This window comes from Yersinia alsatica (genome assembly GCF_902170305.1).
Lineage (GTDB): Bacteria > Pseudomonadota > Gammaproteobacteria > Enterobacterales > Enterobacteriaceae > Yersinia > Yersinia alsatica.
In genome coordinates this window covers 173,014-230,684 of sequence record NZ_CABHWW010000023.1, presented here as the reverse complement: position 1 = coordinate 230,684, position 57,671 = coordinate 173,014, and the positions used below count along the sequence as shown (strand labels likewise).

Genomic DNA, 57,671 nt, shown 5'->3' with positions numbered 1-57,671 from the left:
ATTTTTTTGGCGCAACAAATAACTCTAGGTCCAGTACACGGGCAAGTGCAATCAAACTGGATATTCTTAAATCAACACTGCCAGACTCGATTTTCGAAATATGGCTTTGAGGCACACCCGAACGAGCACTTAACTCTCTCTGGCTAAACCCCTTTCGTACCCGAGCTTCTCGAAGACTTTCTAGTATCTGCTCTGTTACATAGCTCATTTCGATACGCCTTAATGCATCACTTAAGAATAATTATATACAAAAACATATCACAGCAACTCAAATAACACAAATTTGATTAGCCATTACATATCAAAAGCCATGACCTGATACATAATTACATATAAGTAGAAGGAGATTTTTGTCATCGACAAAAGAGCGATACTCTCCCTGATAATCGCGAACTGACGCATCAAACTCCCTAAGTACTTTTGTCGCTCAGCCCTTATACAGCAAGGGCTACAGAAGAACTCGCGTCAAATCGCCAGAAGATAAGTGCAACAAAGAGGAAGTTTGTACACAGTTACAGGAAATTTTGTACACACAAGTCGAAAAACAAGTGCAAAATGATGGTGTAAACAGCAACTAAATTTGAAGGTAAGTCTGATATCTCAATTAGAAATAACCGTATTGGTTCGCTTCAAGCATCTTCAAAAACAAACACTAAAGCAAAAATTACACCAACAATAAACTCCCTCATTAAATTTTGTAATTTGGTACAGAAGAAAACATTTACCAAAAAAGAGACTCTTTTTAACGGTAGTACTTTTTACGTCAAACCCAGTAACCACAAGGCCTACAGACAGGTTTGTGTCATGGAATTTTCGCCAAAGGCCTCTAAAACGGAATTTGTACTCAAGTTTGTACACACTTTCTGAGGTTACGCTTGAACATCATTGAAAAGCAAATAAACGAGAAAAAGACAAAAAGCCTTTAAATTCAGTACGTAGAGATGTGATTGTGGTGTGCAATGAAAGGTGATTTTAAGCGTTGAAAGGCTGGGCGGCATCAGGGTGAGAAATGATCGCGAAAGTACGTCTTTTCGCGACTTCCTGTGCATATTCACTTGGAGACATAGTTTGAATTTTCTACTTTTAGGCCGCCCTGCTCTGGCATTACATCGGGTGTAATGCGTGATTCAGGAAAGCGGGAATCGGTGTTATAGCGCGGTATTTTCCCTGATTTAACCGGGATAGACAATTTATTATCCGTAAAACGGCGCTACCCCATAGGTAACGCCATCATAATGGCATCTTCGCGCCCATTGACACTGGGATAATAGTTGCGGCGCACGGAAACCTCGTTAAACCCGAGGCTTTCATACAAGGCTATCGCGCCTGCATTTGAGGCCCGAACTTCAAGCCAAAGTGTGAAGGTATTACGTGTTTCCAACTGCGCAATCACATGTTCAAGCAGCAAACGACCATAACCCTGGCGCTGATGCTGTGGGTCAATGGCAATATTAAACAGCGTGGCTTCATCCAATACCATTTGGGTAATAGCGAAGCCGACCATGTGCTGATCAACAGTCAACTTGAAATTGAGATAGCGCTCACCTTGATTACTGGCTAAGGTTTTTTCCGTCCACGGAAAAGCGTGGCTGGCTTGCTCAATTTGATACGCTGTGGCCAGATCGGCTGGCGTCAGGATAGAAATCTGCTTCATGATGACAAATCTGCTGCCAAAGTGCGCGCTTAGCGCTCGCGTCTTGATAAAGTCCGGCCAGTGCCGGGCTGTGTAATTGTGCACCCGCAACGGTAAGTGGTTCACTGATGCCCAATCGCCAACTATTGCACTGTGTTTTTTCGGGTAACATCGCCACCTGGTCCGGTGTCAGCACATAAGCCTGACCTGGAGTAAGCCCCAAGCTGCGCAACACATCGCACAACAGCGGGTCATCGCGTTCAGGAAGCGGGTCTGCCACAATTAACAGGCGGGTATCTTCGGGTAAGTGTATCGCAATTTCACCCTGCAAGACGGCTGGGCGGCGCAATGTCCACTGCGTGATGCCAAGCTGTTGTAACAGTAAGTCTCGTCTTGATGCCATGCCCTTTCCTGTCAAAGCAACCCCTATTTCGACGCTATGCTAGCAAACCCATCGAACATGCGCCAACAAACCTCTATTTAAGGGATATCAGCAGGTCATATTTAGCTAATCAGTTTCAGATCTGTTTTACGTAAGCGCTTTTGTTCCTGATAAAAATTCTCATGGGAACTGAGACTTAAAAGATACAATTCAATTTTCTGTTCAACCCAACTGTAGCCCAACAGCGTCAACTGATGATTGAGTTGAAACTTATGCACGCGAAGGTAGCTCAGGTCGCCTTTCTTTAGCTCCCCCATTTCCGGGTTAGCAATAATTTGCTCGATTTGATCTTCAACAACAGTCAGTTGCTGTTCAGACAGCCGACTCAACGCTTTAGCGAAACGGCCACTTTCATAAACATCAATCGTCTGCCCGCTTGGTTCTTCTGACATAACGTGACACCTTCTTATTTTCGATTTCGCTTTTTGCCAGTAAGGTCTCCAGAATAAAGCTGTAAGGCAAATCAGGATTATCCTCAGCGATACGACCAATCTTTGCCCAGTGCTCGATCTGCTTTGGCACGCTGCGGCTCGATGCTTCTGCGTGAATTTTAACGTCAGCGACAAAATTCTCATCAAGACGAATACTGATGGCCATTGCTTTACTCCTCTTTGCGCAATTTTTAACGTGCGTAGCTGCACTTTTCGTGGTGTAAAACGCCCTGCTTAGCGAACAGATTACACACCACCAGATAATGCGACAACAGTCCACAAAATGCAACAAATTGTCGCAAGCAAGCTATCAGTTATGAGTCTAAAAAATACAAAAATAGAGGTTGGGCCAACAAACCTCTATAATCCCCGATTATATTATTGAGGAGCCAAAGACTGATGTCAGCATTAACCCCAGCCAGTGAAGTGATACTGCGCCATAGTGATGAATTTATAGCCCGCCACGTGTTGTTTGCCGGTGATTTACAGGATGCGCTGCCAGCGCAATTTGATGCCGCCGGGGTACGGGTTCACACCAATCAATATCACCACTGGCAATTACTGAGCAATACGCTGGAAGAGAATGTTCAATTCGGTCTTTTGGCGACAGCTGAAACCGTCGCCACCTGCGACACGCTGGTTTATTACTGGCCAAAAAGCAAACAAGAAGCCCAGTTCCAACTGGCTAACCTGCTCTCTTTATTGCCAGTCGGCAGTGATATTTTTGTGGTGGGTGAGAACCGCAGTGGCGTGCGCAGCGCAGAAGAAATGCTGTCCGATTTCGCACAACTGACCAAGATTGACAGTGCTCGGCGTTGTGGTCTTTATCATGGCCGCCTGGATAAACAGCCAGAATTTGATGCCGATGCCTGGTGGGAGAGTTATCAGGTCGGTGATGTGACAGTGAAAACATTGCCCGGGGTATTCAGCCGCGATTCACTGGATTCGGGTAGTCACCTGCTGCTGTCAACATTCAGCGAGCCGTTTAAAGGCAGCGTGTTGGATGTCGGGTGTGGTGCCGGGGTATTAGCATCGGTTCTGGCGCAGCAATCACCCAAAATCAAATGGACACTAAGTGATGTGAGCGCAGCAGCCATTGAATCCAGCCGAGCTACATTGGCGGCGAATAATATTGAAGCGCAAGTGATTGCCAGCAATGTCTACTCTGACATTAAAGGCCGTTTCGAGATGATTATTTCAAATCCGCCGTTCCATGATGGGATTCAAACCAGCCTGACTGCGGCTGAAATGCTGATCCGCGGGGCGACCGCACACCTGCATGTGGGCGGTAAATTACGTATCGTGGCGAACTCCTTCTTGCCTTATCCTGCGCTGCTGGATGCCGCATTTGGCAGCCACGAAGTATTGGCACAGAATGGCCGGTTTAAGGTGTATCAGGCAACTGTCGGGCGCCCGCCACGTGACCCTAAGAAAAAACGTTAATAATTAGGCATTAAGATAGACCATCCCTTCTGCGCCGTAGCGCTCACCCGCTGCGGCATGGAAGGGGAATACTGCATCAAGCGCCGCCAACTCTTGCGGGCTGAGCACCACATCAACTGCAGCTAAATTCTCTTCCAAATAAGTTCGGCGTTTGGTTCCAGGAATTGGCACAATGAAACTTCTCTGCGCCAGCACCCAAGCCAATGCCAATTGCGACGGTTTAATACCTTTCTCTTGCGCCATTTTCGTCACTGTATCGGCCAACGTCAGATTCAGGGCAAAGTTGTCTCCCTGAAAACGTGGATTATTACGGCGAAAATCATCAGCAGCCAAATCATCCGGGCTACGAATCGCTCCAGTGAGGAAACCCCGCCCCAATGGACTATAAGCCACAAACCCGACACCTAAACGTTCACAGGTTGCCAAGACCGATGTTTCGACATCGCGCGTCCATAGTGAGTATTCACTCTGTACTGCGGTAATCGGGTGTATCTGATGGGCTTTTTCTAATGTTGCCGCTGAGACTTCACTCAGGCCGATATAGCGAATTTTTCCGGCAGTGACCAAATCAGCCAACGTACCAATAACCTCTTCCACTGGCACACTTGGGTCACCACGATGCTGGTAATAAAGGTCAATAACATCGACCCCCAGTCGCTTCAGGCTGCCATCAATAGATTTACGGATATAATCGGGATGACTGCTCACTCCCCGAACGGCCGGATTTGCCGGGTCACGTACAATACCAAACTTAGTAGCTAAGAAGACTTGATCACGTTTTCCCTTAATTGCCCGTCCCACCAACTCTTCATTGGTAAATGGACCATACATATCAGCAGTATCCAGCAGAGTGACGCCCAGTTCCAGCGCACGATGCAAGGTGGCGATGGATTCATTGGCGTCTTGATTGGTGGAGTAAAAATCACTCATTCCCATGCAACCAAGACCGAGAGCAGAAACCAGCGGACCATTTGAGCCTAATTGACGTTGTTGCATTGTGATATTCCCCATTAGTGATGTCGGAATAAAGTGTGGTTGTTTCGCTGAGAAAGATAAATAATGCAGATAGCTCACCACTGTTCAAAAAACGCCAACAATGGGCAGGTATAGTTAATAAGCAGGTATAGTTATGGACCAGATACAAGCCATGCGGATTTTTGTCCGCATTGTTGAGTTGGGCAGTTTCAGTCGTGCCTCAGAAAAACTGCAATTGCCTCGCGCCACCGTCAGCCATACGCTAAAGCGGCTTGAACACCGGTTGGGCGTCCGCCTGCTGATTCGCACCACCCGTCAGGTGAATATTACCGCCGAAGGCACCCTCTATTACCAGCGCTGCCTGCAATTACTGTCAGCCTTTGAAGAGGCCGACTCGCTATTTAGCCATCAGCGGCTGCAACCGGAAGGAAAAGTGCGTATTGATATGCCACATTCGTTAGCGCGCAATGTGGTTATCCCGGCACTGAGTGATTTTTATCGGCGCTATCCGCATATCACACTGATTCTCGGAGCAAATGACAGCACCATTGATTTGCTGCGTGAAGGCGTGGATTGTGTGTTGCGGGCTTGGCTGCCCCATGATGAACAACTCGCGGCGCGTAATATTGGCCAACAGCCACAAATAACCTGTGCCTCTCCAGCTTATCTCGCCAAATATGGCGTCCCGACTTCACTCGACGATTTGACGGGCCATCAGGCTGTGGGCTATTTCTCACAGTTAAATAGCCGCGATTACCCGTTGGAATTTGTTTATCAGGGGAAAATTGAAAGCCGCGTATTGCCCAGTATTTTGAGTGTCAGTGGCGCAGATGCCTATATCGCGGCCGGTGTGGCGGGCTTAGGGCTGATTCAAGCACCCACACCTGGAATTCACCACCAATTAGCACAAGGTGAGCTGATTGAGGTATTACCCGCTATGCCGCCACCGGCAATGCCACTGTTTATTATGTTCCCGCCAGGGCGTTTTTTGGCCCCCAGAGTCAGAGTCCTAATTGATTGGCTAATCGAGTTATTTGCCCATTATCCACTTGAAACCCCCGAGACAGAGAACAGAGCTTAAAATTTCAAATACTTGAGTAATCAAAGCAATTGCTCAACATATGATGCTTTTTACAGCAAACGTCCCGCTTAGGGGAAATAAGTATTGACCTGAACGTGAAAATCTCTAGAATTCGCCCCCGTGGTTGCATCAAAAAAGTCATGTTTCCGGTACGCGATGGTGGCGGAATTGGTAGACGCGCTAGCTTCAGGTGTTAGTGTTCTTACGGACGTGAGGGTTCAAGTCCCTCCCTTCGCACCAAACATTTCTTTCTCAATGAGCAACTTCAGCAGTAAAGATTTATATTGCACAGCACATGCGATGGTGGCGGAATTGGTAGACGCGCTAGCTTCAGGTGTTAGTGTTCTTACGGACGTGAGGGTTCAAGTCCCTCCCTTCGCACCAAACATTTCTTTCTCAATGAGCAACTTCAGCAGTAAAGATTTATATTGCACAGCACATGCGATGGTGGCGGAATTGGTAGACGCGCTAGCTTCAGGTGTTAGTGTTCTTACGGACGTGAGGGTTCAAGTCCCTCCCTTCGCACCACGATGATTTCAGTTATTGTTGCCGCTATAGTTATTGCCACCATAAATTATTATTCACTGTAATAATCAAATTCCACCGCCCTTTCAGGCAAAAAAATCCTATCTATCAATGTATTCCGTTATGCATCAGTATTGCAGCCATGCCGCCTAATAGTGCCAGACAAGATGGTAATAACAGGAAATGCCGCAATCGAGCATGATATAGCATGCTGACGGTTGCCAGCATCGCAACGATGATCAGCACTCGTAACTCACCCACCGTGATATCAGCCCAGCCCAACACCGGTAGCAAAGCAAAAGGCAGTAAAATTCCCCACCCGCTGGACATCGTCCGACTCAATAAGCCACTTATCCCCCATGAACGGTAAGCTGCTAGTCTGGCTGTAATCATAATGATGGCCACCTAAGTGATAATGATAACCACTATCATATAACACTACAGAAAAATCTGCACTAGGAAGTTGTTGGTAGAAAACGACTGATTTGCCAGGAATAGCTCGGTTGATGCAGCCTAAAGATAAGATTTAGAGGAGTAAATTGATTAGTTGATCGACATCATGATGACAGGTCGAAACAAAAATGGTAATTTTGATTAAGAAAATTCCTAAAACAATATAAAAAGCTTCAAACAAAAATAATCACTTAGAAGAACCATTTATCGTGATGCCTGAATAAAATGGCCTCATGAGGATATTGTTTATTTGTCTACTGACAGCGCGCCATTATGCAGAGTGAATTGAATATGAATAGCCATTCCTACGATCAGCTACTGAAAAGTAAGCATCGGCTCTCTTTACTGCTTTTTCTATTTCTTAATGCAGCGTCAGCTATTTTCAGTATGATATTACCATCACCTGAAACGCCAGCGGTGACATTGCCGATTGTTATGATCACGGTTATAAGTCTCAGTGCGGCCGCTTATTTGATTTTTATTTCGAAGAATTATGTCGATAAATTGAATTTATTTTCAATTATGATGGGGCTGCTCTGGGCCTGGCAAATCATTCTTAAATACGAATATCTGGGTACTAATGAAAATAATTACTTATTACTCAGTTTGTTTACCATTTTCTTCATCAGCACTATTGCGCTGTCTGATAACTTTCTCGCCTTTTGTTTGCATACCGCCCCCTCTGCATTCACCGTTATTTGGCTGGATGATTTCCAGAATATTTTCCGCATTATATTCACATTAATGCTGCCTCTGATTGGTTTTTCTTTACATCATTTGCTGATGCGGCGCAGTGATGAATTCACCCGAAAACTTGTAGCCCATCTGTACAATGAGCGAGAAAAATTCAGTGATTTAAGTATGATAGACCCTCTAACCGGCTTATATAACCGCCGTGGATTGGAGAATAAACTCGAAACCCTCTTAGCCCAGTCCCCCGGCAATCACTATGTGCTGCTGCTCGATATCGACCATTTTAAGGCCTACAACGATAACTATGGTCATACCATGGGAGATCAAGCATTGGTGCGAGTTGCGGCTGCTATTCGTGATGCCGTACGTTCGCGGGACATCGTGGTGCGCTATGGGGGTGAAGAGTTTTTGGTGTTATTGACACATGTGAGTGAAGAGTACGCTAGTCAGTTAGCTGAGCGAGTGCGTCAACGTGTTTTAGGTCTTGATATTCCACATGTTTTTAATCATAAAGTCTCCACGACTGTTACCTTGAGTGCGGGGATTTCCCCATTACAATCCTATGATCTGGCCTCTTCTCTTAAGGCCGCAGATGAAGCACTTTATCGCGCCAAGAAAAATGGGCGTAATAACGTTGCCTTTGCCGAGGAAAAACTATCAAGTGCCGAGCCTTCGCCTTGATAAAATCACTGAACATAATGCTCAACTATTATTTGAGCGCCGAATAGTTGAGTTTAATACTATTATATTTCTCTTTCACTCCGTTATTAAACCGTGTCATCACATATAAAAAAATAAATCGCTGGTTAATCTGTTGGTAGATAGCATCTATTTAAGTTAATCATTCTACTTAAGCCAGTCATTCTACGCCCGTAGATCAGAACATTATTAGTTCTTAAATCATAATATGCTCTATTATTCCCATTTAAATTCCCACCTAGCGGCCAGATAATGCAGCGTTATGCACCAATTCATGGCGTGAATAATATTCATATTATGTAAATCAGAATAATGATTCTCATTTATATTAAAAGAGACAATTCAGACAGGAAGGGGGATACGGTGGTAGCACGAGAAAAATACATAAGCCCAGCAGATGTTTAACCCACCGGGCTTACCGTCAGCGAATCTATCAACAACCGCTGACGGCGCTACTATCAGAAAGCAACCGACCCTTGGACAAAGAAGGTTCTTGGCTCGCCAACATACTTGCCGGAGTTATTATCATTGGAGCGTGTAAAATAGCGCTGATCAAACAGGTTTTTCACCCCTGCACCCACCGTCAAATTAGACCAAGCTGGTCCGAAATTATATTCAGCACGGGTATTCCACACCATATATCCGGGAATTCGGCCAAACTGACCATCAGCACTTTCGGCCGTAATATATTGTGGGCCAGACCCAGGGGATTGCTGCTGAGATTGTGCATAGCTATCCAGATTCCAAACCCAGTTACCGGTTTCATAACGAGTGCCTAGGGTATAGACCTCGCGTGAATAGAACGGCAAATCTTTACCGGCGAAATCACCGCTTTTGGTGGTTGCTTTGGTGTAGGTGTAGCTGGAGTAAACACTAACCCCATTCAGTAGCGGATTAAATTCGCTCAAATCATAGCTAAATGCCAACTCCACGCCTTCGTGAGAAGTCGCCCCCAGATTTGTCCAGCCAATATCATTGCTGATGTATTGCAGCTGATTATCAAAATCGATGTAGAACAGAGTCAATTCGCCGGTCATGACCGTGTCATCGAAGCGGGTACCAATTTCATAACTATGGGCTTTTTCTGCCGTCAGCCCCGGAGCGGGTGCATTACCATTTCCGCCTTTACTGAGCTGGAAATACTGCATGCTGCCGAATGAAGTGTTGGCATTGGCGAACAATTTCCATTCATCAGACACATGGTACATCACGTTAAGTGATGGTAGCGGCTCGCTGTATTGCTTTTCTCGTCGGGTATTAGCAAAAGAGTCATCCACATTGGTGCGGATATTCTCATAGCGTAGACCCGGTGTGATCGTCCAGTCGGAGATATTGATAGCATCATCGATATACACCGCATGGGCTTCAGTGCCGCCCGAAGTGTGCTGATAATATTGTGGTGTGGCGGGTGTTGACGTTACGGTGGCCGGGTTATACCAAGGGGAGCGGTAGGCTTTCTCATCCATGGTTTCATTCAGGTAGCGATAACCCAGAGTCACCTCATGGGAACTGCTGCCCATTCTGAATAACTGTGAATAACTCGGTTCAATCGCATAGGTGGTGTAATTACGTGGGTAAGCCACCATCCGTTTCTGACCAAGGCTGGCCCCTGTGCCTTCAGATTCAATATTACTGCCACGGAAACTTTTGGTGAAATAGGTCAGCAATTCAAACTGTTTATCATCTTCCTGATGAGTATATTTGAATGACATATCACGGCGACGGCCATCAAACTGATCATAAGGTCGGGTAGACTGGAAAGGATTCTCGGCATATTGCGCGCTGGTCAACCCGCCCGGCATGCCAGCATGCGCTTCGTAATAGTGGAAGTTTGCCTGCAACACGTCATGTTCAGTTAACTGATAGCGCGTTTTCAGCATAAAGTCATCGATATCAGTATTGTCGTTATTATCACGATACCCCTGACCATGCAGGCCAGAATAGAGCAATGCCGCGCCAAAGCCATTATCTGCGGTACCGCCTAATGAGGCGCTGCTCAGCGTTTTTAACCCACCGTGATTGGCACCCTGCGTCTGTGCACTCACCGCACCACTGAAATCTTGCGGAATAGCTTTGGTATTAAAGTTGATGATCCCGCCCACATTTTGCGGCCCATAGCGCACTGCGCCGCCACCGCGAATCACATCAATCGACTGTAAATTACCAATCGACAATGGGGCCATAGAGAGCTGCGGCTGGCCATAAGGGGCGACCGCCAGTGGGATGCCATCCATCAAAATGGTCGAGCGAGGCGACAAACGAGAGGTCAACCCACGCACTCCAACATTGAGTGAAATGTCGCTGCCACCAGTACCATTGCTTTCGCGCACCTGTACTCCGGGAATACCACGTAATGAATCGCCAACCGTTTGAGCACCCTTTTCGTGAATGCGTTGCTGGGTAACGATAGTACGGGCTCCCGGGTGATTCAGAACAACCGTGCTGTTATCAGTATTATCCAACCAGTTACCGACCACTGATAGCTGGTCGTTTTTATCTGTTTGGGATTCAGAGGGTTGAGCAGTCACTGGTTGGGAGGACTTCTCTGCGGCAAAAACAGGTAATGCCAGCGCGACAGAGGCGGCCAGCAGGGACAGACGGGCAAACGTTAACATTTTGAGCCTATTGCGAAAGGAACTGTGTCTAATTGTTTTTTTTTGGAAACGCTAATCTTAATGATTACGCTTACCAAGTAAATCAATTTTGTCGCCGATAGGAAGATTATTTGTCGCCATCCTAAGATGACGGCCAAAAGTAATAACCATTAAAAATTAAATGGTTATAGATTGCGGGCCGTCACAGATATGAAAATGGTTAAACTTGCCCTTAAGGATGAGAGGCCACCCAAAATACACCGGAGTAATCAATCGCGGTATATTTCTGGTGAATCATTTCCAAATCCGCCTGTGGGTCCAGATCAGCGAACAGTTGTGGATGGAGGAATTTAGCGATCGCCTCCACGGCAACCACATTGAGTGGGCTGTCATAGAACTGGTGATAAACCGCCATGACTTTCTTATCCTGCACTGATTTCAATACACTGACTCCAGTGCGCCCCATCAAATGCGCCAATCTTTTCTGTGTTGTTGCGGCATCGGTGTTATAGCCCAGAGGCACAGCGACCGAACCTTTGTGACCACGGCTCCAGTCGGCCCCGGTCATCAGATAGAAATCTGGGTTGCTGGCAATCAGTTGCTCGACGTTAATCTCACCGCCCATTTCTGGGAACAACTCGCTACCGATATTATTCCCCCCCGCTTCAGCAATAAATTGGCCAAAACTGCCTTTACCGAAAGTAGAGCAACACTCTTCGCCCGTCATACCCGCATGGCGCTCAATGAAAACACTTGGCCGCTGTTCTGGCTTAAGGGTTGCGACCCGTTGGCGAATCAAATCGAGACGTTGCTGGTAGAATTGCACGAAATCCTCAGCATTCTTTTCCTCACCAAACACTTTGCCAAGCAGCTGCATACTGGGAACTGTATTGGTCAATGGCTGCTGACGAAAATCAATGAACAGCACCGGGATCGCAGATTTATCCAACTGCGCCAATACACCACTGGCTTTAAGTTTTGCCAACAGTCCGGTATCAAAAATGATGAGATCGGGTTGCAATGAGACGGCCCTTTCGACACTGAAATCAGTCACGTAAGGGTTATCAAACATAGGAATATCATTCACTTCGGGGAATTTTTTGGCATAAGCCTCGACCAAATCGGCGGCTTTCACTTTCAGTGAATTATCCCAGGCAATAATGCCTTTTAAGGGGGTTTGAGGGTGCAGAATATTCAGCGCCATCAATGCCCTGGCATCCGCCAAGATCACTCGCGAGGCGGGTTGAGCTAATGTCACCTGTCGACCTGCAACATCGGTCACCACAATGGGCGCGGCTAAAACAGAAAATGAGGCCGTTATCGTGAAAAACATAACGACTGATAGTAAAAACCGGCTGACAGTATGACCGAGCATGAAATGTCCTTTGAAAAATTAAATGCTTTACCCAATAGATTTCGAGTTGCGGGTAGATAGCAACTGAGTGAACCCATGAGTTGAGATAACTCAATAAGTTGGCTTAATGACGTCCACCAACAACCCTGCATTTTGAAATAGGGCGGGTTGAATGATAATCCATATCGTTTCAGAACTTGAATCATTGTCTGCGGTGTGGCGATAAATTCTTTTTAATAGCGTTATTGGCTGTTTTTCTCTATTGCAGATTATTTTGTTGCTTTGCTAAACCGATTCTTCTACTTTTAGCAACAAATAGGATTGAAGAAAATAGGGGTTTATCATGGAAAATACCATTTGGGTTTTAGGCGATGCAGTTATTGATCTAGTCCCTGAAAATTCAAATAGTTACCTTAAATGCCCCGGTGGGGCACCGGCCAATGTTGCAGTCGGTATCGCCAGATTGGGGAGTAAAAGTGCGTTTATTGGTCGAGTTGGGCAAGACAGTTTTGGCCGCTTTATGCAGCAGGTATTGCAGCAGGAAAATGTTGATACGCGCGCAATGAAACTGGATCCAGAGCACCACACCTCGACGGTGGTGGTAGATTTAGATGAGCATGGCGAGCGTACCTTCACTTTTATGGTGACCCCCAGCGCCGATCTGTTCCTGCAATCTGCTGACTTACCTGAATTTAAAGAAAATCAATGGCTGCATTTGTGCTCAATCGCTCTAAGTCAGGAACCCAGCCGCAGTACCGCATTTGAAGCCATGCGCCGTATTAAAACTGATGGTGGCTGGGTCAGTTTTGATCCTAATATTCGGGCCGATATCTGGCGACAGCCGCAAGAATTACTGCCCTGCTTACAACAGGCATTGCAGTTGGCTGATGTGGTGAAACTGTCATTGGAAGAGCTGCATTTTATCTACCCACAGCAAGATATCGCTACCGCCATGGAGCAGCTGATGGCTGACTACTCCTGCAAATTACTGCTAGTGACATTGGGGGCAGAGGGAGTTTGGGTGCATAACCGCCGCGGTTTGCAAAAGTATCCAAGCCGGAAAATAACGCCAATAGACACCACCGGAGCAGGAGATGCCTTTGTTTCCGGGTTACTGGCAGCACTGGCACAAAAGCCAGATTGGTACCTTGGTACAGATCTGACAGCCGCTATCGACCAAGCGCAAGCTTGTGGTGCTTTAGCCACCAGCGCCAAAGGTGCTATGACCGCCTTACCGAATGCGCAGGAACTGGCACAGTTTCTACAGCGCCATCACTAACCTTTTAAAGAGCCACCGGATGCCCGCGTAAGCATCCGGTTTTCCCCCTACGTACGATTTCTGATGCGCTCTATCCCCCTTTCATCGCCTTATTTCTCACGTCATATCCCTCGATTTGCAGCCCAGATCACAATAGCTGAATCGGGTTAGCAAAATGTTTTGCTAATCCCCAAGGATCGCCTTTATGTTAGCCATGAAAAACCGGTTTAGCTGTTTAGCATAAATACAATCAATCACATACCGAGTGATATAAAAATGATGATAAAACCAAGCTATCTTGCTGTATCAATAGGACTTATCCTTTCTTGTGCAGCGACCACCACCTCAGCAGCTTCTTCTTCGGATAGGGATATCGAAGCCCGCCTTAATGCTTTAGAACAGCGACTACAACAAGCTGAACTTCGCGCCAAAAATGCAGAGACACGTGCCGAAATAGCAGAAAAACAAGCACAAAAACTAGAAACTCGCACACTTGCAGCCGAAGAAAAAACGGTTCAGGTCGCTAAACGCACCGAGAAGTTAGAAAGCAAAACACAGAGTGACAATGGCTTTGAGTTCCACGGTTATGCTCGCTCCGGTTTGTTGATGAACAGTTCCGGCACCGGCACACAAGGTGGTCCCTATGTTTCACCTGCTGGCAGCACTGGTGGTGCCATTGGCCGCCTAGGCAATGAACCTGATACCTATGTTGAAGTTAATCTTGAGAAAAAACAGCAGCTAGATAACGGCGCGACCACTCGCTACAAAGTGATGTTGGCCGATGGTCAACGTAGCTATAACGACTGGACCGCCGACAGCAGTGACCTTAATGTCCGTCAGGCATTTGTCGAGTTGGGCACCTTACCGACCTTCAATGGCATCTTCAAAAACAGTACCTTGTGGGCCGGTAAGCGTTTTGACCGCGATAACTTTGATATTCATTGGCTTGATTCCGACGTGGTCTTCCTTGCCGGGACCGGTGGCGGTATTTATGACATCAAGTGGACCGATAATCTGAAGAGTAACTTCTCGTTATATGGCCGAAATTATGGCGAAATCGAGAATGTTAATAGTGATATTCAGAGCTACATTTTCACCACCAATAACTATATTGCCATCAATAACAGCGGCTCATTCCAATGGATGTTGAGCGGCCTGCGCGCCAAAGATAATGAAGCACGCCTCAATAGCGGCGAAACCGTCAATACGAATGCCGCGGATAAAGGCGTTCACACCATGCTGGCCTATCACGGTGACAGTTTCTATGGCTTGCGCGAGGGTACTTCGAAAACCGCATTGCTCTATGGCCATGGCTTAGGTGCCGAGGTGAAATCCATTGGCTCTGATGGCAATTTAACCAGCAGTGCCAATACTTGGCGCTTGGCGTCTTATGGCACTACGGCACTGAGCAAGACTTGGAGCCTGGCTCCGGCAATTTTGGCCCAACAAAGTCAAGATCGCTATGTCGAGGGCGATAGCTATAAATGGGTGACATTTAATGCCCGTCTGATTCAAGAAATTACTGAGAACTTTGCACTGGCTTATGAGGGCAGTTACCAGTATATGAATCTGGACCCACAAGGTTATAAGGATTACCACAAAGTCAGTGGCGGCTTCTATAAACTGACCTTCGCCCCGACCTTCAAGGCCGGTGATATCAGTAATTTCTTTAGCCGCCCAGAAATACGCGTCTTTGCCACCTATATGGATTGGAGCCAAGACCTGGATAACTACGCCAAGGATGATGCCTTCGGTAAGAATGATTTTGCTGCCGGCGGTCAATGGAACTTTGGTATCCAGATGGAAACCTGGTTCTGATAATCCCCCGCCGCGCAGGGGATTGGCTGCGGCGGCGGGAACCTATTTTATGACCATCCATGACGATACGCTGCCAGCATTGATAATGCCGCGGCACAACATTCGGAATGGATATGCGAGGGATATAATGAATATTAATGAGACCGCAAAGGCTCTGCTCCCATTGCTTGGCGGCAAAGAAAATATTGTGAGTGCGGCACATTGCGCCACCCGCCTGCGTTTGGTATTGGCTGATGACACTCTGGTACAGAAATCCGCCGTAGAAAAGCTGGAGGGGGTTAAAGGCTGTTTTAGTAATGCCGGGCAGTTACAGATTATTTTCGGCACCGGGCTGGTGAATAAAGTTTATGCCGAATTTATCAAAGTCGCGGGCGTTAACGAATCCAGTAAATCTGAAGCCGCCGATGCCGCCGCCCGCAAGTTGAATCCGTTCCAACGTATTGCTCGCCTGCTATCCAATATTTTTGTGCCCATCATTCCAGCGATTGTCGCCTCTGGCCTATTAATGGGCCTGCTCGGTATGGTGAAAACCTATGGCTGGGCTGATGCCAACAGCGCACTGTTCATCATGCTGGATATGTTCAGCTCCGCCGCCTTTATCATTCTGCCTATTTTGATTGGTTTTACTGCGGCGAAAGAGTTTGGTGGTAACCCCTATCTGGGGGCAACGTTAGGCGGTATTTTAACCCACCCGGCACTCACCAATGCTTGGGGGGTTGCGGGCGGATTCCATACCATGAATTTCTTTGGTATGGAGGTGGCGATGATTGGCTATCAGGGCACGGTATTCCCGGTGCTGCTGGCCGTGTGGTTTATGAGCATGCTGGAAAAACGCCTGCGCAAAGTGATCCCGGATGCGCTGGATTTGATCCTTACGCCATTCCTCACTGTGATTATTACCGGTTTCGTCGCCTTGCTGTTTATCGGCCCTGCCGGGCGAGTGCTGGGGGATGGGATTTCGCTGGTACTCAGCACATTAATTACGCATGCCGGTTGGTTGGCTGGCTTGCTGTTTGGCGGGCTTTATTCAGTAATCGTGATAACCGGTATCCATCATAGTTTCCATGCTATCGAAGCGGGTTTGCTGGGCAACCCGAATATTGGCGTTAACTTCCTGCTACCTATCTGGTCGATGGCGAACGTTGCTCAAGGTGGAGCTTGTCTGGCGGTCTACTTTAAAACCCGTGATGCCAAGATTAAGGCGATTGCTATTCCATCAGCATTTTCCGCCATGCTAGGGATTACCGAAGCCGCCATTTTCGGGATTAACCTGCGCTTTATTAAGCCGTTTTTAGCTGCACTGGCAGGCGGAGCATTAGGTGGCGCATGGGTGGTAGCTAATCATGTCAATATGACGGCTGTCGGCTTAACCGGTATTCCGGGCATTGCCATTGTGCAAGGTAACTCCATTGTTAACTATCTGATTGGTTTGGTGATTGCCTTTGGCGCCGCCTTCGTTATTTCTTTGCTCCTTAAATACAAAACGGACAGCGAATAATGCAAGAAGCCAGTTTACTCAAACATCTTACGCTGGCAGTGATGCGCGGTCAGATCCGCGCATCGCAAGACCCACATCGGCCGGGCTGGCATCTGGCCCCCTGTGTCGGGTTGCTGAATGATCCCAATGGATTTATTTACCATGCTGGCTATTATCATCTGTTCTATCAATGGAACCCGCTGGATTGCCGCCACGGCAGTAAATATTGGGGCCACTGGCGCAGCACTGATCTGGTTCATTGGGAACATCAGCCGGTGGCCTTAGTGCCCAGTGAGGCCTACGAAAGTCATGGCTGTTACTCTGGTTCTGCCGTCATTGCTGATGACCTTATCACCCTGATTTATACTGGCAATGTGAAATATCCTGATGGTTCGCGCACTGCTTTCCAATGTCTGGCGCAGGAGAATGACCGAGGGGAGTTCGATAAACTGGGGCCGGTACTCCCACTGCCGGCGGGCTATACCGGCCATGTACGTGACCCAAAAGTCTGGCAGCACCATGGCCAATGGTACATGGTGCTAGGGGCGCAAGACCTGCAACTACAAGGCAAAGTTCTGCTGTTACGTTCAGATGATTTGCACCAATGGCAGAATTTAGGTGAGATTGCTGGCTCGAATCTCGGCGGGCTTGGGCCTTTTGGTTATATGTGGGAGTGCCCGGACTTATTTAGGTTAGCCGAGCAGGATATTTTAATTGTCTGCCCACAGGGTATCCCTGCTGAAGCCGAACGTTATCGTAATACTTTCCAGGCTGGCTATTTGCTCGGTCAATTGGATTATACCGACGCGAGCTTCAGCCATCAGGATTTCCATGAGCTGGATGCCGGTTTTGAATTCTATGCGCCACAAACTACAGCAGCCGCTGATGGCCGTCGGCTGCTATTTGGCTGGATGGGAATTCCCGATGAAGATGAGCTGTATCAGCCAACTGTCTCCTATGGCTGGATCCACACCATGACCTGCCCGCGTGAATTGAGCTTGCAGGGAGACAGGCTGATTCAGCAACCCGCCCGCGAGTTAACCGCACTACGTCGCGAACAGCGCCAGTGGCAAGGTCGAGCTCAAGATGCGCCGCATTTTCCCATCAGCAGCGCTGAAATGATCATCGACGTCAGTGCGCCTTTTACTCTCGAATTGGGTCATAAACTGATGCTGGAATGGGATGGCGCGCGCATAACATTGAGTCGCAATAACCTGCGCACCGGGTTGCGGGAGTTCCGTTACTGGCGGGGTCAACTGCATCAATTACAGTTGCTTTGCGACCGTTGCAGTATAGAAATTTTTATTAATCAAGGGGAAGCCGTCATGACCTCGAGCTACTTCCCGGCAGAGCCAGCGCAGGCAATCTTCAATGGATGTGCCGAACTGTGCCTGCAACACTGGCTGTTGTCTTCGCCCATGTTAGAATGAGTTATCTTTCAAGGCGACAGATTCACTCAGTGAAAAACAATAACCGGTGAAAAATAACAAACGTATTACCATCAACGATATCGCCAAGATGGCGGGTGTGTCGAAGTCGACCACCAGTCTGGTGCTCAATGGACGCAGCAAGGAATATCGTGTTTCGGATGAAACGCGGGATCGTATTATTGCCTTGGCCAGCGAACATAACTATCAACCCAGTTTTCACGCCCGCTCACTGCGCTCAACCCGCAGCCATACCATAGGGCTAGTGGTGCCGGAGATGACCAACCACGGTTTTGCACTGATTTCTCGTGAGTTGGAAATGTTATGCCGCGAAGCAGGGTTACAGCTGCTTATCGCCTGTACCGATGAAAATCCCGGTCAGGAAATGATGGCCGTCAACAGTCTGGTGCAGCGCCAGGTTGATGGCTTGATTGTGGCCTCCAGCCAGCTCAATGATGGTGAATACCAAAAAATTAATGCTCGTCTGCCGGTGGTGCAGATGGACAGATTAATTGGCGAGTCAGATTTGCCGCTAGTGATTACCGATTCCGTGACCTCGACTGCCGCACTGGTTGAAAATGTCGCCCGCCAACATCCAGATGAATTTTACTTCCTCGGCGGTCAGCCACGCATCTCGCCAACCCGCGATCGTTTAGCCGGTTTTCAGCAAGGGTTACAGCAAGCTGGGGTCGAATGCCGCCCGGAATGGCTGCTTAATGGGCATTACCTGCCCAGCTCGGGCTATGAAATGATTGCCCAGCTGTGCGCACAATTAGGTCGCCCGCCCAAAGCGGTATTTACTGCGGCTTGTGGCTTGCTCGAAGGGGTGCTGCGCTATCTCAATCAGCATCAGTTAATGGATAGCGATATTCATCTTTGCAGCTTTGATGATCACTATCTTTTTGATTGCTTGCCGCTAAAAATTGACACCATTGCGCAGGATTGCCAAGGGCTGGCGCGCCATAGTTTTGAGATGATCACCGCACTAATTGCCGAAACGCCGCTGGCGCAAAATCAGCTGATTCTGCCAGGCCAGATTCATTGGCGTCATCCGGGTTCTAAGGCGCTCAATGAGTCACACTGAGCCGGCCGCGACACCCGCGCTGATTGGTTCATGGCTGCGCTGCCAAAAGCTGATGCAAGCTCAGCAATGGCGGGTGCCACACCGCGCCGCCGGAGCAACGTTCCAATCAATTTGTCAGCGAAAGAATGACTTATTGGTGTTAGGCCAGGCGGCATTGGAAGATGCTTACGAATACATGGAATCACGCCACTGCGTGCTATTAATTCTCGATGAAAGCGGCTGCACCCTGTGGCAATGCGGCCATCCGCAAACCATGGGCCAGTTACGAGAGTTAGGCATTGATTGTGGCAGCTATTGGACCGAGGGATTAATTGGGACTAATGCCCCGGCTCTGGCAATCGCTGAAGGGCATCCGGTACAAGTCAGCGGCAAGCAGCATTTCAAGCAAGCTCTGCATCCATGGCGTTTTTGCGCCACTCCGGTGTATGACAACAGTGGCCGCCAGCGCGCGGTCATTGTCTTGGGCAGTTTACTGGCCGATAACGCCGCCAGTGATTTGCCACTAACACTGGCGATTGCCCGTGAAATTGGCAATTATCTCCATGCCGATACCTTATTGGCGGAAACTAACCGCCATCTCAATGAGTTAAATGCCCTGCTTGATGGAGTGGAAGATGGTGTCATGGCGTGGGATCAACGTGGCTGTCTGTTGTATCTTAATCGTCGTGCTGCGGCTATTTTGCAACTCGATGAAACCAGTAGCCTTGGCAAGCCAGTCACGGATTTGCTCACCCTGCCCGCTTTACTGACCCAGGCTATTTTGCAGCGTAATTCCCTCAGCCATGTGGAAGTGACCTTTGAAAATCAACAGCAATTTATCCCCGCGCTATTAACCCTTAAGCCGATTCCTGATGGCGATCGCTGTGGTTTTATTGCATTGCTGCATCCACAAGAATTACTGCGCCAAATGGTTCACAACCAATTAGGGCGAGCCAGTTATACTTTTGACGATATGCCCGTGGCATCTCTGGAGATGCGCCGTCTGGTGCGTTATGGCAAACAGGCGGCAAAAGGCCGACACCCCATTTTATTACACGGGGAAGAAGGCGTCGGTAAGCAGCAATTAGGGCAAGCCATTCATAATGCCAGTACCCGCGCCGATGGCCCATATATCGTGTTGAATTGCCAAGCATTACCGCAAAATCTCATGGCGCGAGAGTTTCTGGGTAGCGACGCCAGCGAGGGGGAATCCGGCCAACCCAGCAAATTTGAGTTGGCTAATGGCGGTACGCTCTATCTGGAGCAAGTTGAATACCTGTCGCCAGAGATGCAGTCGGCGCTACTGCAAATCGTCAAAACCGGTATGGTGATGCGGGTGAACTCTAATCGGGTGATCCCGGTGGATGTGCGGATTATTACCGCCACCGGTGCAGACCTGCCACTGCTGGTGAAACAGGGGCGTTTTCGCCGCCAACTGTTCTATACCCTGCAATCTTTCGAGCTGCATATTCCCCCACTGCGCCAGCGCCAACAAGATATCCCACTGCTGGTTCAGCATACATTGGCCAGCTTGGGGCAACATTTCCACTGCCAGTATCAGCCAGATGAAAGTGTCATCCGCCAGTTATGCCAATACCCTTGGCCTGGCAATGATCAGGAACTGAAAAGTGTGGTAGAGCGCGCCGCCATGGCGTGCCGTAATAATCGTATTAATCTCAATGATCTACCGGAACATTTATTGGGGGAGAAATTACTGCTGGAGCCCGATATGCCGCAACCCCAACCAGTTCTATCACTACAAGAATTAGAACGGCAGGCTATTATTCGCGCGGCACTGGTATGCCAAGGCCAGCTGAATGAAATGGCGGCCTTATTAGGTATAGGCCGCACCACATTATGGCGAAAAGTGAAACTCCACCGGCTGGATATCCATCAGTTTAAAGGTGGCGAATCACTGCCGGTTTAGACTCAATACTAGCTTGCCCTTAATAAACATTGATCCTTAATCAGCATTTATCCTTAATAAACAATCCAGTCAGGGAAAATCATAGGCAAAGTAAAAGCTTTTAGCTGTTCGGTTGATAGCTGGCGGCGCTCTGCATTGATTTCAGCCCCTGCACCCCGACTGTTTGCCTCAAAGAAGCGCGAATCTTGCGGATAGAACCAAATTTTCTCACCTTGCTTATCTTTACCGGACATTTTATCCCAACCATAAATATGGTCATCCATCGTCGTATTTATAAATACAGCCTGACCAATAGCCGCCGGATCGGCATAACGACCATCATCGAAGGTGGTGGTTGGATGCCATGGACGGCCCAAAGCAAAACTTTTGGCTGGGACGCCAGGTTCTTTCGTCAAACGGCTATTCATAAATATCAAACCATAGGGCGACGTTTTTAATGTGCTGGGAGCCGTGATATAGCCATAAGGTGGCTCAATATCACTGCGATCGCGGGCCACAATATCGCAATTATCAAATACGGTGACACCAGAGCCAAAAATAAAATCAACATGACCACTGATTTCACAATCAGTGAAATAGCTTCGGCTACCTGTTTTGCTATAAAGCGTATCCTGATAGCCCTCAAGTTTCACTTTCTTGAAACGTGCTTTATCACTTTTTTCAGCCAATAATAGTGCCACGGCTTGGGTATCTTTTAATTTTGTCGGGTCGGTATCGGCTTTTTTCTTATTGGCTGGAAAATCAAAATCATTACGAATGGTGAGATCTTCAGCGGTAAAGTTTGGTGCATTCACTAATACCGTGCTGCTGCCTGAAGTCCCCCATTTTTCACCTTGTGGATTAAGCATACCCGCGGCAGTATCAGCACCAATCACCGTGCTATCCCGGCTTTCTCCCTTCAACGTAACATTCGCCCGCACTATCTCAAGCCTTTCGGTATAAACGCCATTTTTAAGGAAAATAACAAAAGGAGAGGTATCCACTGGAGCTGACTGCAACGCTGCATTAATCGAGGAAAACTCATTTCCCTGAGGGGCCATAGAAACCACAGCATTGTACTGTGCACTTACCTCACCCAATACAGCAAATGACATTAACCCTAACAATAGTGTTTTACCCAGAAAATTAATTGGCATCTCATATTCCTTAGTGACTAATACTCGCCAGATTAAACTCACCTTACGTTATTATTGATTAATTGAAGGATGACTTTAGTAGTGAAAATACACAATACACAAAATGAAACGCCATTCCACTTATGCAGATCACATTTCTAACATTATCTCCAGACCCGATCATATGAGATTTTATTCATTCCACTTTAAATGAAAAACATCTCACACTGTAGAATAAAGAAGTAACGAAAAAGAGTTACCTGAATAAATTATTTATAAAAATAATAAGAAAAATAGACTCATACAAAACAGTAAATAAAAACAAATTCGTTAAATATAATTTGAAAAATATACATATAAATGTGTTTTTATAAAACTTGCCGCAGGACAATCTTTGATATATAAAAATAAAGAAATTAAAAAAAGATTAAAACATAACTCAGAAATTGAGCGTTTTAATATAATTAAATTTGTATGTTTTATTTATATCAATATAAAAAATCAATAACTCTTAGTAAAATAGGATATTTTAATCATGGGTATTAAATATAAAATAATTCAATTTAATATAAATGAATTTGGCGTAAATATAATTGAATTAAAAAAAGAGATATCATTTAAATCATTAGGATGGGATAAAAATGACATAAAACTGTCTCAGTTGAGATTCTTGATAACTAAATATATCAATGATAAAAAAGTAATTTTACAAGAGGCTCAATGTTTTCTTGACGGGAGAATAGTCCCCAATAGCATTCAAGAATTAATATCAAGCTTGTCCATAGAAGATCAGCGGAAATTTCACGCCTATAAACCTTTTAGAAAAAGAGGTATTAGCCAATTTATGGTTGAATACGTCAACAAACAATGGGAAGTCAATCATGTTACCCTCCCAGAACTAACAGATTTTGCTCAACGTGCAGACCATCCGTTAGATTTGCGGAAATTAATACGTAGATTTCCACCGATGGACAAGACAACAACCCAGTCAATTCTGCTGAGAATTCTTATTAAAAAATGTATAGAAATGCTTTGTGAATGCGAACCTCAGGTAAAACTAAAAAAAATAGAAGTGACTTGCCATCAAATGTCTTTAATTATTGATAGCTCAATACCTTCAGTGTGTAACTCACCCGAAGGTCTGCATCAAGATGGGAGCAACTATATTGTATCCGCATTAGTTATTGATAAATACAATATTGAAGGCGGCACCAGCGAACTCTATTGTGTTGAAAAAAAAGAAATCATTAAATCACATACTTTAGAGCGCGGCGAGGGATTATTTCATATAGATAAGCACTCAACTATATGGCATAAGGTGACCCCAATAAAATTAAAAAATATATCTTTAGGTATAGGCTATAGAAATATATTAGGTTTCGATTTCAACTTTATATCCTAACTATAAAAATAACGAAAAAATCATAATGACGATAAAAACACAAAGAAAAAAAAGCCTTACTTTAGCAATACTATTTTTTATTCATGGGGTTGTATATGCCAGTTTGGTTCCATGGATTCCAGACATAAAGGAAAAGTTTAATCTTAATAATTATATGGTTGGCGTAATGGTATCAGCAATACCTGCTGGATCAATTACTTTTGGATTACTTTCTAAAAGATTTATTAATTTTATCGGATTATATTGGGCGACTAGCATTAGTTTTCTATGCTTAATTATTAGCACATCAATAGTTTCATTTTCGTCATCATGGTATGCCATTGTATTATTACTTTTTCTATTCGGTATTTTTGACTCCTGGGGTGATACCTGCATCAATGTACAGGCCATCAATATACAAAAGCTATATGGGCGAAGTTTGATCAATCGCCTCCATGGTGCAGGCAGTATTGGAACTATATGGGGAGGGCTCATCGCGGTATCCGCTATTGGTTTTGGTCTTTCAATGGAAAAATTTAGTCTTGCTGTATTATCTATTAATTTAATCATGCTTATTATTTATATAATATATTTCCGCAGTACAAAGATAGATAATAAATTTATTCCACAGAGAAATACACAGCAAGATATAAAAAGACTAGAAAAACAACTATTTACTCTCGCTTTAATTATACTTGTATTTACATGTGCAATAGAAGAAACAGCAAGTATCTGGGGAGCAATATACATGAAGGACTCATATGATGTTTCATCTGCCGTTTCAGGTTTACCGTATCTTGCATGTCAAATATTAATGGTTGTTGGCCGTATTTTTGGTGATTATTTTACTAATAGATTTGGCAGAATAACCATTCTAAAATGTGGGATTACATTATCAGCTCTAGGTGTAATGTTAATCATAGCTATCAACTCATTTGTTTCTACCATACTGGGATTTTCGTTAATTGGCTTAGGGATATCGGTAGTATTTCCGTTAGCAATATCATTTATTGGCCAACTACCAAATATAAATGCAACCAGTGGGATCACCTTCGCCACTTGGATGTCACGAGTTGGCCTGCTAGTCGCACCGCCATTAATAGGTATGCTAGCAGATAAAACATCTTTAAGAATTTCATTTTTAGCCATATTTATCAGTTGCCTAGTAATGCTAATGCTGACAAATATATTATCATCAAAATTGATTAAATTAAATAATGGACCTTAGGAGATATATAATGAAGAAAATGAAGTGGGCTCTTATATCAGGAGATGGTCTCCCTACCAGTGGCCTACTAACCATATTCAGAAACGTGGTTGAAATAGCCATGAGAAAAAATATTATCTTTGATCAGATACCGACAGATTTAGGCTTTTCATGGCGACCAGATAAAGTCAATTTTTTCCCTTATGGTAGCCAAGATTCACATTATCCAACATGGATGAAAGTAAATTCAATTCACCAATACTCAACATACAGTGAAAATTTCAATGCCCAATTTATTAATATCAGAAGTAAAGTAGCAAAATATGACACCTTAAGTAAAATAGAAATCAACGTGATTAAAAAAGAGATCGATTCAATGTCTGAGTGCTACCAAAATTATTTCACTCACTGGCTTGAAGACAATGCCATTGATTGGCTGTTCTGTTTAAACATGACACTCTCGGATGCTGTGCCGGTCAATTTGGCCATCCATAATGCAGCCAGAAAATACTGGGATGGAAAAGGCTATGGTGGTGTCATTTTCTGGGATCACGACCTCTTTAGTAGCTATGCTATCTATGAACAAGCGGAAAGATTGTACCCTGAAATCCCAAATATTTTAACACCAATACCACAGGATAATATCTACACTAAATGGATAGTCGCGTCAGAGGCACTCGCCAATGAAAGCAAGAATTATCCAACAAAACTGACGGCAGATGTGATCCCGAATATATTACCTGATGTAGATGTTTCAAATTTTAGTAACATTCATATTAATTTTTTAAAGCAACATAATATCTCTACAAATTCATCTATTATTATAGTTCCGGTCAGGATATTTAGAGTCAAAGGTATCGAGATATCAATCAGTGTATTTAATTCGTTATTAATTATTTATAAAGAGCATAACTTAGCCCTCCCCAAACTACTTATATTTGGTAATGTGAATGAAGATCCCGAATATGCCTATTATCTAAAAGAACAGGTTGACTTACTGGGCCTTAATGAGGACATCATATTTTTGGATGAAGTCCCACTTCAGACATATAAGAATAAAAATAATAAATGGTATTTAGATGAAATTGACTTGCTCATTATCTGCCATACATTATCCGGTGCAGTTTTATTTACCCCAAACGTAGAAAATGTGGAAAGTGTCGGTTTAGGGCCAGCTCTGGCGGCTATTGCAGGAGTTCCGTGTGCAGTAACAGAGTATTCCGCTTTCACCGAGTTTTATGGATCAGAATATCACCATATAAAAGTGGTTCCAGATTGTCCTATAGAAGCGGCCCAGCAGCTATTTGAATGGATACGAATGCATGCATCAGGAGAAGCAGAGATAAAAATCCGATTAGCCAGCAATAAACGACTTGTTCAATCTAAATTTCCTCAGGAACCCTGGGAGGAGTTTACACATCGACTGCAACACGGATGATATGATTAAAATTTTAAATAATATCTTTTTAAATTAAATATTTTCCATTAGAGGATATAGAATGAATATCAGATATTCTTGTATACAAAAAACAGCGCCCGATATCCCCGCCAAAATTAATGTTCTTATATTAGGGGGCGGAATGTCAGGTTTGGAGTTAGCTAAGCATTTAAATAATAGAGACGTTGAAGATATTGTTGTTATTGAAGCCGGTCCTGCTAACGATTTCAATCATATTAATGCAGGAGAAGATTACCTGCGCGCCGATGAATTTTGGAAAAATGAAAGTGCCGATCAATATGCCTATCGCTCATGGCGTTCATTAAGTGAGCCTCATTTTTCGAAAGGAACCTGCCTGCGCCGCAGGGTGGGTGGCCGCTCACTTTATTGGCATGGTGTGATCCTGCCAATAGAAACAAGCATTCTTAAATACTGGCCCACCAACGTTGTCCGTGATCTCACCGAAAGTTGGTTAGGAGGTCCGGCACTTTATACTCGGGTGCAGGCTGAAATGTTGGCATGGGCAGGAAAGAGCCATGAAACTGACTATTCTTTTAAATTTGCTAATTTCGAATTTAAGATCACACCTCAAGTCACCAGAATGATTGGTTCATCGGGCCGCTGGGAAGCCTACTCCCCTTTATCTTACTGGAAACAGAATAATCAAATGAGGATGCCCCCTCTCATTATTTCTGGATATGAAGCTATCGCGCTTATTATCAGGAATGGCAAATGCGTTGGTGCCAAACTTAAAAATATGGGCACTAATGAGATACATCATGTGTGGGCTGATAAATGCGTTCTTGCCCTAGGTACTATTGAAAACTCACGTTTAGCCACTCAAGTACTCCACGATACTGGGCATTTGATAGCAAAAAAATTAACCGGCCTGGTTGACCATATTGTGCAGGGATTTAATGTAACTTTTGAACGAGATAAAATCCCCAGTAAGTTTAGAGAGCTCATTGAAGCGAAACCCGACGCTATCTTCTTTAGCCCCAGCCTCTGTGGTGAGCGATTTAATTTATTTTTTACTATTAGCACATCAGATTTTGGTATTGAATTAGAAGTATGGACCATGGGGGAACAAATCCCTTCGGCTCATGGCTGTATCAGCACAGAAGTCGACAATAAAACCATGCCATTATCTATCTCTTGCGATTTAGGTAATGCCGAAGACACATTAATACAAAAAGAAAAAGATGAGTTAAATATATTTTGGTGCGAAATTTGTAATGATACCAACATTCTTTTTGAACCTTTGCCCTTTGAAACTAAATTTACTGCACATGCCCGCACCATGGGAGATGTACATAATCAGTTTCGATCTTCATCAAGGATAGTCAATTATAATGTACCGATCACATGGATCAGTCCTCTTGGTACTGAAAACCACGAAAGCAGTACTCTGCCGCTGGGTGAGATATTAGACGAAAACCAAGAGTTTACTCATATAAGTAATCTATTTGCTGTTGGTCCGAGTACCTTCCCACGGCCAGGCGCGGCTAATCCATCACTAACAACACTCGCGCTGTCACGCCGACTCGCATACCTACTCAATTGAGTTTAGTCTAAATTAATAAGGATATTAATTATGCAAAAACCTATTTATATTCTTGGCACAGCACTCTCTCATGATGGTTCAACGTGTTTAATGAAAGATGGAGAGATTATATTCGCTGTAGAAAAAGAAAGAGTATCAAGAATAAAGCATGATGGATTTAATGATCATACGACTATTCAGTATTGTTTAGATGCGGCAGGTATTAAGTACAATGATCTCACTCTGGTCGTCGAGCAAAACTCGCATAGCCCATTATTTAGTGAGCAATTAGAGTATCGAAAGAATAGAACATTGCCACCCATGATTCCTGTGGTAACACTCTCTCATCATTTAGCACATGCCTATAGTGCAATAGGAACATCACCCTTTGATGATATGGGGGTGGTGGTTATTGATGGGCATGGCGGCAGCTTGGATAACTGTAATGATCTGAGTGAAAACATCCATGGCACCAACAATATCCACATCAATAATCGCTATCGCTACTGGGAGACATGCAGTTATTACGTTTATCAAAATGGCCGGATGACACCGATATTTAAAGATTTTTCCCGCTGGGTTAATCGTAAAAATAGGAAAGAATACCCCGCAGCAACATGGGAAATAGAAAACTCTATTGGCGAATTTTATGAAGGAATTGCGCTGTATATTTTTGGTGAGCTTGATTGTGCCGGTAAATTAATGGGGCTAGCGCCCTATGGCAGGCCTAATATTATTGACTGGCAACCATTCTATTTCAATTCAGGTAAAGTGATATTACGTAATGACTGGTGGGTAAATATCGACCCACTACTGAATAGCCGTCCGACACATTTTCGCGATAACTTCCAATACTATGCAGATCTGGCTTGCTGGGCACAAACCAAGCTTGAGGAAGCCCTATTCTATCTATTTAGCTATTACTACCAACTTCATCCTATGAAGAATTTTGCTTACGCGGGCGGTGTAGCCTTAAATGCAACAGCTAACGAGAAACTCATTAATAGTTGCGAGTTTGAGCACCTCTATATTCAGCCTGCGGCAGGCGACAATGGGCTTTCTATTGGCTGTTGTTATTATGGCTGGCTGGAAGTTCTTAAAAAAGAACGAGTTCGACATTGTGGCTCCACATTCTTTGGTAAAAATTATAATGATATTAGCGTACTAACAGAACTTGAAAAGCATGAGGATAAGATTGAGTACAGCCATCATGATGATATTGAAACCATGGCAGCAGAATCTATTGCGGCAGGTCACGTTATTGCCTGGTTTCAGGGAGAATCTGAATTTGGGCCACGAGCTTTAGGCAATAGAAGCATTCTTGCTGACCCTCGTAACCCCCAGATGAAAGATCACATTAATATTAATGTTAAGTTCCGGGAAGATTTTCGCCCATTTGCACCCGCGGTTTTACATGAAGAAGCACATGACTATTTCAATCTAACTCATGACAGTGATTACATGCTCTTTATTGCTTATGTAAAAGAACAATACCGGGCTGACCTTCCTTCAATTGTTCATGTCGATGGCAGTGCTCGGGTTCAAACCGTCAAACAACACCTCAATAAGAGATTCCATACATTAATTACTGCTTTCTTTGAGAAAACCAGCATACCTATATTACTGAATACGTCGTTGAATACGAAAGGAATGCCAATAGTGGAAACACCCGCTGATGCAATTCATTTATTTTTGAATTGTGGTTTAGACTACTTATTCATCAATAACTATAAGATCTCTAAGAAATGACAGGTAATAATCTGAGTCAATAATCATTTTACTTTCTGGTTAATACCGAGGTTTTTATGCCAAGACGTAAAGTTAAGTACCACCGTAGGAACAGCCTAAAAATTGGTATTATTCATTTAGCCACCGAAGGCATTCAAATTTTTGTCGGTGGCGTGGGCTCTTATATAAGAGGCCAAATTCAGGTTTTACCCGAAGTGATTAAATTTTTATCTAATAACAACATTCAATTAGAACCCCACTTTATTGAAATTGCATGCAGTAAATACAGTGAATTCTTCGATAAGATCAGCCGTGCTCGTTATATACATAAAATTCATCATATGCGGGGAACCTTTTCCACTGTGCCAAACATGACTCTGGGTAAAGGAGCGGGATGTTTATGGCCATATGGTGATACTTTTCTTGGCGACTTACAAAATTGGAAAATATCCTCTGCTGCAGCGGCCGCAAAGGTCATCGATATCAGTGATAACTATGATATTACCTTAGTATTCTGTCATGAGCCGTCATTCGCGTTTACCCCTTTAATTGCTAGCTTACACGCCGCTCTTGAAGGGGTTAATTTAAAGATTGTTTATATTTCTCATGGCACTGCATTTAATCATGAAATGCCTTTACCTAATCCAGAACGTCTTATGGCTGAATCATTACCCATCCACTGGGCTAAGAATGATTCGACTATTAAAATTGGTCATATCAGCCACTTTCTCGCCAACCATTTAGTGGCACAATACGGAGCGGCCCCACAAACATTGATACCGGTTCCTGCGGGAATCGATATCAATGACCCTTGGTTCCGAATACGCAGTGATCACGAGATCAGTCGCACATTGTCATCTCATGGAATACCACTGGAATATCCTCTGGCCATCACGCTCGGAAGAGGAGTGCGCTATAAACGCCATGACTTATTACTTAAGGCTAGCAGTTATCTGAATGGCGAAATCCATCCCGTCATTATGAGTGAACCTATTTTACCGGAATTATCGGCATTAGCTGACCTGCTCGACATACCATCCTCAATCGTACATTCGTTTGATAGCGAACTGATGGCATGCCTGATTCAATGGCGTAATACGCGGGTATGTGTTCTTTCAGCTGAGAATGAGCCGAATGGATTGATTCCTATGGAGTCACGCTGGTTGGCTAGAAAGCAGGGAGCACTATTAGTTGTTGCCGACTCAGGTGGTTTCAGTGAGCAAGTTGAGCATGGTATTAATGGATTCCGGCATAATCCGGGGGATGCCGCCAATTTAGCGCAGGTCATACATCAAGTGTGCCAGTTAACCCCATTTGAAATAGATAAGATCAGGCAAGCCAGCGCCACATTAATCAAAGAACAATATAACTGGAAAAACCAAATTTTGACGCCATTGGGTTATTTAGTTCCGCAAATAGCAGCCCTGCGTTAGGCTGCTATTTCCATGAATTTTACTGAAGTTTAACAACACCGATTGCGGTATCTAATAGCGCTTTTTGCCCATTACGGCTGGCCTCAAGACAACCAACAGCCCCCACTAGCATCGGAATATCCAACTCTTTCGCCAAAATGGCACTGTGAGACATAATATGCCCTTTGCTTAAACAGATGCCTTTTACTTGCTGATGACTCAGTCCAACCATCTGTGAAGGGAATAATTCTTCAGCTAATAATAAAATCTCACTGCTGACTGACAGCGGGACAGGAGGCAACCCTGTCAAATGGCCTAATGTACGATTAAGAAGATCGCGAATATCCAGCTCCCGGACACGCAAGTAATCATCATCCAGTGCCTGATAATCCGCCACCATAGCCATCAGCTCATCTTGTAATGCGGATTCGGCTCCAACCAGCTGCTGCTCTATCCGTTTATCCATCGCCAGATGTAGCTCTTCATCATCGATCAGCATTGCATGTGCATTGAAAATAGCCGCCGCCTCAGCGCTAATTTGCTGTTCTGCCTGCTGTGCCAATTGCTGTAAATCAGCCATAGTTTGCGCCAGAGCCTGATGTAGCCGCTGTTGCTGACTTGCAATTTGCTCGGTGTGAATGGTTTGCGGTAAAAAAACCGGGACCGCAGGCAACCACTGTAATACCGGAGCACTAATAGCTCCGCGTGGCACCATTACGCCAGTAAATCCACTGTCACTGGTGGTTGTGACTGATTCGCCAAAATGCTGATGAGCCAGTTGCATAAAGGCATCCAGCGCCTCACCAGCTTGCACGCCACTGGCTAGCAGGCGAATAGTATCGCCCTTACGTACTTGCAGAATCGCTAACTGATTCAAGCTGCGCGGATTGACGCACTGACCATTTTTTTCCAGCATTAAATCGGCCGCAAAAGGTGCCAAAACTTCAACCAATTTGGCCGCCGGCCGGACATGCAGCCCGTTAGGGTTGCGCACCACCCAACTGACACTCTGTGCATCTGGCGCAACTTTAGCGGCCTCAGCATCATGGGGTGCTGGGGTTGCAGTGCTAACCCCTAGCTGAGCTGCTTTAGCCGCCATGGCCCCCATCGCCTCAGCACTGACCTCAGCCAGTGACGCCCCCGAGGATGCCGCCACCACCGCCGCCAGAGTCCCTTCGACCAGCGGCGCGGCACTGAGTTGTACGTTTTGCGCCATTTCTGGATCCAGCAACTCCAGCGCAGTTTCGGCGCTAAGCAAAGCGCTGCCTAAATCCATCAACACCAGTACGCCTGATGGGGAATAAACCGACTCAATGGCTTCCATCACTTTAATAGCATCCGTACCGATAGGATGATCCAGGTCGTCTACACCGGCGGCTACCGCCAACTGGCAACCCCCTTGTGCCATCTGCTGAGCCAGTTCGGCCACACCCTGAGCCAGCAGCGCGCTATGAGAAACTACCACCAGATTGACCATCTTTCCTCCTGATAATCTTGTCGGTTCAGCCGTATTAGCGGCTGGCAACCTGCCATAGAGCTTGCATCATCAACATCGCGGATGTCGCTCCTGGGTCTTGATGGCCAATGCTGCGCTCGCCAAGATAACTGGCGCGGCCTTTGCGGGCTTGCATAGTGATAGTCGCAGCCAGTGCCTGTTGGGCGCGTTCGACGGTTTGCTGTAAAGCATCCACCAGCGCAACGCCCTGTTGATTAGCTTGTTCAAGCTGCGCGACAACCGCCCACCACACATCACACATGGTTTTATCGCCCGGTTCCGCTTTGCCGCGCATCACCACGCCCTCAACACCATCTTTAAACATCTGACAAACTGCGGGTAAATCCAGGCTCTGCTTAGCATTGGTGCTCTGCGCCGCACGAATAAAGAATGTGCCGAATAAAGGACCGCTGGCCCCCCCAACACTTGAAAGCAGGGTCATGCCGGTATTTTTCAGGATGAAGCCGATGTCTTTATCCGCAAATGAAGGTAATTTCTCGACCACTTTATTAAAACCGCGATTCATATTCAGGCCGTGGTCGCCATCGCCGATTTCGGTATCCAACTGCGTCAGAAAATCGCGTTGTTCGCTGAAAACCTCAGCGCAGAGTTGTAACCAACTGACAATTTGTTGTTTGGTAAGTCCCATGGTTTTCTCCAGGCACATTATTTTTTATAAGTAATCTATTGTGTTACAGCCAATTCATTCATACCCAATAGATTTCAAACGACAGGAAGACGGTAAATCAGCCTACCGCAATAAACTGACAAAAATCAGTGAGTCGGGTCAGCAACAGCCGCCAATACACCTGTAATTTGAAAAATTCAGCGTATTAGCAACCCCAGCGTAATGCCGGAGTGTTGACTGGCGCATCCCACAGCGACAACAGCTCATCATCCACTTTTAGCATCGTAATAGACATGCCTTGCATATCCAGCGAGGTGCAATAGGAGCCAATTAATTTGCGTTCAATGGTTAAACCAAACTCGGCGCAGCAGACTGCCAGGCGGTGCCAAACACCATAAAGCTCCGACAGAGGCGTCGCCCCCAAATTATTGACCAGCACAATCACTCGATCGCCTTTTGCCAGTGGTTGCTTAGCTTGGCGCGTTTCGCGCCAATCTCCTGCTTGTCGGTCCCAATGGCGTAAAGTGCGCTGATAGCTACCGTGCTCAATCAGAGTCTGGAACATCGCATCGACAGTGTCATTCAACGAGGTAAATGGACGGCGTTCGATGCCCGGTTCACCATGAATCCCCACGCCAAACTCCATCTCATTTTCCGCCAGCACAAATGACGGTTTGCCCGCCGCAGGCACAGTACAAGCGCCCAACGCGATGCCGATAGAATGCCCCTGATTATTAATTTTTTGGCCCAATGCGACGCATTCATCCAGTGAATCGCCCCGAGCCGCAGCGGCACCCAGCAATTTTTCGATAATGACGGTATTCGCCACCCCACGCCGCCCGGCGGTATATAGGCTATCTTTGACGGCAACATCATCGTCAATGACTAAGGTTGCAACAGCCGTGCCATCGGCATGCAGTAATTCTGCGGCCGTTTCAAAATTAAGAATGTCACCGGTGTAATTCTTAATTAGCATCAGCACCCCTTGCCCGCCATCAATGGCTTGGCCGCATTCATACATTTGATCTGGGGTTGGTGACGTAAAAATCTCGCCGGGACAAGCACCGTCCAGCATACCTGCTCCGATAAAGCCGCAATGCATTGGCTCGTGACCACTGCCGCCACCAGACATTAATGCCACTTTGCCTTGCACTGGAGCATCTATCCGAGTGATAAAAAGCGGTTCCTGATGCAATACCAGCTCAGGATGGGCCTCAACTAGCCCCTGAATTTGTTCCTGTAATACACTCTCAACGCTGTTAATTAATTTTTTCATTTTATGCTCCGCGAACGGGAATGCCGGGAAATAGAGCTGCCGATGATGAGGGGCACCGGCAAGCTCAGTCAGTTAGTTTATCTATCACTCAGCTTGTCTGTTATCGAGATTAGTTAAGGAAAGCCTGCCCTAAACTGTCAGCCACAATAATTGCAGCATAAACACTGTCTGGCGTGACGGTGAATGGCATGTTGTGGATGGTTTCACCTTCCGCGCAACTGGCCTCGGCTACCGCGCGAATTTTACGTTCGATATCCTGCGAGACACCCATTTCTGCCAATGTAATTGGTAAACCTAATTGCTGGCAGAATGAGAGCACCGTTTCAATCTCTTCCATGCTGCTGTTTTGTAACACTAATTGCGTCAAGGTGCCGAAGGCCACCTTCTCACCGTGGTACAAGTGATGGCACTCTTCCAAAACTGTAAAGCCGTTGTGGATGGCATGAGCCGCCGCCAAACCACTACTTTCAAAACCAATACCACTTAGATAAGTATTGGCTTCAATGATGCGTTCAACTGCTTCGGTGACCACACCGGCTTCTACTGCCAGCTTGGCTTTATAACCCTCTGCCAGCAAGGTTTCGTAGCATAAACGCGCCAAAGTGACCGCCGCCAAAGTTGATGCGCCACCCGCCATGCTGATGGCTTTAGCATCAAAACAGGCTTGTGCTTCAAAATAAGTTGAGAGCGCATCACCCATACCGGCAATCAGTAAACGCACCGGTGCTTTAGCAATAATGGCAGTATCCATCAGCACGATATCTGGGTTTTTCGGGTAAATCAGATATTCGGCAAATTCGCCCTGTTCGGTATAAATCACTGACAGTGCGCTGGTTGGTGCATCAGTCGAGGCAATCGTCGGAACCACCACCACGGGGATGTGTTGATAGTGAGCAATTGCTTTGGCTGTATCGAGGGTTTTGCCGCCACCAATACCCACCACCCCATTACAATGGTGTTTTTTCAGCTCCACGGTCAGGCGCTCGATCTCCTGACGAGAACATTCGCCGTTGAAGCGGCTGAAATGACTTTCCAGCCCACTGGCTTGCAGACTTGAGCCTACGGTATCAGCCGTTAACTTCATCACAAAATCATCAGCGATGATAAAATAGTTATTAGCCAGTAACTTAGAAAATTCGCCAATGGACTGTAGTGCATTGGCACCTTGAATATATTTAGACGGAGATTGAATGACTTTCAGCATACCTTGCTCCTGTAGCGTAAGAGATAACGTGCTAATGAATAATTTTTAGGGTCAATTTGATGAAACTGGAACCACTATAAGCGCAAAAAACAAGCTGAAAATGGGTAGCGAAAACGTTCCATAATGAAACATCAATAACGGAATGAAGTTTCATATTGGAACGATAAGACTGACTCTCAGGGGCAGGAAGAGAAGTGACGCACAGAATGGTTTTACTGTTTTAAGTTTTCGTAAGGTGCTTTATTTCATACGGCGTTGTCGGCAGCACAAATAAAAAAGCAGCCCCGAGAATTGGGGCTGCTGAGATCACGGCAAACTGAGTGATACGATGAGCGAGTTATTCACTCACCGGCTCATCATGCACTTTTTCTTTAGGTTCTGGGTTCATACTGCTGTAAATCACTGGCAACACCAGCAATGTCAGCACGGTTGCAAAGCCCAGGCCGAACATAATAACCACCGCCATACTCTGGAAGAAGGCATCACTCAGCAGCGGTGCCAGCCCCAGTACAGTGGTAAATGCTGTCAGCATGATTGGCCGCAGACGTGCGGTAGATGCATCAATAATCGCCTCGCGCAGCGGTTTTTCCTGCCGCTGCAAGCCGATCTCTTCTACCAACACAATACCGTTACGAATCAACATCCCACTCAAACTTAATAGCCCCAACAAGGCCATAAAACCGAATGGAATACCGGTAAGCAAGAAGCCCACGGTCACACCAATCAATGCCAAGGGGACTGTCAGCCAGATCGCCAGCGCATTACGCACGGAGCTGAACATCAATACAGTCACCACAAACATAATCAAGAATGCGATAGGTAAACTGATGAAGATCCCACGTTGAGCTTCCTTGGTACTTTCGTAGTCGCCGCCCCATTCAAGTTCATAGCCACGCGGCAACTTAACCGCCTCGACCCCCGGTCTGATGCGCTGCAATAGCTCCGCCGACGTCTCTCCACCCTGTTGGGTCGGATCAGTTTGTACTGTCAGTGTGCGCTTGCGATCCAGGCGCATAATCAACGGATCTTCCCACTCGGTTTCAAAGCTGGTGACGACGTTATCAATTGGGATAAAGGCCTGACGAGCCTGGCTCCACACCATCACATCATTGAGTCGTTCAGCATTGAGTCGCTCGGAATCAGGCGTTCGCAGCACAATCGGTATCAAGCGGGTACCATCACGGTATAGCCCCACCGGCAAGCCACCAAAGCTCATGCGCAACGTGCCATCAACCTCGCGTTTATCTACCCCCAGCTCGCGGCCCAGATAGTCGGAGAATTGTGGCCGGATCATTTTGCTACGATCCTGCCAGTCATGCCTTGCACCATCAGCCATGGGATCTGCAATGATCGCTTTCTCCGCTTGCGCAGCCAGTGAGCGCAGAACCTCTGGGTCTGGGCCAACAAAGCGGGCCTCAATGGAACTGTTGTTTGACGGCCCAAACATGATGCGTTTTATCTGCGCATCAACTTGTGGGTATTCGTCATGCATATAGGATTCAATTTCATCAATCAAACCCGGTATTTGGTCGAGTTGATCGGTACGAACCATAACCTGCGCATAGTTAGGATAGTGACGCTGGGCATTGTAGGTCAGCATAAAGCGCATCGCGCCCTGACCAATCGTCGCCATGGTGTCAGCCACCCCTTTTTGCTGCTTGATATACTGCTCAACTTTGTTCGCCACCTCTTCGGTATAGCCAATGTCCGTACCATAGGGCAGCCAGATATCAACAAAGAAGATTGGCGTGTTGGATGGCGGGAAGAAGCTTTGGCGCACATTGCCAAACCCAACTACCGATGCCGCCAACAACGCCGCCAACAGCACCAAAGTAACAGTGCGGTGTTGCAGTAACTTATTCAGAATCACACGATAATAGCGGAACAGCCAACCATCATAAGGTTGTTTGACGGGCTTATCAGCCTCTTCCTGCGCGGGTTTCTGGCTCTGGAATGCCCACTTGGCAAAGACGGGCGTTAGCGTCAATGCTGTAAACCAACTCAGCATCAGCGAGATCAATAACACCTGGAATAATGATTTACAGTATTCGCCAGTAGCATCATTGGACAGACCGATAGGTGCAAAGGCCAGAATGGCAATAACAGTGGCACCCAATAGTGGCATCATTGAGCGCTTCACCACATTGCTGATAGCAGTAAAGATGCTTTCGCCGCGCTGGCGGCCCACAACTATCCCTTCCACCACCACAATGGCGTTATCCACCAACATACTGAGCGCAATAATTAATGCCCCTAATGACACTCGCTGTAGCTCAATATTAAATAGCCACATAATCAGCAAGGTGCCGAGGACGTTAAGTGCCAGCGAGATGGCAATCACCACACCGCTGCGTACCCCCATAAAAATCAGCAGGGTGACAACAACAATGAGCAGTGCCAGCAGGAAGTTAAGAATAAAGCCATTTACCGCCCCTTCAACTTCATGGGACTGGTCATAGAACACATTGATATGCATGCCTGACGGGCGCTCACCGTCCAGCTGTGCCAGCCGGGCTTTTATGGCATTACCCACATTAACAACGTTGACGTTCGGGGCGAAGGAGATGCCCAGAGCCAGTGCAGGCTTACCATTAGCGCGATAAATATTGGTGGGAGAATGACCAAAACCTTGTGTCACCGTCGCGATATCACGGAGATAGACGCTTTTTGGGCTACCGGGCTGGCTAACCAGTAAGTTCCCCAGCTCTTGTACGTTTTGGAATTCGCCGGTGGGATGCAAACGAATCGACTCACTGCCCACCTGTAGCTGACCGGCATCGGACACCACATTCTGGCGGCTAAGCAAATCAGATAGCTGTTGCGGCGTAATACCCGCTGCCGTCATCTGGGCGCGGGAAATTTCTACCTGAACTTCTTCTGGCAGAATACCGACAATCCCCACTTTACCGACCCCAGGCACCAGAACCAATTCACGCCGCAGCTGCTCGGCGAAATTACGTAAATCCTGATTACTGTAGCCATCACCGGTCAGTGAGAAGAAGAAGCCGTACACATCACCAAAGTCGTCATTGACCATCGGAGCACTGGCTCCAGGTGGCAGACGCACACTGTTGTCATTTATCTTGCGCCGCAATTCATCCCAAATTTGCGGTAACTCATTCGCGCCATACTGCGCGCGGATATTAATGGTTATTTGCGATAAACCTGCGCTAGAAATTGAAGTGACATCATCAACAGAAGAGAGCTCCTGAATGGCATTTTCCAGGGGTAACGTCACTTCCTCCTCAACTTGCTGCGCCGAAGCGCCATCATAGCGGGTAACAACCACCGCCGTTTTGATGGTAAAGGCCGGGTCTTCCAGCCTGCCTATATTGAGATAGGCAATAATGCCACCAATACCCAGCAACAGAATCGTTAGCCAGATACGGGTATTATTATTGATGAAATTATCAGTCAGCTTCATTAGAGACCCCGCTCACGTACCCAAGCCCGAACGACTTGATTTGGGCGAAGCTCGCCGGTACCTGCGGAGACGATTTGTTCGCCATCAGCCAACCCGGAAGTGATTTGAATGCCGTTTGCGGTGAGCTGACCAACCTGAACGCTGCGTTCTTCTACATGCATCTGGCCATCATCATTTTTAATGACCCAAACCCGTGCATCATTCAACTGGGTACTGTCAGGATTGAATACCGCTTCCACAGGCACCACGATGGTCGGGTGGTCAGTGCCAGACAGATTGCCGGAATTGATTCTTACCCGCCCACTGATACCTGAAAGTAATGGCATATCCGGTGGGCGTTTCATGGTCAACGTCACCTGGAAGGTCTGGGAAGCAGAGGTTGTTGACGTGGTATGTTCTTTATATTCAGCAATAAATTCACGCCCCGGCAGATGGTTAAGTAATACCGTTGGCTTGTAATTACGATTGCTGATGTCCAAAGTTGTAAACAGACGCTCTGGCACACTGAATACCACATCCAGCGTATCCAATGCGCTCAAGGTTGCCACCGGCTGACCTGGGGCCATAACCTGATGGTTGCGCACATTAACATTGGCAATAATGCCGTCAAAAGGCGCGGTAATGGTGGCATCACTGAGTTCTTTTTGGGCAATTTCTAACGCTGCACGGGCAGACTCCATCTCAGCGCGGCGCACGTCTAGCTCGGCACGAGAAACGGCTCTTTGCCCTTGCAATGTATTGAAGCGGTTAAACTGATCCCGCGCCAGATTAAAGCTCGACTGGCGATCCCTGACCCGCAAATTCAGATCAGTATCATTGAGCATGGCAATTCTCTGGCCTTTTTTGACCTGCTCACCTTCGCGAACCAGCAACTGTTGTAGTTGCCCGCTGCGTTTAAAGGAGAGCTGGGTTTCATCGCCAGCTTGCAGCCGGGCCGGGAAATAACGAGTTCCATTTTGCCCACCGTCTTCGACGGTAAATATTTTTACCGGACGCACACTTTCCACGACTTCTGGGGGAGTTCTGTCGCAAGCAGCGAGAAGAAACGTTAATAGCAGAGTGATTACTGTTTTTATCTTCACTATAAGATCTCGTTGAGTCAGATTTTCAAAAATTATTGCAGATTAGTTATTCACACTTTGTTATCTGTTTTCTGTGACATACGGCGCAACAGCGCTCTTATCAGTGTGACTAATAATCCCCCTGTAAACATCCCTAAAAAATAGATCAGCACAATTAGTACAGAAATGGGTAGTGTTATTTGCGTGAAAAGTAGAGATAAGTTCACCGCACCACTATTTTGGAACGCGAACAGTGTGGTCAGAACCACAATAAGCACGAAGCACACCGCATAAACGTATTTCACTCGACAGTCCTTTTCATCTCAGCACACCACATTTCAGTATTAATAAAATAAGTTAACGTCCTGTTTCGACCATCCCTCGCCACCCATTACATAGGGGATAGACACAGATAGCCGATAGTAAAATAGCGTTATTTTGCTATTCACTATCGGCTATTTTTTTTAAGAGCAACTCTATCTATCCTCAGAGTCATTGGAGCGGCAGGTAGCGAACTAACTCCCTGCGGCTTCAAGTACAGAGGGGATTAGTAGTCAACGGCATCTCGGGTAATCGGGCATGTCATGCAGTGACCGCCCCCGCGCCCACGGCCTAATTCACTGCCAACAATTTCAATTACTTCCACCCCTTCTTTACGCAACTGGGTGTTGGTTTTGGTATTGCGGTCATAAGCCATTACCACACCAGGTGACAGGGCGACCATGTTATTACCGCTGTCCCATTGCTGGCGTTCCGTATCGTAATCATTGCCTTCGGTCTCAACCACACGCAGTTTTTTCAGGTTCAACGCCCCAGCGACGGCTTCAACAAAAGTGCCTTTATCGCGACTTAATTTAATGCCGGTTGGGCCTTTATCTGGACGCAGTGAGAAGGTTTGGATTTGATTCACAATCGCCGGGTAGAGAGTGACGACATCGCGGTCGCAGAAAGTAAATACCGTGTCCAAGTGCATTGCGGCACGCAGTTTTGGCATTGCGGCAATCATGACGCGCTCAACTTGCCCTTCACTATTTTTAAACAGTGATTGAGCCAACTGAGTAATGGCCTGATGAGAGGTGCGCTCACTCATGCCAATTAACACCGTTTTATTGCCAATCGGCATGACGTCACCGCCTTCCAGTGTCGCAGTGCCGTGGTGCTGTGTTGGGTCACCCCACCAAACTTTCACATTCGCATCGCCAAAATCTGGGTGGAATTTATAGATGGCGGTCGTCAGAATGGTCTCTTCATGACGGGCTGGCCAATACAGTGGATTCAGTGTCACACCGCCATAAATCCAGCAAGTGGTATCGCGGGTATAAAGGGTATTCGGCAGCGGTGGCAACAGATATTCCGTGATGCCAACCGCTTCGCGGATCAGCTTCAGTTCTTCTTTGTCACATTTACCGTCTTTATGCAGTTCAGTGGTAGACAACCCACCGATCAGTACTTCAGCCAATACGCGTGATGTCAGGCTTTCGAGATAACTACGTGTTTCGTGCAAAATACCTAATGACACTTCGTTAGGCACTATTTGTTGGTCCAGAATCCACTTTTTCGCCACTGGATTATCCAGTGTTTCCGCCAGCAAATTATGCATTTCAACCACATCCACACCGCGCTCACGCATTTTGGTCATAAAATCAAAATGGTCGCGTTTTGCTCTTTCTACCCACAGAACATCATCAAATAATAATTCATCGCAATTACTTGGGGTCAGGCGGTTATGGGCGCGACCGGGGGCGCAAACCATCACTTTATGCAACTTCCCGACTTCAGAGTGAACACCAAACTTAGTTTTGGCGTGAGTTTTCTTAGCTTTATCTGACATAAGAACTCCAATAAATTATATGGTGATAATTCCGGTGAAGATGCTGTAAAGCGCAATAACCGCCGCCACAATAAGCACGATAAACAGTATTCTTTCGTAGGTATTAAAGGCTTTTTGATGCTGTTCACGTTTGGCAATCAAGTACAAGATGGTGCCGGGACCATAGATAATGGCCGACAGCAGCAAGTATTTCAGACCGCCCGCGTAAATCATCAGTGCGGAATAGAAAGTCGCAATAAGGGCAAAAATAAGATCTTTACGGTGACCACGTGCATTGGTTTCGTAAGTCTCACCGGTCCAGGCCAGTTTTAATCCGTAAGCCCCAACTAACAAATAAGGGATCAAGGTTAACGAGCTGGTTAATTCCAATGCCAATTGGAAAGCATAATCAGTAAACAGTGTCAGAATTAAGAACACTTGAATAAAGATATTGGTCAGCCATACCGCAGCTGAAGGCACAGCATTGCTGTTCTCAGTGGCGAATACTCTCGGCATGCTTTTACTCTTAGCCGCCGAGAACAGCACTTCCGCTGCCAGCAGTGACCAAGATAAATAAGCCCCTAATACCGAAATAATTAGACCTATGCTGATGAAGATTGCGCCCCAACGCCCGACGATAGCTTCCAAGACACCGGCCATTGATGGTTGGCGTAATGCCGCCAGATCTGGGCGCAACAGCACACCGTAAGACAGCATGGTGATCAGCACTAACAGACATAGAACCCCAATAAAGCCGAGGACAGTCGCAATACCAACATGGCTACGTTCTTTGGCATAACGTGAATAAACACTCGCCCCTTCAATCCCTAAGAACACAAATACGGTGACCAGCATCGTGCTTCGTACTTGAGAGAATAAGGACTCAGGCTCTACCACTGGTGCCATAACTGCCGCCGCATGACCGACATAGCCATAATCATTCAAGTGGGATAAATCGACGCTTTTAACGACATCCGGCGTACCCCAGAAGTTCAGTGCAAATACATCACCTTTAAAGGCAAAAATCAGCACGATGACGAAAATGAAAATGGGAATGATTTTAGCGAAGGTGGCAATAGTATTAATCGCTGCCGCCTCTTTAACGCCCCGCAATATCAGGATATGGAATCCCCATAAAATAACGGAGGCCACTAATACAGCGGGAATGGTATTACCGTCACCAAATATTGGGAAGAATGCCCCTAGTGTTGATTTGATAAGTACAAAGTAAGAGACGTTACCAATACAAGTACCGGCCCAGAAACCTAATGCAGAAGCGAAACCAAGATAATCCCCGAAGCCTTCTTTTGCGTAAATGAATACACCGGAATCAAGATTAGGTTTGCGCTGAGCTAATGTTTGGAAAACAAAAGCCAGCATTAACATCCCACCCCCAGCAATACACCAGGCAATAAGTGCACCAAAGCCACCTGTTGCCCGCCCGAAAGTTGCTGGTAATGAAAATATACCGGCCCCGATCATTGAACCGACCACTAATGACGTTAGGGCCGGTAAAGATAATTTATTCGTAGATGAATTGGCCATGATGTTCTCAATGACATTGGATAAATTAAGTTGAATGTAGATTCTGCTTATCCTACAAACAGATTCACCTGGACCCACTTATCAATATAAATACATAGTTATGATAGCTTCCTTTAAAACTATTGCATAATGTCGGGAAAGTAGACCAAATCTTACAATGTGTAAATTGTTGCAAAAATTATCACATACATCAGAATTTTGTAATAGTGATCGAAATCATCATTTACTATATTCAACGAACTATTTGCCAGTTTAATTCACTACTTAAAAGTCACCCAGTTAGCATAGAAATCTGTTTTTCTTAAATAGGACATTTAAGGTAATTACAGTATGTGAGCTCATTCAATAAAGCAGGAATGAATAAGAACATATGCTCACTTGCACACCATAATTCTATGGTCTAGTATTAAAGATTAAACCAGTAAAAAACAAAAAAATTTATTCTTTAAATTCAATACGTTGTAATTTATAAGCACTACAAATAAAAATAGTCCATATCTTATAAAAATTATCTATTTCTTTACCTCAAACACCTTATATTGCTCCCCTTATAGCCAGTAACCATCCGGTGATTAGCATAGTTTTAGACTGCGTTTCATTTTTTATAAAAAGGAGTGCGGTGCTGTCTTTATATTCTGTTCGCTTAGTCAATTTTGTCTGAAGAATCAATAAATCGGACAATAGAACAAGCATTACTTAGCTTTTATTTAGAATTCATTTACATTTGTTATCATAAAGTTAAGAAACCATCGTTACATTCGCCCTAAGGCAAACCATCACTTACTCGCACCACAATCAAATTAATTATCAGTTCTTTATTTCATTAAAATCAACACCAGCAGCATAAAAAACTAACGTAACAAATTAATTTAAATAAAGAAAATATCTATTATTCCTCACATTCGTATTAGAAAGACTGATGTTTTCTGTCGAAACGTCTGGCGAAGGGTAAGACTATTACGATGAAATAGCGTAGGAATTGTCCTGTCATTCTACCTTAGAATTCGTCCTATATAGATAACGACGTAATTAAAACGGGTGAATTTAGTATAAAAACTCACATCCCATTAAATAACTCTCCATTCAGATATACATATTGGCCTTCTTATTAAAGCTATCGTTTTAATTTTAGGCTATTCAATACCATTGCCGGATGAGTGATAACACCCCACTTCATTCAGCTAAAAACACCGCCGTGACAAATAGAACAACACAACGAAAAACGGCCCCCATTGGGAGCCGTTACATAGCCAGTCATATTGTAGAATCGGCGGTTATTCTCTCTGCCGCTGGCCCAAAGCTGGCGGAGAGCCCGTCACTGAATAGCCTGCCAAAATAGCCACGAAAGTCATAAATAAATGGCCTTCAGATGAATCCAACAAGAATGAGTTGAAGAAGTTACAGGCCATATAACTGGTCAATACCGCCAGCAGGATATTGCGCAAGGCCGGTGTTTGTTGCCAGATAACCCGATAACAACAAACAATCCACGCCAGGAAGATAATCAACCCAACCACACCTGATTGAATGGTTTCCAACAGATATTGGTTATGTGGATTATTAATTTTGTAATTTATTTCTGGATTCTCGTAATAGAAGCCACCAGCACCATGACCAAGAATCGGTGACTCTTTAATTAACCGCACAGCCTCTATAGCAAATGCCGAACGTTGCCCCATGGAAGTTCGACAGGCATCGTTTACATTGTCTGCTGACGCAGCCATACAGACTTTTATCTCATCAACACCCTGAGTGATACGCTGCGTAGCTTTATTGGGAATAAACAGTAATGCGGCGAATGCAATTGCGCCCAACACCACCAATAGCCCACGTTGACGATTACCCAGTGAGAAGAACAGCCACACACCTAATCCAACCACTAATGCGACATAACCGGTTCGTCCCAAGACCAAGAACAGAATACTGTAACTGGCCGCCACCACAAGTAGGCCGTAGCCCCAGCGTTTCCAGCCCTGACTTTGCACCGCCAGCGCGAGCCACAGCGTAGCCGCCAAAGCCATAAAGAAGTTTTGGGTAATTTGCAGTTTAAAAATGGTTGGATTGGTGGGATCCACATGACCAATCGGGATGTGTAACACCCCAACGGCCAGCGTGCCGACCAATGCCACGGCGTTGGCTGTTAAGAACCCAATACAAAATAGTTTTATCAACCGAGGTTGGTTAATAAAGAAAAGGGCCAACGGCAGAACATAAAGAAATTTCTTATCCTTACCCACCATATCCGGGCCATAACTGTTGTGATGGAACAGCAATGACAATGCCAATAACGCAAACATGGCCGCAGGTAGGTAGATCAGCGGATTTGTCAGTAAGGGTTTGAACTGTAATGATTTACGATTAATAATCAGACAGATTAGGACTAAAACCAGCGATATATTGATGAGGGAGCTGGATGACGGTAAAGAAATACCTAGCAGCAATGCTGTTATACCGCTCAGCATTTCGCTACGACGGTTAGCCGGTGCAGTGACCGGCGAAGAAGTCGATGGGGTTATCATAATTCTCTCAGCTTGAGCGGGTTAGAAGACAATAAGGTTACTGATATAAAACCATTTTTACGCACTCTCAACCGCTATTGCACATTACTGGCTTTGAGTGCGCCAAGTATCAACAGCCGCTATAACATCACTCACCGGAATAGCATTCAAATAACGATCAGTGGTGTCAGTGTCTATCTCATTCGGATGTGGCAACGTTCGGTAGTGACCCGCCCATAACAGGGTGTGCGGAGCCTGCCAGGGATGCCATTGATTAAGGTTACTGGGGCCAAATAGCACCACTGACGGAGTCTGAAGGGCCGCGGCCATATGCATTGCAACTGAATCTACACCAACAAATAGCTTAGCGTTATCGATCAATACTGCCAGTTCCGGCAGCGCCAACTGGCCAGATAAATTGATAACTTTTTCTGTCTGCGTACAACCGGCAATGATTTCAGCAATATAGTCTAGCTCAGCTTGATCTTTGCCCCCTGTCAGCAGCACAGTTTCGCCCTGTTCAGTGAGGTGGTTTATCAGTTGGCTGAATGATTCACTGGCCCAGGTTTTAAACTTCCAGCGGGCAGAAGGCTGAATCACGATATAGTGATGAACAGGGTAATCCCCCATGCCGTATTGCTGGCACAGTTGTTTTACCCGCTCAACATCCTGCGCACTATAAGACATGGTGACGTCGGTGTTGATCTCAGTCAGCTGTAACGGTTCGAGGATATCCAGATTATTCAGCACGGTGTGCCGTTCACCTGCATTGGGAATATCCACCAAAGTAGAATGGCAGTAGCGCCATAGCCAAGTGTCGCGTTTTGGGTAGTGGAAACCAATGCTAAAGCCGGGCTTTAATAAGCGGCAATAAGCCGCCGCACGCCATTGATCAGATAGATTAAGAATCAGATCATAATGGTGCTCTTTTAATGCATTAAATAGTGCTTTTTCGCCACTGATTTGGGCTGTTAAACCTGCATGTTTGAGGCCACGGTCCACAATAAACGCGTGATTGACGGTGTTGTTCTCGCGCAGCATATCCTGCGTGCCGCCATATAATAGAACGTCAATTTTGGCCTGCGGATAGTTCGCTTTTAGTGTATTCAGTAAAGGAGTGGTGAGGAGAACATCGCCGAAATGGCGCAATTTAATGACCAAAATGCGCTGAACACTGTCCTTCTCCCGCAATATGTTTGGCAGGTTAAGTTGCCCAGCAGGTGATTCTGTCTTATTTGATGTATTCATCATCGGATGTGGCATCATCGGCAACAAAAGGGGGCAATAATGCTATCCAAGCACTTGCAACATAGCAATCACTTATTTTTGGCTATATTGCTAGCCATTACATAACTGGGGCCGATGAGTTTAACGCACCTAGGGGCACTTCGGCGGCTTATGCCGCTACGCCCCCAACGGCACGCTTCCCCATCGTTTCATATTTGTGTTGTCGATTTACCCCACGAAACCAATTGACGTTATCGGTGCCGGTAGATTGAGTGCGGACAACGCGCAAGAACCGGAGCATACATCAGTATGTGACGGTGATGAGCACTGCCCCGGAGCTCAAGCTGGCAAACAAGGTAGTTAATTTTAATCGTCAATTTCACAGGCCCGGAGCCTTCCATAAAGACGTCGTCAACCCACTGTCCACCAGCGTCAACTGGTCGGTATACACCGCTTGCCAGTTTGTTTTGGCTGCTTGATAAAGTGCTTTATGCTCAGTATTTGGCGTATATTCTCGCTCCCAGCGCACTAGCCGCTCACCGGTTTTATCCAGCGCCTCATAAAGCCCGACACCAACTCCTGCCGCAATGGCACAACCTAACGCGGTGGCCTCTTTGACAACCGGCACACGCACTGGAATTCCGGTGACATCCGCCAAGATTTGGCTCCACAATTTGCCTTTTGATCCTCCGCCCGCAAAGACGACGGAAGAAGCTTTGACGCCAGAGAATTCGGCAATTTGAGCCAGATTACAGGCCGAGACTATGGCGGCGTTCTCTTCCAACGCGCGGAATAAAGTCGCTTTGTTGCACTTTTCAGGGTCGAGTGAAAGGTTGATAAATGAAGGTGCGGCGTGATACCAAGATTTAAAACGCATCACATCGGAGAAAATAGGCATCACCCCGTAAGCCCCTGCGGGGACGCGCGCCGCCATATCTTCTAACAAACTGTAAGTGTCGATGCCCAGCCGCTGTGCCAGCAATTTCTCTTCGGCACAAAATGCATCACGGAACCAGCGCATCGTCAGGCCGGTAAAGAAGCTGATGGATTCTGCTTGCACCATACCGGGAATAACATGGGGATTGATGCGTGTATTCATATTGGGATCGGTGATTGGCTTAGGCAAGTTGACCACCTGCTGCCAGAAAGTACCGCCCAATACCGCTGTTTGTCCCGGTTGTACCACCCCAAGCCCCAGGCAGCCAAGTTGCACATCACCACCGCCCATCACGACTGGCGTTCCTGCCAGCAAGCCACACTCTTGTGCCGCTTGCGCCGTGACATGACCGAGTAAGGTGCCGGTCTCTTTAACTGGCGATAAAATATCGGCGCGCAACCCAGCCATCTCCAGCAAGTGTGGCTGCCAGTTGCGAGTGACTAAATCCAACATTCCGGTAGTGCCCGCATTGGAAGGGTCAACCGCCAATTCGCCACTGAGCATATTCGCCAGCCAGTCGCTTATCATGGTTAACGTCCCCGCCTGACGATAAATATCTGGCCGATAATGCGCCAGCCACAGTAGCCGTGGCATCGCACTCAGTGCCAGTGTCTGGCCGGAACATTGATAGACCTCAAGCTCAAATCCATGATTATGCAGCTCTTTCAGTTCACTCACTTCACGGCTGGCACGCGCATCCACATTGGCGCAGGCCCAGATTGGCTTGCCGCTGCGGTCATAGAGCACAATCCCTTCGCGCATTGAGCAAGCCGCAACTGCACGGATAGCGCTAGCCGGGAGTTTGGCCTGATGCAGTGCCTGACGAATGCACTGGCAGGTCAATTTCCAGTTGGTGGTTAAATCAAACTCCATCGACCCTGGGACATCAGGTACTGGAAGATGTAGCCATTCAGCCTGCCCGGCTGCTATCTGATTACCATTGAGATCAAATATTACAGCCCGAACACTGCCAGTGCCGGCATCCAGAGCCATCAGATATTCACCCGATGTGGTGGTCGTACAGAGTTGACTCATTGCGCTACCCTCTGTTTTATATGGATTTATGAATAAACCAGTCCTCTACTGCCATGAATAAATTTTTGTATTAAGAAGCAAAAACTATTGGCGTCATTTATGTGAGTAATACACAAGCCTAAGCTGACAACTAAAATAGCCAATTAAATCAGTTTAATAATAGAACGCGCGGTTAGCTCATCAGTGACTAAAGCATTGACATACTTGCCTTGCAGCGCAGCAACAATCGCTTCTGATTTCTCAATGCCACCCGCCACACCAATAACCGTCGGGATATTGGTCAGTTCGGCCAGTGAAATGCCGATCAATTCTTGGTGGATTTGCATATCTGGCACCAATGCGCCATCGGCCTGCATAAAGTAGCCAAGGATATCGCCGACCGCCCCTTTGCGGCTGAACATCAGCTGTTCACCTTCACCGATATAACCGGAGCGCAAAATAGTGGCTTCTTTTTGCTGATTCACCGAGCCAATACCAACCACGGCTACATCCGCCGCTCGTGCTGCCAACATCACATCGCGCACACTGTTTTCCTGACGGAATGTTTCGGCCACTTTGGCACTGGATGCACGCAACGGCGCAGGAATAATACTGACCTGACAAGCAGCATCTAGCTGGCCAATCCCGGTCATATAAGAGCCAACTCCGCCAGACAGTGTCACTAAGCGAACTTGCTGTGAGGCGATAAAACCACTCAAATGCTGCAGTGCGCACATGGTGGTTTCGCCAAATCCCACCGCCAGCAGTTGCTGTGGTTGTATTAATGCCATCAATAAATGCGCGGCACCAATACCCAACCGGCTACTGATGCTGAGATCAGCCAGAGAAGGCAGAATGCGGATATGCTTGAGGCCAAAATGCTGTTGCAATTGGTTTTCCAGTTCCAGACAACCTTCATAACGCGAGTTAATCTGTACCCGGATTACCCCGGACTGACGGCCTTTCTCCAGTAATCTGGAGACCTTCAACCTGGTCAGCCCCAGCAGTTCGCCAATATCCCCTTGTGTTAAGCCATCGTGATAATAAAACCACGCAATGCGAGCGAGCAGTTCCTCTTCACTCATGCTATTACCCGGATATTTGTATTCATCATTGGACGACATGGGTTTTTCTTTCATTACCGCTTTTTCTTTCATCATTCCCGACATTTCTCTTCTGGCTTTACTCATCATTCATCAGCTCAATCCCAGAGCCACGAATGTTAAATATCAATTGATAACTACGCTAACAGCTTAAACAACATATTTGAACATATTTTAATTTAAATTTTTTTATTCACGAAAATGTGATCTTGATTACGCCATAAATGGGATTATACAGCTATCTTTTTTGAACACTTTTAATTTTAAATTATTTTTGTTCACTTGGAGCCACGATGCCGCAGACTATCACCACCCCGCCACCGCTGCTCCAAGTACGTGGTATCAGCAAACAGTTTTCTGGTGTAGTGGTATTGAAAAGTATCGACTTTACTCTGCTACCGGGTCAGGTCCATGCCCTATTAGGGGGGAATGGTGCAGGTAAATCGACATTGATGAAAATCATTGCAGGCGTGCTACCACCAGACAGCGGCACCATTGAGATCAATGGGCAACCCTGCCTTAACCTCACTCCAGCCAAAGCTCATCAGTTAGGTATTTATCTGGTGCCGCAAGAGCCAATGCTATTTGCCAACCTATCCGTGCAGGAAAATATCCTGTTCCGGTTACCGAAACACCAAGCTGATAAGAAGAAAATGGCGCAGTTGCTGCAAAGCTTGGGCTGTCATCTGGATTTATCGGCCAGCGCCGGTTCACTGGATGTCGCTGACCAACAATTAGTGGAGATCATGCGCGGCTTGATGCGTGACTCACGTATTTTAATTCTTGATGAACCTACGGCTTCGCTAACACCAGCAGAAACCAATCGCTTATTCAGTCAGATCAAAATGTTATTGCAACAAGGTGTCGGCGTGGTTTTTATCTCCCACAAACTGCCGGAGATTCGTCAGTTAGCCGATTGGGTCAGTGTCATGCGCGATGGCGGTATCGCCCTGAGTGGGGCAACCACTGATTTCTCAACCGACACTATTATTCAGGCTATTACTCCACAGGCTAAAAATAGCGAGTTATCTGATACCCAAAAGTTATGGTTAGAACTGCCCGGCAACCGCCGTTCGCAAGCTCGCGCTCAGTCAAATCAGCCGGTGATACAAGTGAGTGATCTGAGTGGCGAAGGTTTTGCTCATATCTCTTTTGAGGTTCGCGCCGGTGAAATTCTGGGGTTAGCGGGCGTCGTCGGTGCGGGCAGAACTGAATTGGCCGAAACCCTCTACGGCTTACGCCCCGCCAGTGGTGGCCGCGTGTTACTGGAAGATATCGACATCACCGCGATGAAAACCGTCAATCGTCTGGCAACTGGTCTGGTTTATCTGCCAGAAGACCGGCAGGCGTCCGGCCTCTATCTGGATGCCCCACTGAGCTGGAATGTGTGCTCACTGACTCAGCGTAATCAAGGGTTATGGACTCATCCGGCACAGGAAGCTGCCATTCTGGAACGTTATCGTCGGGCGCTGAACATCAAATTCAATCACCTCGAGCAACCGGTGCGCACCTTATCCGGGGGCAACCAGCAAAAACTGCTGATAGCCAAGTGTCTGGAGGCCAATCCGCTCTTACTGATTATTGATGAACCCACTCGTGGCGTGGATGTTTCAGCCCGCAGTGATATCTATCAATTGATCCGCAGTATTGCCGAGCAGCATGTCGCGATCATTTTTATCTCGTCAGATCTAGAAGAAGTGGTGCAGATGGCGGATCGCGTGTTGGTGATGCACCAAGGAGAGATCAGTGGCGCACTGGATGGCAGTGCCATGAACGTCGATACCATTATGCATTTGGCTTTCGGTGAACATCATACCGACGCCCATCAGTCCGCTGAAAATGAGGGCGCATCATGTTGAAATTTATCCAAAATAACCGCGAAGGTACTGCACTACTGGCGATTCTCGCCCTCTTTGCCCTACTCGGCGTGATCGACCGTAACTATTTCAACTTACAAACTTTCACCATGATCTTCAGCAGCGCACAGATCCTGATCCTGCTGGCGATCGGTGCCACCATGGTGATGCTAACCCGCAATATCGACGTGTCGGTCGGCTCCATTACCGGTTTATGTGCGGTAACAGTGGGTATGGCACTCAATGCCGGTTTTGGTTTGGCACTCTCTTGCCTGTTTGCGCTGCTGGTTGGCATGCTGACCGGCTTCTTTAATGGCATTTTGGTGACCTGGCTGAGGATCCCGGCGATTGTCGCCACCCTGGGTACGTTGGGGTTATATCGCGGTCTGATGCTGTTGCTCACTGGCGGTAAATGGATCGAAGGGTTGCCAGCTACTCTCAAAAGCTTATCAACCCCCATTCTGTTTTCTATCTCACCCATTGGCTGGCTGATTATGTTGCTGATTATCGCCATGGCCTTATTACTGGGGAAAACCGCTTTTGGCCGCAGCTTCTACGCCACTGGCGATAACTTGCAGGGCGCTCGCCAATTGGGGATCCGCACCGACAGCATTCGTATTTTTGCTTTCTCAATGAATGGCGTGATGGCGGCGCTGGCCGGGATCGTCTTTGCTTCACAAATTGGTTTTATCCCAAATCAGACTGGCAGTGGCCTGGAGATGAAAGCCATCGCCGCCTGTGTACTGGGTGGGATCAGTCTGTTGGGCGGCACCGGCACAATTATTGGCGCGATCCTCGGGGCTTATCTACTAACACAAATCGACAGTGTGCTAGTCCTGCTGCGCCTCCCGGCCTGGTGGAATGACTTTATCGCCGGTTTGGTATTGCTCGGGGTGCTGGTGTTCGATGGCCGCCTGCGCTGCGCGGTAGAACGTAATATCCGCCAACAGAAATATGCCAGATTCAATACCCGGCCAGTCAGGGCTGATAAGAAGAAAAAGAAATCTACTCTACCCAAAGGGTATAAAAAAGAGGTGGCACCATGAGTTTATACCGGCGTTACGGATGGGAACTGGCTCTGGCGGCGTTGTTGGTGCTGGAAATCCTGCTGTTTGGTTTATCAAATTCACGCATGTTGGATATCAATGTGCTGCTGTTTAGTACCAGTGATTTTATCTGTATCGGCATAGTGGCCCTGCCACTGACGATGGTGATTGTCAGTGGCGGCATCGACATCTCATTTGGCTCCACAATTGGATTGTGCTCAATATTCTTGGGCGTGATGTTCCAGGCGGGTGTCCCGATGAGTATCGCCATCCCACTGACATTTTTGGTTGGCGCATTGTGCGGTTTGATTAACGCCGGGCTGATTCTGTATACCGGCGTCAACCCGTTGGTGATTACCCTCGGTACTATGTATCTGTTCGGCGGCAGCGCGCTGCTGTTATCGGGTATGTCCGGTGCTACCGGCTATGAAGGAATTGGCGGCTTCCCAACCGCCTTTACCGATTTTGCCAACCAAACCCTCTTCGGCCTGCCAGTACCACTGGTTATCTTTATGGTCTGTGTGTTGCTGTTTTGGCTGCTCATGCACCGCACCCACAGTGGCCGTAACGTTTTCCTTATTGGGCAAAACAGCCGAGTGGCACGTTACAGCGCTCTGCCCGTCGCGCGCACCCTATGCATCCTGTATGCCCTGACCGGCGTGGCCTCTGCCATTGCCGCCGTCTTACTGGTTTCTTACTTCGGCTCTGCGCGCTCTGATTTAGGGGCATCATTCCTGATGCCGGCTATCACTGCCGTCGTCTTGGGTGGCGCCAATATCTATGGCGGTTCTGGCTCCATCCTTGGTACAGCACTGGCGGTATTACTGGTGGGTTACTTGCAACAAGGCCTGCAAATGATTGGCACGCCAAACCAGATATCCAGCGCACTGTCCGGTGCATTACTGATTCTGGTGGTGGTTGGCCGCTCTATTAGCCTCCATCGGCATTTGATTTATGAATGGCTGCAACGTCGTCGCAGCAGACACACCCTAGGTTAACACTCTAATTTAAAAAGAAATTATTGTAACGAAATGCCAACACCTCTCTACCCCTTACAGAACAGTAATTCGGAGAATGCAATGAAAACACCAAGATTAAAAAAGCTGGCGCTGGTTTGTGCCCTCGGATTTACCTGTATCACTTTTAGCGCAATCAATGCCGTGCAAGCGGCAGAACGCATCGCATTTATCCCGAAATTGGTCGGGGTTGGTTTCTTCACCAGTGGTGGTAAAGGTGCCGTCGATGCGGGCAAAGAGCTGGGTGTGGATGTCACCTATGATGGCCCGACAGAGCCCAGTGTTTCGGGCCAGGTTCAGTTGATCAACAACTTCGTCAACCAAGGCTATAACGCCATTGTGGTTTCTGCGGTTTCACCTGATGGCCTGTGCCCGGCATTAAAACGCGCCATGCAGCGGGGCGTCAAAATTCTGACTTGGGACTCTGATACCAAACCAGAATGTCGTTCGATTTATATTAACCAAGGGACACCTAATCAATTGGGGTCAATGCTGGTTGATATGGCCGCCAATCAGGTGAAAAAAGACCAAGCCAAAGTGGCATTTTTCTATTCCAGCCCGACAGTGACCGACCAGAACCAATGGGTGAATGAAGCGAAGAAAAAAATCCAGCAGGAACACCCCGGCTGGGAGGTGGTAACCACACAGTTTGGCTATAACGACGCCACCAAATCATTGCAAACCGCAGAAGGCATTTTGAAAGCGTATGGCGATCTCGATGCCATTATTGCCCCTGATGCTAACGCCCTGCCCGCCGCGGCTCAGGCCGCAGAAAACCTGAAACGCGACAATGTGGCGATTGTCGGCTTCAGTACCCCGAATGTGATGCGCCCTTATGTTGAACGCGGCACGGTCAAAGAGTTCGGTCTGTGGGATGTGGTAAACCAAGGCAAAATCTCAGTTTATGTGGCCAATGAGATGCTGAAAAAAGGCGACCTGAATGTTGGCGATAAAATTGATATCCCGAACATTGGCGTAGTCGAAGTGGTGCCAAACAGTGTTCAAGGTTATGCCCATGAAGCCAAAGGCAACGGCATTGTGTTACTGCCGCAGCGGGTCATTTTCACCAAAGAGAACATCGACAAATACGATTTCTAATCTCGGCGGCCCGCTGCATGGTGGCGGCGGGCCACACTATTATTTCTCACCTCCGGTTGGAGTAATTACAGATGGCTGATTTAGACGATATCAAAGACGGTAAAGACTTCGGAATTGGCGTGCCGCAGAAAAATCCTGCATTTACGCTAAAAGGCTGCGGCTCGCTCGATTGGGGAATGCAATCTCGTCTGGCGCGGATTTTCAATCCGAAAACCAACCGCACCGTGATGCTGGCATTCGATCACGGCTATTTTCAGGGGCCAACCACCGGTTTGGAGCGGATTGATATCAATATCGCCCCGCTGTTTGACTATGCCGATGTCTTAATGTGTACCCGTGGTATTTTGCGCAGTATCGTTCCTGCGGCCGCTAACCGCCCAGTGGTGCTGCGTGCATCTGGGGCTAACTCAATTTTGACCGACTTATCCAACGAAGCCGTGGCAGTGGCGATGGAAGATGCTTTGCGGCTCAACTCCTGCGCCGTTGCGGCACAGGTTTACATCGGAACCGAGCATGAGCATCAGTCAATTAAGAATATTATCCAGTTAGTTGACCAAGGCTTGCGCTACGGTATGCCGACCATGGCGGTAACCGGCGTCGGTAAAGACATGGCCCGTGACCAGCGCTACTTCTCTTTGGCGACACGTATTGCCGCCGAAATGGGCGCGCAGGTGATTAAAACCTATTATGTCGACAGTGGTTTTGAGCGCATTGCCGCCGGTTGTCCGGTGCCGATTGTCATTGCGGGCGGTAAAAAATTGCCTGAGCGGGACGCGCTGGAAATGTGCTATCAGGCCATAGATCAGGGCGCGTCTGGCGTGGATATGGGCCGAAATATCTTCCAGTCAGAAGCCCCAATTGCCATGCTGAAAGCCGTGCATGCCGTGGTACATAAAAATGAGAATGCGGAAACGGCTTATAAGCTGTTCCTACATGAAAAAGGTTGAATATAAATGGCTGCCAGCCCTTGGCTGGCAAGCGATGACAAGGAGAAAGCCATGCATGTCACCCTCGTCGAAATTAATGTAAAAGATGACAAAGTTGAGCAGTTTATTGAGGTTTTCCGTGCCAACCATTTAGGTTCTATTCGCGAGCCCGGAAATTTACGTTTTGATGTGCTGCGAGACGAAACCATTCCCACCCGCTTTTATATTTATGAAGCTTATGCCGATGAAAACGCGGTAGCTGCCCATAAGAAAACGCCGCATTACCTAAAATGTGTCGAAGAGTTGGAAGGGTTAATGACCGGTCCACGTAAGAAAACCGTGTTTGTTGGTCTGATGCCTTAATCGATACGGGCAGTAGAGTTTTTATGCTGCCCACATTCTCTGCTGTAATTTCTCCCTCGGTAAGCTCCCGCGAAAAAGCTATATTGAAAACCTTGGCTCTGGCACCTTGCTGAATAAGAGGCGGGTTTACACTATGATTTTTCATCTTTACACCGGGAGTTAAGCATGAAAAATACCATCACGCTGTTGAGCATCTTATTCTTCAGTTGCGGGGCTGTTTATGCTAGTGGGCTCCCTACCGGCAGCAATAGTTTTGATTTTGTCATACCGCAAACTAGCAAAAAAATAGAGGTTTTTAGCTATCAACCACCAGAGGCCACCACTCAAACGCCCATCGTATTCGTCCTGTCGGGGCTAAATCGCGATGCCGATAAATATCGCGATGCTTGGGTAGAAAATGCCAGAAAAAATAAACTGACGGTTATGGCTCCGCATTTCAGTAAGCAAGATTATCCCGGCAGTGATAGCTATAATCTGGGTAATCTGGTGGATGCCCAGAGCGGTAAATTAAATCCAAAAGGAGCATGGGCATTTACTGTCATCGATTCTCTGTTTGCTGATATGCAACATCAGGGTATTACCCAACAAACACACTATTATATATTCGGAAATAGCGCTGGTTGCCAGTTTGTCCACCGCATGCTGACATTATTACCCGAGCCAAAAGTCAAAGCGGCTATCTGTGCCGCTGCAGGTTGGTGGACAATGCCAAGTAATAAAGTGCCGTGGCCGTATGGTTTAGCTAACGCCCCGATAGCCGTAAGCCAGCAACAATTAGCTGATTATTTTGCTTTGCCGGTGCTAATTACCGTGGGCAGTAAAGATAATAATCCTAACCATCCACTGTTGCGCCGCTCCAGCGAAGCAATGGCCCAAGGGAATAGCCGATTAGCGCGGGCGAAAACTTATTTTCTAACAGCCAGGCAGCAAGCCCAGCAAGATAACGTGCCGTTTAACTGGCAATTTTCTATCTTGCCAGGTGTGGGCCACAGTGGCAGTAAAATGTCAGCGTATGCTGCTGAACAAT

45 protein-coding genes, 3 tRNA genes and 1 pseudogene (2 of these 49 only partly in view) are annotated in these 57,671 nt (G+C 46.6%); 25 read left to right on the top strand and 24 right to left on the bottom strand.

What is annotated here, in order from left to right; all coding sequences use genetic code 11:
- The 6 genes and pseudogenes from FTA96_RS12695 to FTA96_RS12670 all read right to left on the bottom strand — a co-directional run.
- A protein-coding gene (locus FTA96_RS12695; protein WP_109248253.1) for a helix-turn-helix domain-containing protein crosses the window boundary here: on the bottom strand, positions 1 to 208 show its 5' portion. It extends 113 nt beyond the left edge of the window; only the first 208 of its 321 coding nucleotides appear in the window; it begins with the start codon at positions 206 to 208; the stop codon falls past the left edge of the window.
- A 779-nt stretch (positions 209 to 987) separates the two neighbouring features.
- Positions 988 to 1,065 (bottom strand): annotated as a pseudogene (locus tag FTA96_RS23775) (GTP-binding protein); the annotation flags it as partial.
- A gap of 145 nt (positions 1,066 to 1,210) precedes the next feature.
- Positions 1,211 to 1,654: a ribosomal protein S18-alanine N-acetyltransferase gene (gene rimI, locus FTA96_RS12685; protein WP_050133287.1), complete on the bottom strand. Its 444-nt coding sequence runs from the start codon at positions 1,652 to 1,654 to the stop codon at positions 1,211 to 1,213.
- The gene (locus FTA96_RS12680) at positions 1,599 to 2,036 is read right to left on the bottom strand and encodes a DNA polymerase III subunit psi (protein WP_050109526.1); all 438 of its coding nucleotides are present in this window, start codon (positions 2,034 to 2,036) and stop codon (positions 1,599 to 1,601) included. Before FTA96_RS12680 ends, rimI begins: the two co-directional genes overlap by 56 nt.
- Positions 2,037 to 2,137: 101 nt before the next feature.
- A complete protein-coding gene (locus tag FTA96_RS12675) occupies positions 2,138 to 2,467 on the bottom strand; it encodes a type II toxin-antitoxin system RelE/ParE family toxin (protein WP_050109527.1) in 330 nt (109 codons plus the stop codon).
- A complete protein-coding gene (locus FTA96_RS12670; RefSeq protein ID WP_050109528.1) occupies positions 2,436 to 2,672 on the bottom strand; it encodes a TA system antitoxin ParD family protein in 237 nt (78 codons plus the stop codon). Before FTA96_RS12670 ends, FTA96_RS12675 begins: the two co-directional genes overlap by 32 nt.
- A 233-nt stretch (positions 2,673 to 2,905) precedes the next feature.
- Here FTA96_RS12670 and rsmC point away from each other — a divergent pair, with 233 nt between their 5' ends.
- On the top strand, positions 2,906 to 3,949 hold the full coding sequence (gene rsmC / locus FTA96_RS12665) for a 16S rRNA (guanine(1207)-N(2))-methyltransferase RsmC (RefSeq protein ID WP_050121638.1): 1,044 nt from the start codon (positions 2,906 to 2,908) through the stop codon (positions 3,947 to 3,949).
- Between the two features lie 3 nt (positions 3,950 to 3,952).
- Here the strand turns inward: rsmC and FTA96_RS12660 are convergent, their stop codons facing one another.
- Positions 3,953 to 4,945, bottom strand: a complete 993-nt coding sequence (locus tag FTA96_RS12660) for an aldo/keto reductase (RefSeq protein WP_050109530.1) — start codon at positions 4,943 to 4,945, stop codon at positions 3,953 to 3,955.
- 133 nt (positions 4,946 to 5,078) lie between these two features.
- On the opposite strand from FTA96_RS12660, the gene FTA96_RS12655 reads away from it, so the two are divergent.
- The 4 genes from FTA96_RS12655 to FTA96_RS12640 all read left to right on the top strand — a co-directional run bounded on the left by FTA96_RS12655 (position 5,079) and on the right by FTA96_RS12640 (position 6,533).
- Positions 5,079 to 6,005: a LysR family transcriptional regulator gene (locus FTA96_RS12655; protein WP_145573930.1), complete on the top strand. Its 927-nt coding sequence runs from the start codon at positions 5,079 to 5,081 to the stop codon at positions 6,003 to 6,005.
- 153 nt (positions 6,006 to 6,158) lie between these two features.
- Positions 6,159 to 6,245, top strand: a tRNA-Leu gene (locus FTA96_RS12650).
- Positions 6,246 to 6,302: 57 nt separating this feature from the next.
- Positions 6,303 to 6,389 (top strand) — tRNA-Leu (locus FTA96_RS12645).
- A gap of 57 nt (positions 6,390 to 6,446) precedes the next feature.
- Positions 6,447 to 6,533, top strand: a tRNA-Leu gene (locus FTA96_RS12640).
- 105 nt (positions 6,534 to 6,638) lie between these two features.
- On the opposite strand, the gene FTA96_RS12635 is transcribed toward FTA96_RS12640, so the two are convergent.
- Positions 6,639 to 6,923 (bottom strand): DUF1435 domain-containing protein, encoded by a 285-nt coding sequence (locus tag FTA96_RS12635; protein WP_050109532.1) that lies wholly within the window; start codon positions 6,921 to 6,923, stop codon positions 6,639 to 6,641.
- A 333-nt stretch (positions 6,924 to 7,256) separates the two neighbouring features.
- Between FTA96_RS12635 and FTA96_RS12630 the strand changes: the two genes are divergently transcribed.
- The gene (locus FTA96_RS12630) at positions 7,257 to 8,357 is read left to right on the top strand and encodes a GGDEF domain-containing protein (RefSeq protein ID WP_050109533.1); all 1,101 of its coding nucleotides are present in this window, start codon (positions 7,257 to 7,259) and stop codon (positions 8,355 to 8,357) included.
- A 476-nt stretch (positions 8,358 to 8,833) separates the two neighbouring features.
- Here the strand turns inward: FTA96_RS12630 and FTA96_RS12625 are convergent, their stop codons facing one another.
- Together FTA96_RS12625 and FTA96_RS12620 are read right to left on the bottom strand one after the other, a co-directional pair.
- Complete coding sequence (locus FTA96_RS12625; RefSeq protein WP_050121639.1) at positions 8,834 to 10,990, bottom strand: TonB-dependent receptor family protein; 2,157 nt, start codon at positions 10,988 to 10,990, stop codon at positions 8,834 to 8,836.
- 211 nt (positions 10,991 to 11,201) lie between these two features.
- On the bottom strand, positions 11,202 to 12,344 hold the full coding sequence (locus tag FTA96_RS12620) for an ABC transporter substrate-binding protein (RefSeq protein WP_050109535.1): 1,143 nt from the start codon (positions 12,342 to 12,344) through the stop codon (positions 11,202 to 11,204).
- A gap of 322 nt (positions 12,345 to 12,666) precedes the next feature.
- Here FTA96_RS12620 and FTA96_RS12615 point away from each other — a divergent pair, with 322 nt between their 5' ends.
- From FTA96_RS12615 to dhaR, 6 genes are all read left to right on the top strand, one after another.
- Positions 12,667 to 13,602 carry an aminoimidazole riboside kinase gene (locus FTA96_RS12615; RefSeq protein ID WP_050109536.1) on the top strand — a complete coding sequence of 312 codons (936 nt, stop codon included), beginning with the start codon at positions 12,667 to 12,669 and terminating at the stop codon, positions 13,600 to 13,602.
- Between the two features lie 255 nt (positions 13,603 to 13,857).
- On the top strand, positions 13,858 to 15,399 hold the full coding sequence (locus tag FTA96_RS12610; protein ID WP_072077958.1) for a carbohydrate porin: 1,542 nt from the start codon (positions 13,858 to 13,860) through the stop codon (positions 15,397 to 15,399).
- A gap of 127 nt (positions 15,400 to 15,526) precedes the next feature.
- Positions 15,527 to 16,897, top strand: a complete 1,371-nt coding sequence (locus FTA96_RS12605; RefSeq protein WP_050109537.1) for a sucrose-specific PTS transporter subunit IIBC — start codon at positions 15,527 to 15,529, stop codon at positions 16,895 to 16,897.
- A complete protein-coding gene (locus tag FTA96_RS12600) occupies positions 16,897 to 18,306 on the top strand; it encodes a glycoside hydrolase family 32 protein (protein ID WP_145573928.1) in 1,410 nt (469 codons plus the stop codon). Before FTA96_RS12605 ends, FTA96_RS12600 begins: the two co-directional genes overlap by 1 nt.
- Positions 18,307 to 18,352: 46 nt before the next feature.
- Positions 18,353 to 19,387: a LacI family DNA-binding transcriptional regulator gene (locus FTA96_RS12595; protein WP_050121643.1), complete on the top strand. Its 1,035-nt coding sequence runs from the start codon at positions 18,353 to 18,355 to the stop codon at positions 19,385 to 19,387.
- Positions 19,374 to 21,293 (top strand): dihydroxyacetone kinase operon transcriptional regulator DhaR, encoded by a 1,920-nt coding sequence (gene dhaR, locus FTA96_RS12590; RefSeq protein WP_050109540.1) that lies wholly within the window; start codon positions 19,374 to 19,376, stop codon positions 21,291 to 21,293. The genes FTA96_RS12595 and dhaR overlap by 14 nt, the downstream gene beginning before the upstream one ends.
- 53 nt (positions 21,294 to 21,346) lie before the next feature.
- On the opposite strand, the gene FTA96_RS12585 is transcribed toward dhaR, so the two are convergent.
- Positions 21,347 to 22,429 (bottom strand): pectinesterase family protein, encoded by a 1,083-nt coding sequence (locus FTA96_RS12585; protein WP_145573926.1) that lies wholly within the window; start codon positions 22,427 to 22,429, stop codon positions 21,347 to 21,349.
- Positions 22,430 to 22,943: 514 nt separating this feature from the next.
- On the opposite strand from FTA96_RS12585, the gene FTA96_RS12580 reads away from it, so the two are divergent.
- The 6 genes from FTA96_RS12580 (at position 22,944) to FTA96_RS12555 (ending at position 31,138) form a co-directional block, all read left to right on the top strand.
- Positions 22,944 to 23,810, top strand: a complete 867-nt coding sequence (locus tag FTA96_RS12580) for a 2OG-Fe dioxygenase family protein (RefSeq protein WP_145573925.1) — start codon at positions 22,944 to 22,946, stop codon at positions 23,808 to 23,810.
- Between the two features lie 25 nt (positions 23,811 to 23,835).
- Complete coding sequence (locus FTA96_RS12575; RefSeq protein ID WP_050109543.1) at positions 23,836 to 25,017, top strand: MFS transporter; 1,182 nt, start codon at positions 23,836 to 23,838, stop codon at positions 25,015 to 25,017.
- A gap of 10 nt (positions 25,018 to 25,027) precedes the next feature.
- Entirely contained in the window at positions 25,028 to 26,434 is a 1,407-nt protein-coding gene (locus tag FTA96_RS12570) for a glycosyltransferase family protein (RefSeq protein WP_145573923.1), read from the top strand.
- Between the two features lie 61 nt (positions 26,435 to 26,495).
- The gene (locus tag FTA96_RS12565; RefSeq protein WP_050121647.1) at positions 26,496 to 27,998 is read left to right on the top strand and encodes a GMC oxidoreductase; all 1,503 of its coding nucleotides are present in this window, start codon (positions 26,496 to 26,498) and stop codon (positions 27,996 to 27,998) included.
- Between the two features lie 30 nt (positions 27,999 to 28,028).
- A complete protein-coding gene (locus FTA96_RS12560) occupies positions 28,029 to 29,726 on the top strand; it encodes a carbamoyltransferase family protein (RefSeq protein WP_145573921.1) in 1,698 nt (565 codons plus the stop codon).
- A gap of 56 nt (positions 29,727 to 29,782) precedes the next feature.
- Entirely contained in the window at positions 29,783 to 31,138 is a 1,356-nt protein-coding gene (locus FTA96_RS12555) for a glycosyltransferase family 4 protein (protein WP_145573919.1), read from the top strand.
- A gap of 19 nt (positions 31,139 to 31,157) precedes the next feature.
- On the opposite strand, the gene dhaM is transcribed toward FTA96_RS12555, so the two are convergent.
- From dhaM to lsrR, 13 genes are all read right to left on the bottom strand, one after another.
- The gene (gene dhaM, locus FTA96_RS12550) at positions 31,158 to 32,594 is read right to left on the bottom strand and encodes a dihydroxyacetone kinase phosphoryl donor subunit DhaM (protein WP_050133307.1); all 1,437 of its coding nucleotides are present in this window, start codon (positions 32,592 to 32,594) and stop codon (positions 31,158 to 31,160) included.
- Positions 32,595 to 32,628: 34 nt separating this feature from the next.
- A complete protein-coding gene (dhaL, locus tag FTA96_RS12545; RefSeq protein ID WP_050109549.1) occupies positions 32,629 to 33,261 on the bottom strand; it encodes a dihydroxyacetone kinase subunit DhaL in 633 nt (210 codons plus the stop codon).
- 184 nt (positions 33,262 to 33,445) lie between these two features.
- Positions 33,446 to 34,516, bottom strand: coding sequence for a dihydroxyacetone kinase subunit DhaK (gene dhaK, locus FTA96_RS12540; RefSeq protein WP_050150402.1), 1,071 nt, complete (start codon positions 34,514 to 34,516; stop codon positions 33,446 to 33,448).
- A 109-nt stretch (positions 34,517 to 34,625) separates the two neighbouring features.
- Positions 34,626 to 35,720 carry a glycerol dehydrogenase gene (locus FTA96_RS12535; protein WP_050109551.1) on the bottom strand — a complete coding sequence of 365 codons (1,095 nt, stop codon included), beginning with the start codon at positions 35,718 to 35,720 and terminating at the stop codon, positions 34,626 to 34,628.
- Positions 35,721 to 36,057: 337 nt separating this feature from the next.
- Complete coding sequence (locus FTA96_RS12530) at positions 36,058 to 39,144, bottom strand: efflux RND transporter permease subunit (RefSeq protein WP_145573918.1); 3,087 nt, start codon at positions 39,142 to 39,144, stop codon at positions 36,058 to 36,060.
- Entirely contained in the window at positions 39,144 to 40,226 is a 1,083-nt protein-coding gene (locus tag FTA96_RS12525; RefSeq protein ID WP_050109553.1) for an efflux RND transporter periplasmic adaptor subunit, read from the bottom strand. The genes FTA96_RS12530 and FTA96_RS12525 overlap by 1 nt, the downstream gene beginning before the upstream one ends.
- 50 nt (positions 40,227 to 40,276) lie before the next feature.
- Positions 40,277 to 40,510 carry a lipopolysaccharide assembly protein LapA domain-containing protein gene (locus FTA96_RS12520; RefSeq protein WP_050109554.1) on the bottom strand — a complete coding sequence of 78 codons (234 nt, stop codon included), beginning with the start codon at positions 40,508 to 40,510 and terminating at the stop codon, positions 40,277 to 40,279.
- Positions 40,511 to 40,752: 242 nt separating this feature from the next.
- The gene (gene arcA, locus FTA96_RS12515) at positions 40,753 to 42,036 is read right to left on the bottom strand and encodes an arginine deiminase (RefSeq protein ID WP_050109555.1); all 1,284 of its coding nucleotides are present in this window, start codon (positions 42,034 to 42,036) and stop codon (positions 40,753 to 40,755) included.
- Positions 42,037 to 42,051: 15 nt separating this feature from the next.
- On the bottom strand, positions 42,052 to 43,560 hold the full coding sequence (locus FTA96_RS12510; protein ID WP_050150406.1) for an amino acid permease: 1,509 nt from the start codon (positions 43,558 to 43,560) through the stop codon (positions 42,052 to 42,054).
- Positions 43,561 to 44,834: 1,274 nt separating this feature from the next.
- Positions 44,835 to 46,079 carry an O-antigen polysaccharide ligase WaaL-ps gene (gene waaL-ps / locus FTA96_RS12505; protein WP_145573916.1) on the bottom strand — a complete coding sequence of 415 codons (1,245 nt, stop codon included), beginning with the start codon at positions 46,077 to 46,079 and terminating at the stop codon, positions 44,835 to 44,837.
- A gap of 84 nt (positions 46,080 to 46,163) precedes the next feature.
- Entirely contained in the window at positions 46,164 to 47,309 is a 1,146-nt protein-coding gene (gene rfaQ / locus FTA96_RS12500; protein ID WP_145573914.1) for a putative lipopolysaccharide heptosyltransferase III, read from the bottom strand.
- A 355-nt stretch (positions 47,310 to 47,664) separates the two neighbouring features.
- Positions 47,665 to 49,257, bottom strand: a complete 1,593-nt coding sequence (gene lsrK / locus FTA96_RS12495) for an autoinducer-2 kinase (protein WP_050133311.1) — start codon at positions 49,255 to 49,257, stop codon at positions 47,665 to 47,667.
- A 143-nt stretch (positions 49,258 to 49,400) separates the two neighbouring features.
- Entirely contained in the window at positions 49,401 to 50,396 is a 996-nt protein-coding gene (gene lsrR, locus FTA96_RS12490) for a transcriptional regulator LsrR (protein ID WP_172665406.1), read from the bottom strand.
- A 236-nt stretch (positions 50,397 to 50,632) separates the two neighbouring features.
- Between lsrR and lsrA the strand changes: the two genes are divergently transcribed.
- The 7 genes from lsrA to FTA96_RS23510 form a co-directional block, all read left to right on the top strand.
- Positions 50,633 to 52,198, top strand: coding sequence for an autoinducer 2 ABC transporter ATP-binding protein LsrA (gene lsrA / locus FTA96_RS12480; RefSeq protein ID WP_087817015.1), 1,566 nt, complete (start codon positions 50,633 to 50,635; stop codon positions 52,196 to 52,198).
- Positions 52,192 to 53,241 carry an autoinducer 2 ABC transporter permease LsrC gene (lsrC, locus tag FTA96_RS12475; RefSeq protein ID WP_050109560.1) on the top strand — a complete coding sequence of 350 codons (1,050 nt, stop codon included), beginning with the start codon at positions 52,192 to 52,194 and terminating at the stop codon, positions 53,239 to 53,241. The genes lsrA and lsrC overlap by 7 nt, the downstream gene beginning before the upstream one ends.
- The gene (gene lsrD, locus FTA96_RS12470; protein ID WP_050109561.1) at positions 53,238 to 54,239 is read left to right on the top strand and encodes an autoinducer 2 ABC transporter permease LsrD; all 1,002 of its coding nucleotides are present in this window, start codon (positions 53,238 to 53,240) and stop codon (positions 54,237 to 54,239) included. The genes lsrC and lsrD overlap by 4 nt, the downstream gene beginning before the upstream one ends.
- Positions 54,240 to 54,320: 81 nt before the next feature.
- Positions 54,321 to 55,355: an autoinducer 2 ABC transporter substrate-binding protein LsrB gene (gene lsrB, locus FTA96_RS12465; protein ID WP_050121658.1), complete on the top strand. Its 1,035-nt coding sequence runs from the start codon at positions 54,321 to 54,323 to the stop codon at positions 55,353 to 55,355.
- A gap of 71 nt (positions 55,356 to 55,426) precedes the next feature.
- Positions 55,427 to 56,302, top strand: coding sequence for a 3-hydroxy-5-phosphonooxypentane-2,4-dione thiolase (lsrF, locus tag FTA96_RS12460; protein ID WP_050109563.1), 876 nt, complete (start codon positions 55,427 to 55,429; stop codon positions 56,300 to 56,302).
- A gap of 51 nt (positions 56,303 to 56,353) precedes the next feature.
- On the top strand, positions 56,354 to 56,644 hold the full coding sequence (lsrG, locus tag FTA96_RS12455) for a (4S)-4-hydroxy-5-phosphonooxypentane-2,3-dione isomerase (protein WP_050109581.1): 291 nt from the start codon (positions 56,354 to 56,356) through the stop codon (positions 56,642 to 56,644).
- A gap of 165 nt (positions 56,645 to 56,809) precedes the next feature.
- Positions 56,810 to 57,671, top strand: partial view of a hypothetical protein gene (locus tag FTA96_RS23510; RefSeq protein ID WP_074008250.1) — the 5' portion only. Its footprint extends 44 nt past the window's final position; 862 of the gene's 906 nt are visible here — the first part of the coding sequence; the start codon lies at positions 56,810 to 56,812; its stop codon lies beyond the right edge, outside the window.

Excerpts from the sequence above, each read along its gene's own strand:
- rimI (WP_050133287.1), bottom strand. The coding sequence starts at position 1,654 with ATGAAGCAGATTTCTATCCTGACGCCAGCCGATCTGGCCACAGCGTAT.
- FTA96_RS12680 (WP_050109526.1), bottom strand. The coding sequence starts at position 2,036 with ATGGCATCAAGACGAGACTTACTGTTACAACAGCTTGGCATCACGCAG.
- FTA96_RS12675 (WP_050109527.1), bottom strand. The coding sequence starts at position 2,467 with ATGTCAGAAGAACCAAGCGGGCAGACGATTGATGTTTATGAAAGTGGC.
- FTA96_RS12670 (WP_050109528.1), bottom strand. The coding sequence starts at position 2,672 with ATGGCCATCAGTATTCGTCTTGATGAGAATTTTGTCGCTGACGTTAAA.
- rsmC (WP_050121638.1), top strand. The coding sequence starts at position 2,906 with ATGTCAGCATTAACCCCAGCCAGTGAAGTGATACTGCGCCATAGTGAT.
- FTA96_RS12660 (WP_050109530.1), bottom strand. The coding sequence starts at position 4,945 with ATGCAACAACGTCAATTAGGCTCAAATGGTCCGCTGGTTTCTGCTCTC.
- FTA96_RS12655 (WP_145573930.1), top strand. The coding sequence starts at position 5,079 with ATGGACCAGATACAAGCCATGCGGATTTTTGTCCGCATTGTTGAGTTG.
- FTA96_RS12635 (WP_050109532.1), bottom strand. The coding sequence starts at position 6,923 with ATGATTACAGCCAGACTAGCAGCTTACCGTTCATGGGGGATAAGTGGC.
- FTA96_RS12630 (WP_050109533.1), top strand. The coding sequence starts at position 7,257 with ATGCAGAGTGAATTGAATATGAATAGCCATTCCTACGATCAGCTACTG.
- FTA96_RS12625 (WP_050121639.1), bottom strand. The coding sequence starts at position 10,990 with ATGTTAACGTTTGCCCGTCTGTCCCTGCTGGCCGCCTCTGTCGCGCTG.
- FTA96_RS12620 (WP_050109535.1), bottom strand. The coding sequence starts at position 12,344 with ATGCTCGGTCATACTGTCAGCCGGTTTTTACTATCAGTCGTTATGTTT.
- FTA96_RS12615 (WP_050109536.1), top strand. The coding sequence starts at position 12,667 with ATGGAAAATACCATTTGGGTTTTAGGCGATGCAGTTATTGATCTAGTC.
- FTA96_RS12610 (WP_072077958.1), top strand. The coding sequence starts at position 13,858 with ATGATGATAAAACCAAGCTATCTTGCTGTATCAATAGGACTTATCCTT.
- FTA96_RS12605 (WP_050109537.1), top strand. The coding sequence starts at position 15,527 with ATGAATATTAATGAGACCGCAAAGGCTCTGCTCCCATTGCTTGGCGGC.
- FTA96_RS12600 (WP_145573928.1), top strand. The coding sequence starts at position 16,897 with ATGCAAGAAGCCAGTTTACTCAAACATCTTACGCTGGCAGTGATGCGC.
- dhaR (WP_050109540.1), top strand. The coding sequence starts at position 19,374 with ATGAGTCACACTGAGCCGGCCGCGACACCCGCGCTGATTGGTTCATGG.
- FTA96_RS12585 (WP_145573926.1), bottom strand. The coding sequence starts at position 22,429 with ATGCCAATTAATTTTCTGGGTAAAACACTATTGTTAGGGTTAATGTCA.
- FTA96_RS12580 (WP_145573925.1), top strand. The coding sequence starts at position 22,944 with ATGGGTATTAAATATAAAATAATTCAATTTAATATAAATGAATTTGGC.
- FTA96_RS12575 (WP_050109543.1), top strand. The coding sequence starts at position 23,836 with ATGACGATAAAAACACAAAGAAAAAAAAGCCTTACTTTAGCAATACTA.
- FTA96_RS12570 (WP_145573923.1), top strand. The coding sequence starts at position 25,028 with ATGAAGAAAATGAAGTGGGCTCTTATATCAGGAGATGGTCTCCCTACC.
- FTA96_RS12565 (WP_050121647.1), top strand. The coding sequence starts at position 26,496 with ATGAATATCAGATATTCTTGTATACAAAAAACAGCGCCCGATATCCCC.
- FTA96_RS12560 (WP_145573921.1), top strand. The coding sequence starts at position 28,029 with ATGCAAAAACCTATTTATATTCTTGGCACAGCACTCTCTCATGATGGT.
- FTA96_RS12555 (WP_145573919.1), top strand. The coding sequence starts at position 29,783 with ATGCCAAGACGTAAAGTTAAGTACCACCGTAGGAACAGCCTAAAAATT.
- dhaM (WP_050133307.1), bottom strand. The coding sequence starts at position 32,594 with ATGGTCAATCTGGTGGTAGTTTCTCATAGCGCGCTGCTGGCTCAGGGT.
- dhaL (WP_050109549.1), bottom strand. The coding sequence starts at position 33,261 with ATGGGACTTACCAAACAACAAATTGTCAGTTGGTTACAACTCTGCGCT.
- dhaK (WP_050150402.1), bottom strand. The coding sequence starts at position 34,516 with ATGAAAAAATTAATTAACAGCGTTGAGAGTGTATTACAGGAACAAATT.
- FTA96_RS12535 (WP_050109551.1), bottom strand. The coding sequence starts at position 35,720 with ATGCTGAAAGTCATTCAATCTCCGTCTAAATATATTCAAGGTGCCAAT.
- FTA96_RS12530 (WP_145573918.1), bottom strand. The coding sequence starts at position 39,144 with ATGAAGCTGACTGATAATTTCATCAATAATAATACCCGTATCTGGCTA.
- arcA (WP_050109555.1), bottom strand. The coding sequence starts at position 42,036 with ATGTCAGATAAAGCTAAGAAAACTCACGCCAAAACTAAGTTTGGTGTT.
- FTA96_RS12510 (WP_050150406.1), bottom strand. The coding sequence starts at position 43,560 with ATGGCCAATTCATCTACGAATAAATTATCTTTACCGGCCCTAACGTCA.
- waaL-ps (WP_145573916.1), bottom strand. The coding sequence starts at position 46,079 with ATGATAACCCCATCGACTTCTTCGCCGGTCACTGCACCGGCTAACCGT.
- rfaQ (WP_145573914.1), bottom strand. The coding sequence starts at position 47,309 with ATGATGAATACATCAAATAAGACAGAATCACCTGCTGGGCAACTTAAC.
- lsrK (WP_050133311.1), bottom strand. The coding sequence starts at position 49,257 with ATGAGTCAACTCTGTACGACCACCACATCGGGTGAATATCTGATGGCT.
- lsrR (WP_172665406.1), bottom strand. The coding sequence starts at position 50,396 with ATGATGAAAGAAAAAGCGGTAATGAAAGAAAAACCCATGTCGTCCAAT.
- lsrA (WP_087817015.1), top strand. The coding sequence starts at position 50,633 with ATGCCGCAGACTATCACCACCCCGCCACCGCTGCTCCAAGTACGTGGT.
- lsrC (WP_050109560.1), top strand. The coding sequence starts at position 52,192 with ATGTTGAAATTTATCCAAAATAACCGCGAAGGTACTGCACTACTGGCG.
- lsrD (WP_050109561.1), top strand. The coding sequence starts at position 53,238 with ATGAGTTTATACCGGCGTTACGGATGGGAACTGGCTCTGGCGGCGTTG.
- lsrB (WP_050121658.1), top strand. The coding sequence starts at position 54,321 with ATGAAAACACCAAGATTAAAAAAGCTGGCGCTGGTTTGTGCCCTCGGA.
- lsrF (WP_050109563.1), top strand. The coding sequence starts at position 55,427 with ATGGCTGATTTAGACGATATCAAAGACGGTAAAGACTTCGGAATTGGC.
- lsrG (WP_050109581.1), top strand. The coding sequence starts at position 56,354 with ATGCATGTCACCCTCGTCGAAATTAATGTAAAAGATGACAAAGTTGAG.